The organism is Acinetobacter sp. 1130196, assembly GCF_000588095.1.
Classification (GTDB): domain Bacteria; phylum Pseudomonadota; class Gammaproteobacteria; order Pseudomonadales; family Moraxellaceae; genus Acinetobacter; species Acinetobacter nosocomialis.
The window spans coordinates 1-53,399 of the sequence record NZ_JFWX01000027.1 but is presented as its reverse complement, the minus strand read 5'-3'; the positions used below and the strand labels follow the sequence as shown (position 1 = coordinate 53,399).

General features: G+C 39.7%; 53 protein-coding genes. 18 read left to right on the top strand and 35 right to left on the bottom strand.

Features of this window, described 5'->3' with window-relative positions; all coding sequences use genetic code 11:
• Positions 1-316, top strand: a 316-nt coding sequence (locus J671_RS25255) for an IS30 family transposase (protein WP_032021853.1), incomplete at its 5' end; no start/stop codon positions are given.
• Between the two features lie 122 nt (positions 317-438).
• Here the strand turns inward: J671_RS25255 and J671_RS17590 are convergent.
• Entirely contained in the window at positions 439-1,410 is a 972-nt protein-coding gene (locus tag J671_RS17590; RefSeq protein ID WP_031982969.1) for an NAD(P)H-dependent flavin oxidoreductase, read from the bottom strand.
• 284 nt (positions 1,411-1,694) lie between these two features.
• Here J671_RS17590 and J671_RS17585 point away from each other — a divergent pair, with 284 nt between their 5' ends.
• Entirely contained in the window at positions 1,695-2,504 is an 810-nt protein-coding gene (locus J671_RS17585; RefSeq protein ID WP_004887722.1) for an enoyl-CoA hydratase, read from the top strand.
• A 65-nt stretch (positions 2,505-2,569) separates the two neighbouring features.
• On the opposite strand, the gene J671_RS17580 is transcribed toward J671_RS17585, so the two are convergent.
• Both J671_RS17580 and J671_RS17575 read right to left on the bottom strand, forming a co-directional pair.
• On the bottom strand, positions 2,570-3,415 hold the full coding sequence (locus J671_RS17580; RefSeq protein ID WP_000996083.1) for an IclR family transcriptional regulator: 846 nt from the start codon (positions 3,413-3,415) through the stop codon (positions 2,570-2,572).
• A gap of 186 nt (positions 3,416-3,601) precedes the next feature.
• Entirely contained in the window at positions 3,602-4,819 is a 1,218-nt protein-coding gene (locus J671_RS17575) for a CaiB/BaiF CoA transferase family protein (protein ID WP_004887724.1), read from the bottom strand.
• Positions 4,820-5,150: 331 nt separating this feature from the next.
• Between J671_RS17575 and J671_RS17570 the strand changes: the two genes are divergently transcribed.
• The gene (locus tag J671_RS17570; RefSeq protein ID WP_004887725.1) at positions 5,151-6,302 is read left to right on the top strand and encodes an acyl-CoA dehydrogenase family protein; all 1,152 of its coding nucleotides are present in this window, start codon (positions 5,151-5,153) and stop codon (positions 6,300-6,302) included.
• 61 nt (positions 6,303-6,363) lie between these two features.
• Positions 6,364-7,614, top strand: coding sequence for an MFS transporter (locus J671_RS17565; protein ID WP_006581456.1), 1,251 nt, complete (start codon positions 6,364-6,366; stop codon positions 7,612-7,614).
• A 222-nt stretch (positions 7,615-7,836) separates the two neighbouring features.
• On the opposite strand, the gene phnX is transcribed toward J671_RS17565, so the two are convergent.
• From phnX to pobA, 8 genes are all read right to left on the bottom strand, one after another.
• Positions 7,837-8,652 (bottom strand): phosphonoacetaldehyde hydrolase, encoded by an 816-nt coding sequence (phnX, locus tag J671_RS17560; RefSeq protein ID WP_004887729.1) that lies wholly within the window; start codon positions 8,650-8,652, stop codon positions 7,837-7,839.
• Between the two features lie 34 nt (positions 8,653-8,686).
• The gene (phnW, locus tag J671_RS17555; protein ID WP_004887731.1) at positions 8,687-9,874 is read right to left on the bottom strand and encodes a 2-aminoethylphosphonate--pyruvate transaminase; all 1,188 of its coding nucleotides are present in this window, start codon (positions 9,872-9,874) and stop codon (positions 8,687-8,689) included.
• A 26-nt stretch (positions 9,875-9,900) separates the two neighbouring features.
• Positions 9,901-11,055 carry a TIGR03364 family FAD-dependent oxidoreductase gene (locus tag J671_RS17550; RefSeq protein WP_004887733.1) on the bottom strand — a complete coding sequence of 385 codons (1,155 nt, stop codon included), beginning with the start codon at positions 11,053-11,055 and terminating at the stop codon, positions 9,901-9,903.
• Positions 11,056-11,156: 101 nt separating this feature from the next.
• Entirely contained in the window at positions 11,157-12,866 is a 1,710-nt protein-coding gene (locus J671_RS17545; protein WP_004887735.1) for a putative 2-aminoethylphosphonate ABC transporter permease subunit, read from the bottom strand.
• A complete protein-coding gene (locus J671_RS17540) occupies positions 12,860-14,062 on the bottom strand; it encodes an ABC transporter ATP-binding protein (RefSeq protein WP_004887738.1) in 1,203 nt (400 codons plus the stop codon). The genes J671_RS17545 and J671_RS17540 overlap by 7 nt, the downstream gene beginning before the upstream one ends.
• 22 nt (positions 14,063-14,084) lie before the next feature.
• On the bottom strand, positions 14,085-15,122 hold the full coding sequence (locus tag J671_RS17535; protein ID WP_004887740.1) for a putative 2-aminoethylphosphonate ABC transporter substrate-binding protein: 1,038 nt from the start codon (positions 15,120-15,122) through the stop codon (positions 14,085-14,087).
• 91 nt (positions 15,123-15,213) lie between these two features.
• Positions 15,214-15,936, bottom strand: coding sequence for a UTRA domain-containing protein (locus tag J671_RS17530; RefSeq protein WP_006581454.1), 723 nt, complete (start codon positions 15,934-15,936; stop codon positions 15,214-15,216).
• 175 nt (positions 15,937-16,111) lie between these two features.
• Complete coding sequence (gene pobA, locus J671_RS17525) at positions 16,112-17,326, bottom strand: 4-hydroxybenzoate 3-monooxygenase (RefSeq protein WP_004887745.1); 1,215 nt, start codon at positions 17,324-17,326, stop codon at positions 16,112-16,114.
• A 141-nt stretch (positions 17,327-17,467) separates the two neighbouring features.
• Between pobA and pobR the strand changes: the two genes are divergently transcribed.
• Entirely contained in the window at positions 17,468-18,283 is an 816-nt protein-coding gene (pobR, locus tag J671_RS17520; protein WP_004887747.1) for an IclR family transcriptional regulator PobR, read from the top strand.
• A gap of 56 nt (positions 18,284-18,339) precedes the next feature.
• Here pobR and J671_RS17515 read toward each other — a convergent pair whose 3' ends face one another.
• A complete protein-coding gene (locus tag J671_RS17515; RefSeq protein ID WP_004887748.1) occupies positions 18,340-18,936 on the bottom strand; it encodes an NAD(P)H-dependent oxidoreductase in 597 nt (198 codons plus the stop codon).
• 98 nt (positions 18,937-19,034) lie between these two features.
• Between J671_RS17515 and J671_RS17510 the strand changes: the two genes are divergently transcribed.
• The 3 genes from J671_RS17510 to J671_RS17500 all read left to right on the top strand — a co-directional run bounded on the left by J671_RS17510 (position 19,035) and on the right by J671_RS17500 (position 20,863).
• Positions 19,035-19,946 (top strand): LysR substrate-binding domain-containing protein, encoded by a 912-nt coding sequence (locus J671_RS17510; RefSeq protein WP_031982967.1) that lies wholly within the window; start codon positions 19,035-19,037, stop codon positions 19,944-19,946.
• A gap of 216 nt (positions 19,947-20,162) precedes the next feature.
• Positions 20,163-20,513 (top strand): hypothetical protein, encoded by a 351-nt coding sequence (locus tag J671_RS17505; RefSeq protein ID WP_004887750.1) that lies wholly within the window; start codon positions 20,163-20,165, stop codon positions 20,511-20,513.
• The gene (locus tag J671_RS17500) at positions 20,510-20,863 is read left to right on the top strand and encodes a hypothetical protein (RefSeq protein ID WP_004887751.1); all 354 of its coding nucleotides are present in this window, start codon (positions 20,510-20,512) and stop codon (positions 20,861-20,863) included. Before J671_RS17505 ends, J671_RS17500 begins: the two co-directional genes overlap by 4 nt.
• A 268-nt stretch (positions 20,864-21,131) precedes the next feature.
• On the opposite strand, the gene J671_RS17495 is transcribed toward J671_RS17500, so the two are convergent.
• Together J671_RS17495 and J671_RS17490 are read right to left on the bottom strand one after the other, a co-directional pair.
• Complete coding sequence (locus J671_RS17495; RefSeq protein WP_004887752.1) at positions 21,132-22,046, bottom strand: alpha/beta hydrolase; 915 nt, start codon at positions 22,044-22,046, stop codon at positions 21,132-21,134.
• Positions 22,047-22,070: 24 nt separating this feature from the next.
• Positions 22,071-22,991 (bottom strand): alpha/beta hydrolase, encoded by a 921-nt coding sequence (locus J671_RS17490; RefSeq protein WP_004887753.1) that lies wholly within the window; start codon positions 22,989-22,991, stop codon positions 22,071-22,073.
• A gap of 106 nt (positions 22,992-23,097) precedes the next feature.
• Here J671_RS17490 and J671_RS17485 point away from each other — a divergent pair, with 106 nt between their 5' ends.
• Entirely contained in the window at positions 23,098-23,985 is an 888-nt protein-coding gene (locus J671_RS17485) for a LysR family transcriptional regulator (protein WP_004887754.1), read from the top strand.
• Between the two features lie 53 nt (positions 23,986-24,038).
• Here the strand turns inward: J671_RS17485 and eat are convergent, their stop codons facing one another.
• Positions 24,039-25,454 carry an ethanolamine permease gene (eat, locus tag J671_RS17480; RefSeq protein ID WP_031959454.1) on the bottom strand — a complete coding sequence of 472 codons (1,416 nt, stop codon included), beginning with the start codon at positions 25,452-25,454 and terminating at the stop codon, positions 24,039-24,041.
• A gap of 180 nt (positions 25,455-25,634) precedes the next feature.
• On the opposite strand from eat, the gene J671_RS17475 reads away from it, so the two are divergent.
• From J671_RS17475 to J671_RS17465, 3 genes are all read left to right on the top strand, one after another.
• Positions 25,635-26,636: a phosphotransferase enzyme family protein gene (locus tag J671_RS17475; RefSeq protein ID WP_004887756.1), complete on the top strand. Its 1,002-nt coding sequence runs from the start codon at positions 25,635-25,637 to the stop codon at positions 26,634-26,636.
• Positions 26,637-26,710: 74 nt separating this feature from the next.
• Positions 26,711-28,036 (top strand): hypothetical protein, encoded by a 1,326-nt coding sequence (locus tag J671_RS17470; protein ID WP_004887757.1) that lies wholly within the window; start codon positions 26,711-26,713, stop codon positions 28,034-28,036.
• 308 nt (positions 28,037-28,344) lie between these two features.
• On the top strand, positions 28,345-29,379 hold the full coding sequence (locus J671_RS17465; RefSeq protein WP_009501085.1) for an AraC family transcriptional regulator: 1,035 nt from the start codon (positions 28,345-28,347) through the stop codon (positions 29,377-29,379).
• 153 nt (positions 29,380-29,532) lie between these two features.
• Here J671_RS17465 and J671_RS17460 read toward each other — a convergent pair whose 3' ends face one another.
• Positions 29,533-30,873 (bottom strand): aspartate aminotransferase family protein, encoded by a 1,341-nt coding sequence (locus J671_RS17460; RefSeq protein WP_004887762.1) that lies wholly within the window; start codon positions 30,871-30,873, stop codon positions 29,533-29,535.
• A gap of 235 nt (positions 30,874-31,108) precedes the next feature.
• The gene (locus tag J671_RS17455; RefSeq protein WP_031982964.1) at positions 31,109-31,693 is read right to left on the bottom strand and encodes a TetR/AcrR family transcriptional regulator; all 585 of its coding nucleotides are present in this window, start codon (positions 31,691-31,693) and stop codon (positions 31,109-31,111) included.
• 688 nt (positions 31,694-32,381) lie between these two features.
• Between J671_RS17455 and J671_RS25960 the strand changes: the two genes are divergently transcribed.
• Positions 32,382-32,888 carry a hypothetical protein gene (locus tag J671_RS25960; protein ID WP_004887766.1) on the top strand — a complete coding sequence of 169 codons (507 nt, stop codon included), beginning with the start codon at positions 32,382-32,384 and terminating at the stop codon, positions 32,886-32,888.
• 144 nt (positions 32,889-33,032) lie between these two features.
• A complete protein-coding gene (locus J671_RS17445) occupies positions 33,033-33,479 on the top strand; it encodes a hypothetical protein (protein WP_004887767.1) in 447 nt (148 codons plus the stop codon).
• Between the two features lie 139 nt (positions 33,480-33,618).
• Here J671_RS17445 and J671_RS17440 read toward each other — a convergent pair whose 3' ends face one another.
• Entirely contained in the window at positions 33,619-34,248 is a 630-nt protein-coding gene (locus J671_RS17440) for a hypothetical protein (RefSeq protein ID WP_004887769.1), read from the bottom strand.
• A 253-nt stretch (positions 34,249-34,501) separates the two neighbouring features.
• Here J671_RS17440 and J671_RS17435 point away from each other — a divergent pair, with 253 nt between their 5' ends.
• Together J671_RS17435 and J671_RS17430 are read left to right on the top strand one after the other, a co-directional pair.
• The gene (locus J671_RS17435) at positions 34,502-35,083 is read left to right on the top strand and encodes a histidine phosphatase family protein (RefSeq protein ID WP_004887771.1); all 582 of its coding nucleotides are present in this window, start codon (positions 34,502-34,504) and stop codon (positions 35,081-35,083) included.
• Positions 35,084-35,146: 63 nt separating this feature from the next.
• Positions 35,147-35,569, top strand: a complete 423-nt coding sequence (locus J671_RS17430) for a hypothetical protein (protein ID WP_004887773.1) — start codon at positions 35,147-35,149, stop codon at positions 35,567-35,569.
• 27 nt (positions 35,570-35,596) lie between these two features.
• Here the strand turns inward: J671_RS17430 and J671_RS17425 are convergent, their stop codons facing one another.
• The 13 genes from J671_RS17425 to paaA form a co-directional block, all read right to left on the bottom strand.
• On the bottom strand, positions 35,597-35,980 hold the full coding sequence (locus J671_RS17425; RefSeq protein ID WP_004887775.1) for a PaaI family thioesterase: 384 nt from the start codon (positions 35,978-35,980) through the stop codon (positions 35,597-35,599).
• A gap of 77 nt (positions 35,981-36,057) precedes the next feature.
• Complete coding sequence (locus J671_RS17420; protein WP_004887777.1) at positions 36,058-36,663, bottom strand: DapH/DapD/GlmU-related protein; 606 nt, start codon at positions 36,661-36,663, stop codon at positions 36,058-36,060.
• Positions 36,650-37,615: a PaaX family transcriptional regulator C-terminal domain-containing protein gene (locus J671_RS17415; RefSeq protein WP_081404925.1), complete on the bottom strand. Its 966-nt coding sequence runs from the start codon at positions 37,613-37,615 to the stop codon at positions 36,650-36,652. The genes J671_RS17420 and J671_RS17415 overlap by 14 nt, the downstream gene beginning before the upstream one ends.
• Before the next feature lie 53 nt (positions 37,616-37,668).
• Complete coding sequence (gene paaK / locus J671_RS17410; RefSeq protein WP_000377865.1) at positions 37,669-38,958, bottom strand: phenylacetate--CoA ligase PaaK; 1,290 nt, start codon at positions 38,956-38,958, stop codon at positions 37,669-37,671.
• 40 nt (positions 38,959-38,998) lie between these two features.
• Positions 38,999-40,207 carry a 3-oxoadipyl-CoA thiolase gene (gene pcaF, locus J671_RS17405; RefSeq protein ID WP_004887781.1) on the bottom strand — a complete coding sequence of 403 codons (1,209 nt, stop codon included), beginning with the start codon at positions 40,205-40,207 and terminating at the stop codon, positions 38,999-39,001.
• Between the two features lie 12 nt (positions 40,208-40,219).
• The gene (locus J671_RS17400; RefSeq protein ID WP_004887782.1) at positions 40,220-41,758 is read right to left on the bottom strand and encodes a 3-hydroxyacyl-CoA dehydrogenase; all 1,539 of its coding nucleotides are present in this window, start codon (positions 41,756-41,758) and stop codon (positions 40,220-40,222) included.
• Positions 41,759-41,760: 2 nt separating this feature from the next.
• On the bottom strand, positions 41,761-42,552 hold the full coding sequence (gene paaG, locus J671_RS17395) for a 2-(1,2-epoxy-1,2-dihydrophenyl)acetyl-CoA isomerase PaaG (RefSeq protein WP_004887785.1): 792 nt from the start codon (positions 42,550-42,552) through the stop codon (positions 41,761-41,763).
• Complete coding sequence (locus J671_RS17390; RefSeq protein ID WP_004887787.1) at positions 42,552-43,325, bottom strand: enoyl-CoA hydratase-related protein; 774 nt, start codon at positions 43,323-43,325, stop codon at positions 42,552-42,554. Before J671_RS17390 ends, paaG begins: the two co-directional genes overlap by 1 nt.
• An 8-nt stretch (positions 43,326-43,333) precedes the next feature.
• Positions 43,334-44,395 carry a 1,2-phenylacetyl-CoA epoxidase subunit PaaE gene (gene paaE / locus J671_RS17385; protein ID WP_004887788.1) on the bottom strand — a complete coding sequence of 354 codons (1,062 nt, stop codon included), beginning with the start codon at positions 44,393-44,395 and terminating at the stop codon, positions 43,334-43,336.
• Between the two features lie 23 nt (positions 44,396-44,418).
• The gene (gene paaD, locus J671_RS17380; RefSeq protein ID WP_001177938.1) at positions 44,419-44,919 is read right to left on the bottom strand and encodes a 1,2-phenylacetyl-CoA epoxidase subunit PaaD; all 501 of its coding nucleotides are present in this window, start codon (positions 44,917-44,919) and stop codon (positions 44,419-44,421) included.
• A 16-nt stretch (positions 44,920-44,935) separates the two neighbouring features.
• On the bottom strand, positions 44,936-45,691 hold the full coding sequence (gene paaC, locus J671_RS17375; RefSeq protein WP_004709493.1) for a 1,2-phenylacetyl-CoA epoxidase subunit PaaC: 756 nt from the start codon (positions 45,689-45,691) through the stop codon (positions 44,936-44,938).
• Between the two features lie 12 nt (positions 45,692-45,703).
• On the bottom strand, positions 45,704-45,994 hold the full coding sequence (gene paaB / locus J671_RS17370; RefSeq protein ID WP_000389648.1) for a 1,2-phenylacetyl-CoA epoxidase subunit PaaB: 291 nt from the start codon (positions 45,992-45,994) through the stop codon (positions 45,704-45,706).
• 32 nt (positions 45,995-46,026) lie between these two features.
• Positions 46,027-46,965 carry a 1,2-phenylacetyl-CoA epoxidase subunit PaaA gene (paaA, locus tag J671_RS17365; RefSeq protein WP_004887791.1) on the bottom strand — a complete coding sequence of 313 codons (939 nt, stop codon included), beginning with the start codon at positions 46,963-46,965 and terminating at the stop codon, positions 46,027-46,029.
• A 265-nt stretch (positions 46,966-47,230) separates the two neighbouring features.
• Here paaA and paaZ point away from each other — a divergent pair, with 265 nt between their 5' ends.
• Complete coding sequence (gene paaZ, locus J671_RS17360; RefSeq protein WP_004887793.1) at positions 47,231-49,333, top strand: phenylacetic acid degradation bifunctional protein PaaZ; 2,103 nt, start codon at positions 47,231-47,233, stop codon at positions 49,331-49,333.
• Positions 49,334-49,376: 43 nt separating this feature from the next.
• Here paaZ and J671_RS17355 read toward each other — a convergent pair whose 3' ends face one another.
• The 4 genes from J671_RS17355 to J671_RS0104760 all read right to left on the bottom strand — a co-directional run bounded on the left by J671_RS17355 (position 49,377) and on the right by J671_RS0104760 (position 52,864).
• Complete coding sequence (locus J671_RS17355; RefSeq protein ID WP_004887795.1) at positions 49,377-50,759, bottom strand: L-serine ammonia-lyase; 1,383 nt, start codon at positions 50,757-50,759, stop codon at positions 49,377-49,379.
• A gap of 559 nt (positions 50,760-51,318) precedes the next feature.
• A complete protein-coding gene (locus J671_RS17350) occupies positions 51,319-51,753 on the bottom strand; it encodes an I78 family peptidase inhibitor (RefSeq protein WP_004887796.1) in 435 nt (144 codons plus the stop codon).
• Between the two features lie 160 nt (positions 51,754-51,913).
• Positions 51,914-52,366 (bottom strand): redox-sensitive transcriptional activator SoxR, encoded by a 453-nt coding sequence (soxR, locus tag J671_RS17345; protein ID WP_002048264.1) that lies wholly within the window; start codon positions 52,364-52,366, stop codon positions 51,914-51,916.
• 210 nt (positions 52,367-52,576) lie between these two features.
• Positions 52,577-52,864, bottom strand: a complete 288-nt coding sequence (locus J671_RS0104760) for a hypothetical protein (RefSeq protein ID WP_004887800.1) — start codon at positions 52,862-52,864, stop codon at positions 52,577-52,579.
• Positions 52,865-53,059: 195 nt separating this feature from the next.
• On the opposite strand from J671_RS0104760, the gene J671_RS17340 reads away from it, so the two are divergent.
• Positions 53,060-53,399 (top strand): helix-turn-helix domain-containing protein (locus J671_RS17340; protein ID WP_240489321.1); only part of this gene is annotated, 340 nt, incomplete at its 3' end.

Sequence of the window (53,399 nt, the reverse complement as noted above, 5' to 3'; positions counted from 1 at the left end):
AACGTTGACCTATGACCGTGGACGCGAGATGTCAGAACATAAAATACTCGAAGAAGATTTAGGCATAGATGTATATTTCTGTGACCCACATTCACCTTGGCAAAAAGGCACATGCGAAAATATGAATGGTTTAATTAGGCAATATTTACCTAAAGGGATTGATTTAAATCAGGCAGATCAGCATTATTTAAATCAAGTTGCCATGTCACTGAATACTCGTCCTAGAAAGGCGTTAGATTGGCTTACACCATTAGAGAAATTTGCTCAGCTTGTTGATTATCATATGGCTTTTGAAACTGTCGCACCTCATGTTTGAATTCGCCGGGTGTTCTATATAATGATCTAAATTTAATCTATTATTAAATTTAGATCACTATATTACTTACTACAAAGAAATCTTGCTCTATTATTAAGATTAATATAGATAATAATTTTACTTTATAACAAGCTTAATAAACGTCCGCGAATAATATCTTCTGCCTCTTTGACAATTCGGCTAACCAGTTCATCGCATGTCGGAATATCATGAATCAAGCTTGCCACTAAACCGCATGACCATGCACCTGCATTAACATCTCCATCAATCATAACTTTTGGATAGACTCCCGCAACTTCTTCAATAATATCTTCAAATTTAATGCTATCGCCGAGCGCTTTTTCTTTTGCCACGATTTTTTCTACGGCCGCATTATTCATGACACGTTCAGTATTTCGCAAAGCACGCATAATTAAACGCGTATCTCGTTCGGTTGCATTCAGAATCGCCTGTTTCACATTTGCATGTACGGGAGCTTCCTGAGTCGCAATAAAGCGCGTTCCCATATTAATTCCATCGGCTCCCATCGCTAAAGCAGCCGCGAGTGAGCGTCCATCTGCCATACCACCTGAGGAAACAAATGGGATGTCTAACGCATCGGCAGCTAAGGGCAATAAAATCATATTGGGCACGTCATCCTCACCAGGATGCCCACCACACTCGAAACCATCTACAGAAACTGCATCACATCCAATTTGCTGCGCTTTTAAGCTATGTCGAACCGAAGTACATTTGTGAATTACTTTAATACCAGCAGCTTTTAAATACGGCATGACCTGTTCAGGATTACGCCCTGCTGTTTCTACAATCTTGACTCCACCTTTAATGATTACTTCTACAAAACCCGGATAATCAGGAGTATTTACGGTAGGCAAAAAGGTTAAATTTACTCCAAAAGGCTTGTCGGTCATTTCTCGGCAACGTGCAATTTCTTTTGCCAGATTTTCAGGCGTACGCTGAGTCAGACCAGTGATAATACCTAACCCACCCGCGTTCGAAACTGCAGCCGCAAGCTCTGCAAAACCAACATAATGCATACCACCTTGAATAATTGGATGCTCGATTTCAAATAGTTCTGTAATTTTGGTCTTCATATTCTTTCCACTCACCATTCTATAACTAGCTTCTCATTTCCTTAGTAGAGCTAGATGCTTATTTACGCATAAATCCTGTCATCATTTAAAGTGACTTAAGATAAAAATTTCACAATACAAAATTTTATACCACAATATAAAACAAAATAATTGATAACGGAATTATTTTTCGATAGCATCATTTTAATAAGTTTAAGTTTTAGACAGCAAGTTATCTGAAAAGTATGAGCTTTCACCAACTGAAAGAATATATTTTTCAAATAGTTAATTTAAAGGAATAAATGATGCAACAGGACAATGTAACTCAAAGCGAGCTTAAAACAGGTACAATTCAGGAGCATTTTGATAAAAATATACTAACGCTCACCATGAGTAACCCCACTAAAAAGAATGCAATTAATTATGAAATGTATACGGCTTTAAGTCAGGCATTAGATAAGGCTGCAACCAATCAAGATGTCCATGTGGTCATACTTACTGGTGAAGGTTCGGCATTTACGAGTGGTAATGACGTTAATGCTTTTGAAAAACGCGATACCACCAGTTCAGAACCACCCGCTTCCATTGTTTTTTTAAAAAGCTTAGCAACGTTTCCAAAACCGATTATTGCTAAAGTAAATGGTATGGCAATTGGCATTGGCAGCACTATGCTTCTACATTGCGACCTTGTGTATGCAAGCCAAAACTCTATTTTTCAGTTTCCCTTTGTGAATTTGGGACTTGTACCTGAAGCAGGTTCAAGTTACATCTTGCCAAGATTATTGGGTTTTGCTCGTGCTTCGGAACTTATTTTACTAGGTGAAAAATTTTCGGCAGATCAAGCAAAAATTTATGGTTTGGTTAATGAGATATTTGAAGTAACTGAGCTGGATCAAGTGGTTGAAGACGTAGCCATTAAACTCGCTCACAAACCAAGCCAAGCCTTACAGCTCAGTAAAAAGTTACTAAGAGATATGCCAATCGATGATCTACTCAATCGTATTGATCATGAGTCGACTATTTTCTCGCGTTGTTTACAGGGTTCCGAATTTAAAGAAGCATTAAATGCTTTCAAAGAAAAAAGAAAACCGAACTTCCATAAGCAAACGGCCTAAAATTCGCACACTAAAAAGCCAGCCTTGAAAAACAAAGCTGGCTTTTATAAATGAATCAAATACGTTTAGCTAATCTCGGTACGAATATTATTCACCATGTGTAAAAGACGCGGTGCAATATCTTCTTCGAGTTTTTCACGGTTCATAATAAAGCTTGGACCACCACAGTTAAATACCAGCAAACCATGTTGTTCATGAATGAGTGGAACCGCAACCGAGTTAACGTCTTTATGCCATTCGCCAATTGAAAAACAGTATCCAAAATCTTGGTAGTCTTTAAAGGCTTTGTCTAGATCACGGTTAATTTTGATCCAGTCTTCTTTGTGCTTGTTACGAATGGCATTAAGCAAGAACTCTCTTTCATCTTCTGGCATGGCAGCTAAACATGCACGCCCCATTGAACTTAAGTGAATCGGTAAATAGGTTCCGACTTGACGGCGCATGGTCATATTGCCTTTACCTTGAACGACATCAAGATAAATCATATTCAGTCGATCGCGTGTTGCCATTGCTACAGCAGCACCAGCATAGTCTGCCAAATTTTTCATATATGGATGAGCAATAGAGCGAATCGATACGTTAGAGAGCATGGAATAACCAAAAGCAAGAACACCAACTGAAAGCTGGAATTTGCTTGAGTTTGGCACTTGTTTGATATAACCCAAACGCGACAAGGTATGTGTCAGGCGAGTAATGGTCGGTTTTGGCAAACCAGTCATCTGAGCAAGCTCTTGGTTGCCCAAATGCTGATGCTTAGGCGTAAAACAACGTAATAGTTCTAAACCACGTGCTAATGCAGTAATAAATTGGCGATCATTTTCATCCTGCATGTCTTCAATCGGATGTAATAATTCATGCCTTAAAGGCGCGAGTAGTTTTTCTGTCTGTTCTGCATCAACTGCATCGTTCATTGTCATACCAATCCATATTTTGTTTCGCACTGCGAAAATTATAATCTATTTTTTCTATAAATAGCAAAAGAGCAAACGTCCAAGTCTGCATTTATAAAATAACTTCATTTAACTCATTAAAGCGAAAGATTAAATATTTTATTTTCTGATTTTAAATATCATTTTAACCTTTCGCTTTTAAGTTACTTATCCAATTACGCCCTTTTCTTTAAGCTCTGCTAACTTTTCTGTAGATACTACTCGCCCTAAAATCGCCTGCGTATGTTCACCCAACAGTGGAGGTGCTGTTTTGTATTCAACAGGAGTTCTAGAAAGTTTGATTGGTGAGCCAATTATCTTCAATTTTTTACGTTGAGGATGGTTCATCTCGACTAACATTTCTCGGGCTATCACTTGTGGTTCTTGGAAAGCTTGTTCCAAGTTATTAATGACACCGACCGGAACTTTAGCCGCATAGATTGCGTCTACCCATTCATCTGCTGTTTTTGTTAAAAAGTGAGTTTGTAAAATTCCGATAATTTCATTGCGATGCTTGATTCGGTCTGCATTTCGGGCAAAACGCGCATCATTTGGTAAATCGGGTAAACCAATACTTCGACAGAGTTGAATAAACTGAGTGTCATTTCCACATGCAATAATGAAGTCACGGTCAGAGGCTTTGAATACTTGATAAGGCACAATATTAGCGTGTGCATTGCCATAACGTTTAGGGATATTACCCGATGAAAGATAGTTCATTCCCTGATTTGCCATTGTGGCAATTTGAACATCAAGCAAAGCCATATCAATGTATTGGCCCAAACCTGTCACATGGCGGTTGAGTAAAGCAGCCTGTATGGCAATCGTAGAATAAAGTCCTGTGGCTAAGTCAGAAAATGCAACGCCTACTTTTTGTGGTCCTCCGCCCGGCAAATCATCACGCTCACCAGTGACCGACATGAGTCCGCCCATACCCTGAATAATAAAGTCATAACCGGGTTCTTCTGCTCTGGGACCAGTTTGACCAAAACCTGTAATTGAGCAATACACCAGTTTAGGGTTAATTGCAGATAAAGACTCGTAGTCCAAACCGTACTTTTTCAAAGAACCCGCTTTGTAGTTTTCAATCACGACATCGGTGTCTTGAATAAGTGCTTTAATCAATTCTTGGCCTTCAGGATTGGCAATGTCGATGGCAACCGATAATTTATTGCGGTTAGTTGACTGATAATAAGCGGCTTCTTGAGTGTCTTGACCTGAGTCATCTTTCATCCAAGGTGGTCCCCAAGAACGAGTATCGTCACCAACTTTCGGCCGTTCAATCTTGATTACTTCTGCGCCTAAATCGGCAAGAATCTGTCCACACCAAGGCCCAGCCAATACCCGACTTAAGTCAAGCACCCGAATTCCATTTAAAGCACCCATCTTCATCCCACTATAATTTGTGATTCATTTCCTATAGGAAAACTTATCCATTTAAAATTTCGCATAGCGATATATATTTTTAATATACACGGCTCTTTTTAAAAATCAAACTTTAATTTTCCACTAAAAATGATGATTTTTTATAAGAAAATATAGCTTAAATAAATCAATAAATTAGCCAAAGATAAAACAATAACAAAGTATCGCATTGCGAAATTAATTTTCAAAATATATTGTTTTGCGCTCATCCTTTGATTACTATCACTTCAAATATTGGTGATTTTACGAACATCACATTGATGTTTTTTGCATAGAGTAAAAGGACGAGACTATGATTCGAGATCAGGAAACCTTAAATCAACTTGTTGATATGATTCGACAATTTGTTGAAGGTGTCTTAATTTCTCATGAGAATGAAGTCGCTGAAACGGATGAAATTCCTCAAGAGATTGTTGAGCAAATGAAAGCTCTCGGCTTATTTGGTTTAACCATTCCTGAAGAATACGAAGGTCTTGGCCTAACGATGGAAGAAGAGGTCTATGTCGCTTTTGAATTAGGTCGTACCTCTCCTGCTTTTCGCTCTCTTATTGGGACCAATAATGGCATTGGCTCAAGTGGTTTGATTATTGATGGGACCGAAGCACAAAAATCATTTTTCTTACCGCGTCTAGCTCGTGGTGAAGTGATCAGTTCTTTTTGCTTAACCGAACCTGACGCAGGTTCTGATGCGGCATCTTTAAAAACCACCGCAGTAAAAGATGGTGAGTTTTATATTTTAAATGGTACCAAACGCTTTATTACCAATGCGCCACATGCTGGCGTATTTACAGTCATGGCACGTACAAACTCTGATATTAAAGGCGCTGGTGGCATTTCTGCTTTTATTGTGGATAGCCAAACTCCGGGCATTTCTCTTGGCAAACGCGATAAAAAGATGGGACAAAAAGGCGCCCATACCTGTGACGTTATTTTTGAAAATTGTCGTATTCCTGCCTCAGCACTCATTGGTGGTGTTGAAGGTGTTGGTTTTAAAACGGCCATGAAAGTACTCGATAAAGGCCGTTTGCATATTGCTGCCTTGAGTGTCGGTGCAGCAACTCGAATGCTAGACGACTCTTTAAATTACGCCATCGAACGCAAGCAATTTGGACAACCAATTGCCGAGTTCCAACTCATTCAAGCCATGCTTGCCGATTCAAAAGCTGAAATTTATGCAGCTAAATGTATGGTCTTAGACGCTGCCCGCCTACGCGATGCGGGACAAAACGTTAGCACGGAAGCTTCTTGCGCAAAAATGTTTGCAACCGAAATGTGTGGCCGCGTTGCTGATCGCTGCGTACAAATTCATGGTGGTGCGGGTTACATCAGTGAATATGCCATTGAACGTTTTTATCGAGATGTTCGTCTGTTCCGTCTCTATGAAGGGACCACTCAAATTCAACAAGTGATTATTGCCCGAAATATGATTCGCGCTGCGTCTTAATCAAATTTAAAGCACTTCAAAACGACTTGAAGTGCTTTTTATCAAATGTAGGTAATGGATTATGGCTACAAATTACAAAGAAGGTCTTTCTCGTATACAGCCTCATACGTGGAAAATAGCATTTATTTTTGCATTTCTGGCACTGTTGGTAGATGGTGCAGATTTGATGCTGCTGTCTTATAGCTTAAATAGTATTAAGGCAGATTTTGGATTAAGTTCAGTACAAGCAGGTATGCTTGGCAGTTTTACATTAGCAGGTATGGCTGTTGGTGGCATTTTTGGGGGATGGGCATGCGATAAATTTGGTCGCGTGCGCATTGTGGTTATTTCTATTTTAATTTTCTCACTTCTTACCTGTGGCTTAGGTTTTACCCACAGCTTTCTTCAGTTTGGTATTTTAAGATTTTTTGCATCTCTTGGCTTGGGTTCACTTTATATCGCCTGTAATACTCTCATGGCCGAGTATGTCCCAACACGTTTCCGCACAACAGTACTTGGCACTTTACAAGCTGGCTGGACCGTTGGCTATATTGTTGCGACCTTACTTGCAGGCTGGATTATTCCTGATCATGGCTGGCGCATGCTGTTTTATGTTGCGATTATTCCCGTCATTATTGCTGTTCTCATGCATGTGCTTGTACCTGAACCAGAAGCATGGCAAAAGTCTCGACTACAACAACCAGTTGTGGCTCAAAACGCCTCGAAAACTTCGGCATTTAAGCTTATTTTCCAAGATAAACGAAACCGCAATATGTTTATCTTATGGGCGTTAACGGCAGGGTTTTTACAGTTTGGCTATTATGGCGTAAATAACTGGATGCCGTCATACCTTGAAAGTGAACTCGGTATGAAATTTAAGGAAATGACCGCCTATATGGTAGGTACATATACCGCCATGATTTTAGGTAAAGTTCTTGCGGGTATGATGGCCGATAAATTAGGGCGTCGTTTTACTTATGCCTTTGGTGCAATCGGCACTGCTATTTTCCTACCTCTGATTGTTTTTTATAACTCGCCAAGCAACATTTTATATTTACTGGTGACCTTTGGTTTTCTATACGGCATCCCTTATGGCGTAAATGCAACCTATATGACCGAAAGTTTTGCGACTGCCATTCGCGGTACAGCCATTGGCGGTGCTTATAACGTCGGACGTTTAGGCGCTGCATTAGCCCCTGCAACGATTGGTTTCTTGGCATCCGGCGGGTCTATTGGTTTAGGTTTTGTCGTGATGGGTGCTGCCTACCTAATTTGTGGTGTGATACCAGCCTTATTCATTAAAGAAAAAATATACGACCCACAAAAGTCGTAAAGAGATCCATCAAAAAATCCTATAGGTCCTGTACCTATAGGATTGATGGTACTAACTATCTAAACATATGTTTTAGATGGTTAGCAGGAAATAAGGAATTGACGTTTCAAAGTTACTCCTTATTTCCACGTATGTAGAGTTTATTACTCTTCATTTTAATTTTTTAGGTAAGCTTAGCTCCCAAGGGAGCTAAGCTTAAAAATATATAGACCTAAACTCTGTTTAAGGTCGTTCACCCTGCCCCAAACGGCGTTCAATATCATCGAGTACATTTGGTAAGTCGGCGACACTATCAATCACATAGTGAGCGCCCGATGCATTCATTTTTTGGTATGCCTTATCTTTTAGTACAATCTGTTCATCAGCCGATAACGCGCTCCACTCTTCATAGCTTAAACCGACTTCATTGCCACTAATCGCAAGTCCTACTGTCCAACATCCGGCATTTAAACCTTCATCAATGCCCACCACGGTATCATCTACTTTTACAACAGTTTTGATGTCGGATACGTCGAGTTGAATTAAGTTCTTCCATAGCATTTCAGGATATGGACGGCCAAATTTTACGTCACTTGCCGTAACGATACAGTCCGGTCGATAGCCCTGATCGGCAGCATCTTTAACCAAACGACCAATCATCATAGATGCATAGCCCGTGTTACTGCCAATTTTTGCACCACGCTTTTTAATATTTTCAAACGTTTCCAATGCCCCCGGAATTAAAGCAGAACATTTCGGAATAGAATTTAATTGATATGGAATAAAGTCTTTATATAAACGGTCAATATCTGCTTCAGTTGCAGGCTTCCCATATACTTCCTGCCATGCCGCTGCTACACGCGGCATTTTTAAAACTGCTGCAATATGATCACGTTTTTCTAAACCCATTGGTGCACGAGCTTCTTCAACCGTAATTTCAACTTTATTGTCTTTAAATAAAGCCATAAAAGCTAAAATTGGTGCGCGTGAGCCAAAATCTACAGTTGTACCAGCCCAGTCAAAAACAACAGCCTGAATTTGTGTATTGTTGGTCGTCATGGTGTAATTCCTTTAATGCAAATGATTTAAACAATTATGCTGTTACAGCTTGATTGAGGAGGTTTTTGCAATAACTCGCAATTGCAGCAAGAAGTCCTTCAATGTCATGAATATAAACTTCGCCAATATTGCCAATACGGAAGCAGTTGAGGTCGGTGACTTTACCCGGATAAATCACATAACCTGATTTTTTCAAAGCTTCATAAAATGACTGGAAGCTAAATGTCTCGGCTGTTGGGTAAAGAAAAGTAGTAATAATGGGTGATTGTGGGCACTCTTTACCGAGCACCAATTCAAAGCCCAGTTGTTGCATACCTTTAGATAAGGTTTGCTGGTTTTGTAAATAACGTTGATAACGTGCAGCGACTCCACCTTCGGCTTCAAGCTCAAGTAATGCTTGATAAAATGCACGTACTACATGGGTTGGCGAGGTAAAACGCCATTTACCGTTATGCTGCTCCATCGTGTTCCACTGGTCATACAAGTCGAGACTAACCGAACGTGCCAAACCTTTACATGCCTCTAGGCAATCACGTTTTGCCAAAATAAAACCAAAGCCCGGAACACCTTGAATGCATTTATTTGCACTTGAAATCAGGAAATCAATTTCAAGCTCGGCAATATCCATAGGCACACCACCGAATGAACTCATGGCATCCACAATCCAGATTTTTCCTGCTGCTTTCACCAAACGGCCAATGTCTTGAATCGGATTTAAAATTCCTGTGGTGGTTTCACAGTGTACACACGCAACATGGCTAATGGTTTTATCGTGTAAAACGCGCTCAATTTCTTGTAAATCTGGTGTTTGAGTTTCTAAATAGTTCAGCTCTACAACTTCAATATTTAAGCAACGCGCCATTTGCACCATACGTGCACCATATGCACCGTTATTAATGATCAAGATTTTGCCATCACGCGAAATAGCTGAACCAAGCACAGACTCAACCGCAAAACTTCCACTGCCTTGCATTAACACAGCCGTATATTTTTCAGGTTGGCTGGTTGCCAAGTTGACTAGACGAGAGCGGATATCTTGTACCAGCGAGTTGTATTCTTGGTCCCAAGTACACCAGTCTTTTTGCATGGCACGGCGTACTGTTGCCGATGTTGATAATGGCCCTGGAGTGAGAAGCAAATACTTGTTCTCTAAATCCATATCGAGTTGGGGTTGCATGTTCATAATGTTACTCATTTCTTTTGCGTTCATTTCAATATACATTAATCTGGTTTAAACCAGATGACAAACTAATAAATATTTTGTTCTAATATTTCTTTCATAAACCCAGCCCCTGTGGTCATGCCTTTGCCGGCAATCCCACTCACCAGAAAGATATTTTTTTCAGCTTCAGTAACACAGGCCAACTCATGTTCATGAGTCAGGTAATAACCATTCCAGCGTTTTTGAATTGGAGGTAAAGTCAGCCCTAATTTTTCGTGACAGTAAGCTTGGATAAACTCATTAATCTCTTCACGCTGCTCAAACTGGGGCGCTTCATTAATCGGATGGTATTCGTGACTATCGCCCACGATCAGTTCACCAAATTCGTTTTGTTTAATCAGAATATGGATACCAAATTCTTTAATGAATCCCTGCTGTGACGCTTTAACCAACTCAGAATGACTTGGGCAAATTTCAAAAGCCGGATAACGTGAGATAGATAAGCCTGAATAAAGAGAAGCATTTAATTTTTGTTGAAATGGTTGCGTCAGCGCCATTTGTAAACCACAACGTTTCAGGTTCAAGCTTTGTAAGAGATCTGGATATAAAACATCGATGATTTCACCGTGACAGATCAAAACTTTATTTGCTCGATAAGTCTCACCACTTGCCAAACGAACCTGACAACTTTCCTGCTGATATTGAGTTTGAACAACACAGGCATTGGTATAAATCTCTACACCTTTTCTTTCGGCATATGCCAACAGTCGCTGCCCAATCACATGTGGTTCGACCGAATAATCTTCCCCAAAAACCAAACCGCCTTGAAAATGCTGCGAAGGATTTAAATAAGAAAATTGGGTGACCAGTTCATCATGGTTTAGCAAATGAACTGGAATTTGATAATGATTTGCACGCTCGACAAACTCATTTAAAACTCGCCATTCAAGTGACGTATTGGCGAGATAGACACCTTGTCTTTGCTCAAATGAAATATCGGTTTCAGCCTGAATGCGTTGATAAAAACAACGCGTTTCAAGAGCGTACTTTCGCCACTGTTGCTCTGGATGGGTTAATGTCGAAGTTCCGACCATGCCGAAATTACGACGAGTTGCACCCACAGGTTTGGCATTTTTCTCGAACATACAAACTTTTAAGCCTTGTTCTTGCGCTTGTATGGCAGCGGACAAACCTAAAATACCGGCTCCGACAACAATTAAATCAAACTGTGCGTGATTCATAAGACTTCCAATTTGCGAAATTTAGGATGAATAAACCCTTGCCTTGTTGAACAAAGCATTCAATTTCAGTCAGTTAAATAAAAATTGTGTTTAGCTAAAACTTAGTGAGTGCTTTCACGCCATTGCTGACTTCTTGCCATAATTTTTCTGGTAAATAACCAGTGAATGAGTTTTACAACACATGAGGTGGTTAAAATCAAAATGCTCATAGCAACAGCAGCAACGGTATCTCCTGCATCATCCATATTTAAAACAGCTACCGCAGCTAAACTGGTGTCTGGTGAATAAAGGAAAATCGCAGCTGACACAGTGGTCATGGCATTCACAAAAATATAGACCGATACATCGCATAGCGCTGGAAAACACATAGGCAAATACACTTTCCAAAAGGTTTTCCACTTCGATGTACCTAAAGTTTCTGCTGCTTGGTCGAGCTGTAGCGGAATTTGTTTAATGGCATTGGTTAAAGTGAGGTGTGGCACAGTGTAATAATGCACGATGGTTGAAATCACCAAAATGGTCATGGTTCCATACAGCACATTTAACGGATTACTCTGCTGGTTAAAAAACAAAATATAAGCAATACCTAGAACCAGCCCCGGCACAGCAAGTGGTAATAAAACCAAAGCTTGCACATAGTTTTTAATGAATTGATGTGCCTTAAAACGTTCGGTTAATAGTGCCACCATAAAAATCAGTGCTGTTCCAAAAACCGTACTAAAGAGTGCCATGCGAATCGAGTTAAAGTACGCTGCCCAACCGCCACCATCGACATATTCAAAACTGTAATGCGCTAAGGTCAAAGACAAATCATAAGGCCAAGACTGAATGAATGAAGCCAGCACTGCCGTAAAGATAATCAGTAAAATCGCCCCTGAAACCAACCCACAAAATAGGCTCAGAACAACTTCAAGTTTTTTATTCGATGCTGAAACATAAGGTTTAGCCTGAAAGGCTTGAAACCGTGCATGACGTTTGCTTTGAATACGATCGAAAATAAAGACGAACACTGCTGGTAGCAATAACAGGATGGAAATTACCGCACCCATACTCACGTTTTGCTGACCAATAATCTGTTTATAGACATCAAGCGCCATCATGTTAAATGAACCGCCAATGACTTTCGGAATTCCAAAATCGGTTAATACATAAATAAAAGCCACCAAACTTGCGCTAATAAGGCCATAGCGAATTGCAGGTAGTGTGACATGGTAATGCGTCTTCCAGATATTTTTACCCAGTGACAAAGATGCCTCAATTAAACGCTGATCGACACTGCGAAAAGACACCATCATCAACATTAAAATTGCCGGAAATAGCCAAAAGCAGTAACTGATTAAAATGCCGATTGGACCATAAATTTGTATATCGCCCAGCAAAGGTTTAAACACACCTTGCTTACCAAACAAATAAACCAATGCCAAAGAAGGCAAAAGTGACGGTGCTAAAATCGGTAAGAAAGCAACCAATTTAAAGAAGCCTTTGCCTTTTATATTCACATTGGTGAGTGCAAAAGCATAAATACTGGCAAGAAATACTGTAATGACAGTGGCAGCACAAGCAACCCACACCGAGTTAAATACAGAGCTGAGTAAAGCTGGGCTTGCAAAATAATTATAGAAGTTTTCAAGACCAACAAAATTTTGATTTTCATCAAAAAATGCAGTTTCAAACAGCATCATTAAAGGAGCAATAATCACTAAAGTCAAAGCAATTGCAACGCTTGCTAAAGCAATATTTGATCTTAATGAATATTCAGTTTTTCGACGCGGCTGTGTTTTTAAAACCGCTGAAGCAGCTTCATTTAACATAGTGCGTACCCTTGTTCGTCAAAGACATGAATGAGCTGATTAGGCACTTTTATAAACATGAGTTCTTGCAAAGATTTGAACTTGGTATTTTCAATTTCAATTTGCAAAAGGTGTTTTGCTTGCTCAATTCCATCAATATGAATAGTGCAAAACAAACGACGTTTCGCACCTAAAAATTCAGTGCTTAATACTTTAACCGGCAAATACAACGACTCTTTATCACTACCAAAATCATCAACCAACTCGACAGCTTCGGGTCTAAAACCAATGTTGTAGCTTTGCCCTGCTTTAAGTTTTTGCTGTTCCAAATTCAGAGGAATAAAACCCAAAACCTCGAGCTGATTAACGACCGAACAAGTGGCTGCCAAAAAGTTCATGGTGCCAATAAACTTTGCAACGAATTGGGTTTGTGGCTTGTAATAAATATTGTGCGGCGTATCAATTTGCTCAATGACGCCATGATTCATGACTACAACACGGTCAGAAATGCTTAAAGCTTCTTCTTGGTCGTGTGTGACCATAATGGTTGGCAAATTAAGCTGTGATTGAATCGAACGAATCTTCTGTCTTAGGTTTAGACGTACCTGAGCATCAAGTGCAGACAATGGTTCATCTAGCAGTAAAATATCAGGCTTCGGTGCAATTGCCCGAGCAAGCGCAACACGTTGCTGCTGCCCGCCCGACAATTGATTTGGGTATTTTTTTGCAATATCTGGTAATTCAATCAGCTCTAATAACTGCTGAACTCGTTGACTACGCTGTGCTTTATCCCACTTCTTTTTGTCTAAGCCGAAAGCAATATTTTCTTCAACGTTTAAGTTTGGAAATAATGCATAGTTCTGAAACACAATACCGCAGTGACGCTTTTCAGCACTGAGCAACGTAATGTCTACGCCCTTTTTTATGACTTTTCCATAATCAGGTTTTTCTAGACCCGCAATTATCCGTAATAATGTAGTTTTACCGCACCCTGAAGGCCCCAAAAAGCTCACGAACTCGCCAGCTTTCAGGTCTAAATTAATATGCGTTAAGGCCTGAAAGTGTTGGAACTTTTTTTGGATATCCACCACTTCTAAAACCGACGGGCCGTGTTCAGGATATTTATAGGTCGTTAATGACGACAGTAAATGCCCTGCTAACTCGCCTTTTGGGTTTTGACCTAGCAGCGATGATTGCAATGACGAAGGAATTTGCATAATGAGGCCCTTATCTAAAAGATCACTTTTCAAAGCGCTTTGACCATTCAGCCAAAATACGTTCACGCTGCTCGGCCGCCCAATAAAAATCATTTTTTACGAGCATTTGAGGAAGATTTTTTGGGAAACTCATGGTCGTATTTTCAATGCCTTTATAAGCCACCATTGAAAAGTTATGTGCATAAGCTTCATTTGCCGCTTTGCTTACCGACCAATTTATAAATTTTTGTGCGCTACTTAATTTTTTGGTCCCTTTCACAATTGCTGAAGCTTCCATTTCCCAGCCTAAACCTTCAGTTGGATAAACCACTTCTAAAGGTGCACCTTCTGCTTTTAACTTAAATGCCGGATAACCAAAAGAAACACCAATTGGAATTTCACCTTGTGCTGCCATCTTGCAAGGTTTTGAACCCGAGTGAGGATATTGTGAAATGTTTTTATCTAAAGCCTGCATATAGTCCCATGCCTGCTTTTCGCCCCAAATCTGCATCCAAGCCGTGACATCTAAATAGCCTGTACCACTTGAGGCTGGGTTTGGCATCACAATTAAGTTTTTATAAATTGGGTTGGTTAAATCTTTCCAAGTTTTTGGAATTGGTAGCTTACGCTTTTCTAATTCGACTTTATTGACACAAATTGCAGATTCCCATGCATCCATACCCGTCCAAGTCGGTACAGGTTTTTGGCTTACAAATTCCGGTTTTAAATTTTGGATGCCTTCTGGTTTAAAAGGCTCAAGCATGTCCTTTTTTTCCATGACCAGCAAACTGGTTAAAGCCACACCAAAAACCACATCCGCTTGTGGGTTTTTCTGCTCTGCCAAAAGTTTAGCCGTGATTACACCTGTTGAATCACGTACCCATTTTACTTTGAGTTCAGGATAGGCTTTATGTAATTCCTCTTGGTATTGCTTAAGCTGGTCGGCTTCCACTGCCGTATAGACTGTAATTTCTTCTGATTGTTTTGATGTTGCTGATGAACATCCCATTTGAATAGCGACCACTACACCTAAAACTGATGCAGTGCCGAGTTTAATTGTCTGTTGAACGTACTGTTTCATCTGCAAACCATCGAATGCAATTATTTGATGATCGTATTTCAACAGGTTTATATGACAGTTTAATTAATCTGGTTTAAACCAGATTGTATTTTTACGCTCGCGCTTCGAAATGTAAATCTAAAACATCATGTAGCCAATATTCTTGGTCAACATCGGTAATCACGCCTTCTTCATTTCTGTTGCTACGGCAAATATATAAACCCAGTGCCCCAACATTCACATGCAGTGCTTTAGCCTGTTGTTCAGATAAAGCAGTTGGATACAGGTTAATGTCAGCTCTGGTGATATGGCAGTTATATTGATTTGCCATCAGTAACGTAATGGATTGCTTGAGATCATGATTTAAAAACTCGGGGAAAAGTTCGGCATTTACACGTAAATGTTCAACTAAAACAGGGCGACCATTAATACAACGACGTCGCCAAACTGAATAAATCGGATGCCCTTTTTCAACTTTTAAATGCTTGGCATCCCAAGAAGTAGCCTGAGTCAGTTCACTCGAAATTACTTCTGTAGAAGGTTCATAGCCTTGTTCAATCACAAACTGATTAAAGTTTTTTGTCGATTGCGGATGATAAATAATACGAGGAGAACGAACATACCAACCACGGCGATCTAATCGATAAATCAAACCATCGGTTTCCAAAGCCAGTAAAGCTTCACGTGCAGCCACACGAGTGGTTTGAAACTGTTCAGAAAGCACTCTTTCTGATGGGAGTTTTGCGTGGGCTTCTAATACGCCAGATTCAATATCATGGGCAATTGCATCGCGAATAGGAATATATTTAGGTATGCGTGCTTGGTCCTGTTCCATACAAACTTAGAATTTATAAATAAAGAAATTAATAGCAATATACTGAAAAAATGTGACAAAAGCTTTTATTAATGCTGATATTTTAAGCAAAACAATCTCTTAAGCTATTACGTCCTACTTAAATTTTTATATAAAAAAAGAGCATTTTCATGCCCTTTTTATTTTTACTTAGCCTTTAGCTTGCGTGCTTAAAACGATCTATTTGCTTAATTTCATAAGGCAACCCAACATAGTTTTCAGCCAATGTGGTTTTACCCGCAATCGAACCAAGTACATAGCTCAACTCGGCTTGTTTAATCTTGTGGTCAAACTCACTTTCAGTTTCAAAACGATGCAATAAATGAGTCATCCACCAAGAAAAACGCTCTGCTTTCCATACGCGTTGTAGGCATTTTTCTGAGTATTCATTTATCCCTTGTTCGGAACCTTCGGCATAATATTCAATGAGTGCGCTTGATAAATAAGCAATATCAGATGCAGCGAGATTTAAGCCTTTTGCTCCAGTCGGTGGAACAATATGAGCGGTATCTCCTGCTAAAAATAGTTTTCCGAAACGCATTGGCTCGGTCACAAAGCTACGTAACGGCGCAATACTTTTTTCAATAGAAGGTCCTGTGACTAACTTTTCACGGCTTTCAGGGTCTAGGCGGTTTTTTAACTCATCCCAAAATTTTTCATCCGACCAGTCTTCGACGTGATCTGTTAAAGGGACTTGTAAATAATAACGGCTACGCGTTTCTGAACGCATACTACATAAAGCAAATCCACGTTCAGACTGTACGTAAATGAGTTCATCGGCTACAGGCGGGACATCGGCCAACACCCCTAACCAACCAAACGGATAAACTTTTTCAAAGGTCTTAATTTTGTCTTCTGGCACGCTGGCACGGCAGACACCGTGGTAACCATCACACCCTGCTATAAAGTCACACTGAATTTGAAAAGCTTTACCTTGATACTCAAACTCAACTTTTGGTTCAGTGTAGAAATCTTTTACCTGTACATTTTGAGCTTCATAAAATGAAGTGAGCTGTGCTGCTTCACGCGCAGTCATTAAATCTTTGGTGACTTCGGTCTGGCCATATACAGTTACTTGTTTACCACCTGTAAGTGCTGCCAAATCAACCCGATGCTTTTCACCATTGGTTAAGATTTCAATACCCGAATGCGGTAATCCTTTATCTTTTAAGTTTTGGTCAACGCCTGCTTGTTTGAGTAAGTCGACCGAAACTTGCTCTAAAATTCCTGCACGAATCCGTGAAGCCACATATTCAGCACTACGTTGCTCAACAATAATATGATCGATGCCAGCTTTATATAGGAGTTGCCCAAGCAATAACCCTGCTGGGCCAGAACCAATAATTGCAACCTGTGTCTTTAAAATATCCATAACTTCATCCTTGTTTCATCCTGACTTTTAAATTACTGGCTTTAAGTTTTGTTCACTATGTATCCAAGACGAAAATAACCGTTTATCATTTAGTTTGTCCGAATATCGGACAGAAACAATCAAAATAACAGGAATGAAAGGATGCCTTCTCTCGATGCTTTTCTAGAGCACCCGAACTCGCATGAGAAAATACGTCAAGATGACTACATTGCAGGGTTAGCAAAAGGTTTGGCTTTACTGGAAGCTTTTGGAACAGATCGGCAACGGCTTAATGTCACTCAAGTAGCCGAGCGAACCGGTATTAGCCGTACAGCGGCAAGGCGTTACCTAAAAACTTTAAAATACTTAGGCTATTTAGAAACCGATGAACATTACTTTTGGCTTACTCATCGCGTGCTGCGCTTTTCGAGTTCTTATCTAAGCTCTGCCCACTTGCCTAAAGTTGCTCAATCATTTTTAAATCTTTTGTGTGCACAGACATCTCTTACTTTTTCAATTGTGGTGTTAGACGATAACGAAGTGGTGCCGATTGCCCGTAGTTATTTACCACAGCAAGATAATTTACGTGTCAGCCCTTATGGTATGCATTTAGGAAACCGACTCCCTGCCCATGCCACTTCTACGGGTAAAGTATTGCTGGCAGCACTACCCGAAGAAGCTCAACATACGTGGGTAAAAACTTACGGTTTAAAGCGCTTAACACCATTTACCATAGTAGATGAATCAAAGTTTTTTGAAGTGCTTAAGGGTATTTCATTATCGGATTATTGTCTTTCCAAAGAAGAACATGAGCTTGGCGTAATTGCGATTGCAGTGCCCGTATTTAACGCCCAAGGTCAAGCCATAGCAGCGCTTAACTGCATGTCTCAAACTAACCGTGTACAAGAAGATTATTTGGTTCAGCAAATTTTGCCATTGCTGCGCAACACGGCAAATGAACTGAGAAATGTGATTTAAATAGACTTAGAAACTCTTGTTATCAATTAGAGGTACAAGAGTTTCAACCCATAATTTTAAATAGTGAATTCTTTAACTTGCTGGCTTGCCAGATCTAATGCATTGCTGCGATAAGCTTGCATGTCTAAGCCTTCTGCATAAATAAATTCAACATCATGAATGCCCATTAACCCTAACACTGCCTTGAGATAAGGCGTGACTGCCTCAGTTTCTTGGCCAACATGAATGCCGCCCCGACTGCTTACCACCACCGCTTTTACCCCTTCAACCAAACCTTGCGGGTAAGTTTCGGTGTAGCGGAATGTTTGTCTTGCTCGTGCCACTAAATCAAACCAGTTTTTGAGTTGAGTAGGCACATTTAAGTTGTACATTGGTGCGCCTATCACCAATAAATCAGCACTTTTTAACTCAGCAATTAATTCATCAGATAAAGCAACGATTTGCTGAATGTCTTGATTGTTATTTTCCGCACCACGCAGCGCCTGAAAAATTTCCAGATCTAATACAGGCAGGTTCATTTCAGCTAAATTGCGTATGGTGATGTCATCTTGCAAACCTTGATCTTTACGGTGTTCAAGCATTACATCAATTAAGCGATTGGTTTGTGAACCCTCACCCATAATGCTGGATTTTAATACCAATATTTTAGCCATGACTGTCTCCATATTTTTGATGAAGCCATAGTAACCCCACAATAAATTCAACAGTGGTGATATTATTTCTTGTCATTGGTTCCTTTTAGGCAACAATCATGCAACATGAACTAAGTGCAATATCTATATTTGTGACTGTGGTTGAAGCTGGAAGTTTTGTAAAGGCTGCCGAGCAATTACATTTAACTCGCTCAGCCATAAGTAAAAATATTGCTCGGCTTGAAGAACAGCTTGGTGTAGTTCTATTTAAAAGAACAACACGTTCACTCAGCATGACTGACGAAGGTGCTTTGTTTTATGAACATAGCCGCCGAGCGTTAAGTGAAATACAAAATGCAGCGGCTTTATTAGACCAAGGGAAAATTAATGCAACTGGTCGATTAAGAATGTCTGTGCCTGTACTTTTTGGGCAACTCTTTGCTGCCCCGCTCATTGTTAAATTTGCTCAGCAACATGCGGACTTACAGTTAGAAATTTCATTTAATGATCGAACTGTAGACTTGGTCGAAGAAGGTTTTGATTTGTGTATAAGAATCGGGGCACTGCCTGATACCACTCAGCTCGTTGCCAAACCGATTGGTCAGCATCGAATGCTACTTTGCGCCTCACCTGACTATTTAAATAAAGCAGGTTCCCTAGAACATATTGAAGACTTAGACATCCACACCACAATTGCCGATCCGCATTTTGGTCAAATAAAAAAGTGGCAACTTCAAAAGGAAAATAGCGAGCCTTTATTTATTAAGCCCAAAGCAAAACTTTTTTTAAATGACTTACAAGCCATTAAAAATGCAGCGCTTGCTGGAGGAGGTATCGCTTGGCTACCCGATTGGCTCATTCAAAATGAATTACAGGACGGTACGCTCGTACAAGTATTAGAAACCATGTCGAGCATTGCTTTTCCGATTCATTTGGTGTGGCCTACGCTACCCTTTATGCCACTCAAAACCCGTCTTGCAATTGATTATTTAGCGCAGCATTTACCGTCTGAACTGAACAAACAAGCTTAAAATAAAAGAGGCCTTAACATAAGGAATTAAGCTTTAATAAGCCTCGTCTTCTCAATCAAATTTTCAACCGTACCTCTTCACTATGCAGCGCACTTAAGATAACTGTTAAGTTATTCTTTTATTAGAAGAAAAATAATAAAGCAACGGTCAACTTTCTTGACACTAAAAAACGTTTATGTGAGTATTCGCTCGACTCACTTTACAAGAATTACTTATATGAAATATAACGTTATCGCATTGCTTACAGGTTTGTTATTGGTCTCTGCTGCTCACGCCGAGGAAGCCCCTATGGATGCAACTCACTTGGGCTTGAGAGCTTTTGTATACAATGCATTTACAGGTATAAAAAAAGCAGCGGATATGCCTCAATTTCCTAAAGGACATCCGTTGACGAAAGCTGAACTTTATAATGGTGTGGCGGCTGGTGTTCGAGTTCGTGGTAAAAACTGCAATAGTGTGGTTGACGCTCGTGCACTAGATGCCAATGGTTCAAAAATATCGGTGAAGTGTGCTGGCGGGGAAAGCTATCAAGTATTGCCTCTAACAGGTGAGGTTAAAGGTAAATGAAATCACGCATTTGCCTATTTGGGTTTGTTTCAGCAATGCTGATGAGCAATGTTAATGCGCAGACCCAACAAGAATTGTCTCAAGCCTTACTTGGTCAATTACTCGGTTTTACGCAAAATGTTTATTTTAATGCCAATCAAATAGCTGAAATGCCAAAGATGCCAACCGAGCGTGCTGCAACTCAGACCGAAATATTAGAGGCTGTGGCTAGTGCGCTGAGACTGCAACAACATCCATGTAGTTCGGTTTTAAATGCTGACTATGTTGATGAGAGTGGTAATCTGATATCAATTAATTGTGTGGATGGCAATTATGTCGTGGATGCACGACGTGGCAAGATCAATCCTTAATTCCCTTAAGCCGCCCCGTTAACGCCTACACCTTCTTACTCTCTGTAGCAGTGGTAAAAATGAACCCATGTGGCGGCTCTGTAATTAATTAGCACTTGGCTGCAACCATAGATGCCTATCGCTTTACCCCAAAGTTGCCATATACGCATTAACTTGTCGCAATGGCTACTTACGCAAACCAAAACTTTTAGAAAACGCTCCAACAACTTTTCCTGTTTAAATAATAAAAGCCCATTAACGGGCTTCTATTAAATAAATAATGTTAATTTTATAATTTCATTTTAAAGAAATCAGCAAGTACGTTCGAAGCTTCATTTACATATTTAGGAATGTCATATAACTCCATGTGGTTTGAACCTTCAATAATATGTAAAGTTTTATCCTGACTTGCAGCACGCTGAATTAGGTCTTCACTCATCCATTTACTACATGCAACACTTCCAGCAATTGCAATTAATGGTTGAGTTAAGAAAGCTTCAGCTTTGTTATAAGCATCGTAAGTAATAATTTGAGTTAAGCTACGGGCTGTTGCAACCCCTGGTGAGTTAGGGTGCTCAGCTCTTGGCGTATGGTAATATTCCCACGCCTGACGAAGCTCTTCATTCGGTGCATCTTCTTCTTTTAAAGGTGCAAGCGGAATGGTTGCAACATTTCCACTATTTGCATCTGCTGTACGCGCATCTGAACCCGCTTGGATATATGGAATAGCATCTGCATCTTTAACTGTGTTTTCCCAACCATTTCTGAACATTGAACCAATATTCACTGCACTTACCGTACCTACTGCTTTAATACGGCGGTCATTGATTGCTGCATTTGCGGCATATCCACCGCCCGCACAAATACCCATTGCCCCAATACGGTTTTGATCGACATAACTTAAGGTGGTTAAGTAATCAATCACGGCACTAATGTCTTCTGTACGAATGTAAGGATTTTCTAACTGGCGAGGTAAACCTGTACTTTCGCCCTGAAAACTTGCATCAAATGCAATTGCAATAAAACCTTGTTCAGCGAGCTTGGACGCATACAAACCTGCGGTCTGCTCTTTTACGCCTCCACCCGGATGAGCAACAACAATTGCTACGTACTTTTGTGTTTCATCAAAGTTTGATGGATAGTGAATATTTGCTGCAATAGTAATATCTTGACCATTTGAATTTTGAAATTTAACTGTATTCATGGCTAGCTCCTTTATAGGCTTAACTTAGATATTTTTTTGAAAAAATGGGATGAGTTTTGCTAATGCTTGTGCCACGGGTTCAGGCTTGTCATATAAATCGTAGTGAGACCAACCTTCTACAATCACAAGCTCTTTATTTTGTGAACGTGCTCGACCATAGATTTCCAAACTGTCTCGATATGAACCAAAACCACCGACCTTATCACCTGTAATCAGCAATAAAGGCTGTGTAAGTAATACTTCAGCTAAGTGAAATGCATCCCAACCAATTGCCACAGCCGAATGTGAAAATAATGTTTTAGCAACACCATTTGGTTGATAGCCACGATCGGTTTTGTAATAGTCTGTTGCTTCTAGTACATCAATATCTGTTATTCCAGCCGATTTGGCTTCTTCAACAGAACTTGGCAGCAAATCATCGATTCTTCTTGTTTCTCCGCGAGCTTCGGCAGTACGTTGTTTTGCAATAAGCTCTAGTTTCTCTAAAGGATTCCAGTTGCTAAAGCCTTCTCTCGACAAGCGACCAAAATTTATAGCGTCTACTGTAGCAACCGCCTTAATCCGTTTTTCGGTCATTGCAACATTGAGTGCGTAACCACCGCCCCCGCAAATTCCTAATACGCCAATTCGGTTTTCATCGACATAGTTCAGCGTCATCAAATAATCCGTCACTAAACGGAAGTCTTCTACACGAAGTACCGGATTTTCTATTGAACGTGGTTCACCGCCACTTTCACCCTGAAAACTTGCATCAAATGCAATCACAATAAAGCCAGCTTTTGCTAATGCTGCACCATATACATTTCCAGAGGTTTGTTCTTTACAGCTTCCGATTGGGTGTCCACTAATAATTGCTGGGTATTGAATACTTTCATCAAAATTTTCTGGGAAATAGAGATTTGCTGCGATTTCCCAATAAGGTGCTTTAATTTTTACGTTTTTCATTGTTGACTCACCTGTGTTGAACTTCATGAAAAACATAGTAACAAGCAAATATTATTCTGATTAAATGCTATAATCTGATCGTAACTATTAGTAGAACTTATGAATCATGAAAATTAATCTGAATGATTTAAAAACATTTTCTGAAGTAGTAAAAACTAAAAATTTTACGAAAGCTGCGGCATATATGGGCGTGACCCAATCGGCTGTAAGCCAGAGTATTAATAATCTTGAAGCACAATTAGGGATAAAGCTATTAAACCGTTCTACCCGTAGTCTCACCCTTACAGAAGCAGGTTCGCGCCTTATAGAGCTCGTCGGTCAAAACATTGAAAATATTGACTTAGGCATAGAACAAATTAGCTCGATGAAAGACCTGCCAAGTGGTCATGTGCGTATTTCTGCCGATGCATTTACCATTAAGTATTATTTATGGCCAAAGCTTAAAAAGCTTGTAAAACAATATCCCGATATATCTTTGGAACTGACTTCAGAAAACAGACGAATTGATATTGCAAAAGAAGGATATGATGCTGGAGTACGTGTTGGAAACTTGGTAGAAAAAGATTTAATTGCGGTTCCGATTAGTAAAGAAATTCCCTTCCGATTGGTCGCTTCACCTGAATATTTAGAAAAGTACGGAACACCACAATCTGTAGACGATCTAAAAAAGCACAAAGGTATTTATATCCGTCTTTTAACTGATAACTCTTTAATGGCATGGGAGTTTAAAGATAAAAATAAAAGTGTATTTTTTAGAGGCCCCGTTCAACTGGTCATGACCAGTTTAGATGAAATGCTTGATGCTGTACTTGATGGTTGCGCAGTAGCTTATTTGCCCTACTTTCTAGTGAAACCAGCTTTAGAAGAAAAAAAATTAGTAAGTTTATTAGACCAACACGCTGTTACCTTGCCACCTTTTTATTTGTTTTATACGAGCCGTCGCTTAATGTCCCCTGCCTTTAAAATTGTTAAAGATACGTTGAGTGAGATATAACTTATAAAAGCTAAAAAGAGGCCGAAGCCTCTTTATTTTTAATGCACTCAAACTCAGTCATCAATCATGGCGAACTCTTGTTCAGGCGTACCTTTCACTAAATGGTGACGGCTATATAACAAGTAATAAAGTATAAATCCGACATAAATCAGCGCGGCCAATAACCAAACTTTTGGATTCACCATTACCCCTGCCACTACAGCAACAGCAGCAAGAATCAAGGCGATACAAGACGTCCATATTCCTCCAGGCGTTTTATAAGGGCGTGGTAATTCAGGGCGAGACAAACGTAATTTGATATGTGAGAGCATCATCAACACATAAGAAATGGTTGCGCCGAATACTGCCATTAAAATGAGCAGGTCACCCTCACCTGTTAAAGAGAGTAAAAAGCCAATAATGCCCGGAATAATAATGGCCCAATATGGCGCTTTATTTTCATTGGTAAGCGATAAGTTTTTTGGTAAATATCCCGCACGTGACAATGCAAAGATCTGACGTGAATATGCATAAATAATTGAGAAGAAACTTGCGACAAGTCCAGCAAGACCTACAAAGTTAACAAAGCTTGCCAACCATGTGTGCTGACCATACACCGCAATGAGCGCATCAACTAAAGGTGCTCCCGAATTTTTTAATGCATTTGAACCCGCTGCGCCTGCTCCTAAAAATAATATTAGAAGTGCAAACGATGCCAATATCAGCATTGAACCAATCAAGCCTCGTGGCAATGAACGTACTGGATCTTTTGCTTCTTCGGCTGCCAGTGGCACTCCTTCAACTGCAAGAAAAAACCAGATTGCATAAGGTACTGCGGCCCATATTCCCATATAGCCAAACGGTAAAAAGCGACTCGCACCTGCATGAGAACTGACTGGAATATCAAACAAACGAGCACTGTCAAAATGTGGAAGCATCGCAACAATGAATACAACCAGTGCAATAGAAGCAACGGCGGTAATTCCAAACATGATTTTCAGCGCTTCACCTGCACCTTTCAGATGAATACCCATAAAAACTAAATAGCAAATTAAATAAACAGCCCAGCCGCCAACTCCAAAGAGTGATTGGCAATATGACCCAATAAATACGGCAATGGCAGCAGGTGCAATTGCATATTCAATTAAAATCGCAGTTCCTGTGAGGTAGCCTCCAAAAGGACCAAATGCAACGCGGGCAAAACTATAGCCACCACCAGCAGTGGGCAACATTGTTGACATCTCAGACATCACAAAGCTCATGCAAAGATACATAAACGCGACGATGACTGTTGCAATAAAGAGTCCCCCCCAGCCGCCTTGTGCCAGTCCAAAATTCCAACCTGCAAAGTCACCCGAAATGACGTAAGAAACACCCAACCCCACTAAAAGTAACCAACCTACTGCCCCCTTTTTTAACTGACGTTTTGCAAAATACTCTGCGTCCTGTTGTAAAGCACCAACATCTACGCTTAATTCTGACTCTTTCATTGTCGTATGCCTTATCGACTAAATTTACACCACCAATAGTTGCGCAAAAGATATTCATAAAACTTGACAGCAAAACATCTCCCCGACCACTTGAAGTCAAGTTGATTCATTTTTTCTTTTATAAGATCGACGGCATCTCAACACGAAACGTGTTTAAAAATTAAATTGAGGAGATGGGTTATGTCTGTAGAACAAAATGAATTTTTAAGCCAAGTTCAATTACAAATACTGGCAGAACAAGCAATTAAGCAATATCCATCAGACTATCAAGGACAGGTCAAACTACTGTGTCAGTCTGAAAATGCAACCTATCAAGTTTCGACTGGATCTGCCCGATATGCACTTCGAATTCACCGTCCGAACTATCACAGCAAACTCGATATACAAAGTGAGCTTGAATGGTTAGATGCTTTAAATGCGAGTGGAATCCAAGTTCCTGTTGCGATTGCAGATCAATCGGGTGAGCGCGTCATCACTTTAAAGCTATCGAATGATATTTATCGTTATGCGGTACTTTTCAACTGGGTTGAGGGCGATATGCCGACTGTTGAAGTTGACCCCACTGCATTTGAGCAATTAGGACAAATTACCGCAAAGTTGCACGTACATAGTAAGACATGGCAAGCGCCTGAAAACTTTCAACGTATTGTGTGGAATCATGAAACCATGGTCGGTGCAGATGGACACTGGGGAAATTGGAAAAATGCCCCTCATTTAAGACCACAAGATCACGGCGTGATTGAAGAAGCCATTACACAGATTTCGAAAGATTTAAATTTCTTTGGCAAAACCCAAGAACGCTATGGCCTGATTCATGCCGATTTGCGTTTAACCAATCTATTACTACAACAAGAACGTATCGGCGTGATCGATTTTGATGACTGCGGAATGAGCTGGTTTATGCATGACCTTGCTGCTGCGATTAGCTTCAATGAACACTATGCAAATGCACCTCATTGGGTTGATTACTGGTTAAAAGGCTACGAGCGCGTAGGTCATATTCAGTCTGAAGAATATGAAATGATCCCGACTTTTATTATGCAACGCCGCATTCAAATGATGGCTTGGAATGGTTCTCACGCACAAACAGAAATGGCTCAAAGTCTTGGAGACCAATGGTCCAATGAAACTGTGCGTCTCTGCAAAAAATATCTAAACGGACAAATGCCTGTCGGACTTTGAAAAGTGATTTAGATCGCTTTTCTTCATTTTCAATTTTTAGTTTTTAAATTTTATAGAATTTAAAGGAAGGGTTTATGCAAGCTACCCATCAACTGAGCAAAGTTGCCAAAGCACTATTACTCACCAGTAGTCTGGCAAGCATGATTGCTCTAAGCGCATGTAACTACAACCCTCTACAAAGCACATCTCCCGCAGTCACTATTCCCCAAAAGGAATATATTCAAAAAGGTCAATGGGACGCTTTTAACTTTGACCAACTTAATCAATTAATTGCTAGCTATGGAAAAGATAGCCCGAACTATAACCCTGAAAAACGCCCGTATATTGTCACTGACTTTGACAATACCTCGGTATTTTTAGACATCGAAGAAGCAACTTTAATTTATCAGCTTGAACACTTAGCGTTTAATGTCACGCCAGAACAGCTTAATCAGATTATTCGTAAAGGAATTAGCTCGCAAAACTTTGAAGCGGCCTACAATAACCAGCAAGGCCAAGCCGTCAATATTGATAAAATTGCCCCAGATATTATTGCGAGCTACACATGGCTTTATCACCACTATAGCGGTCTCAAAGGTAAGCAAAGTCTGGATCAAATTAAACAAGATCCGCATTATCTCGATTTCATTACTAAAATGAGATATCTATATGCGGCAATTGGAGACACCTTTGATCATGAAGTTGCATATCCATGGGTCACTTATTTATTTACTGGGCTTACCGAACAAGAAGTCCGTAATTTGGTAAAAGCAACGGTGGCTTGGCAAATGCAGCAACCGATTGGACCTGTGGCATGGGCTTCTCCCGTAGCACTTTCGGGCCAAGCAGGCGTTGTGAAAACCACTTGGGAAAATGGTTTAAGGCCATACCGTGAAATGCAAAATCTATTTAAGGCCTTTCAGGACAATGGCATTGATGTCTATGTATGCTCGGCATCTTTTATTGATGTGATTAAGGAAATTATTTCTAATCCAGAGATCGGCTATAACATTAATGAAAAAAATGCCTATGCCATGGAGTTGGAACGAGATGCACAAAACCGAATTTTACCCGAGTTTCGTCATGGCTATGCGCAAACTCAAGGTAAAGGCAAAACTGCAACCATCCAGCGTTTTTTAGTCTCTAAATATGGTTACGGGCCAATTTTTATCGCGGGTGACAGTGAAGGCGATCAAAATATGATGCAAGATTTTGCGGCGACTCAGAAGGTACTAATTATTAATCGATTGCGCAGTCCAAGTTCTGATATCGGCAAGTTTTCTCAGCAAGCTGTGCAGAGCTACGGTCAAGCCAATACTAAGTTCTTACTACAGGGCCGCGATGCCAACACAGGTCAATTTAGACCCTCAATGGCTAGTTTAAGTTATGGTGCGCAAACGGCGAAAACTACAAAAAATTAGTATTTCACTTATTTTCTCATGCCTACAATACATGTTGTATGCATGAGAAGCCGCTTAATTTCTTGTTTTAGTTCTGCCCTGTTTGCCTATCTCTAATGCATTTTCTGCCTTCTTTTAGTTCGCTACCCAACCTAAAATACAACTCTTGATCTCTTCTTAAAGAATCAAGCCTGAAACTTAAAACAGCAACACATAAGTCATTATTTTATAAAAACTTTTAACAACACAAAATCATGGACGTAAGCAAAAACTGGTATGGCTTTTGCTTAATATAAGAATAGTTAGGAATAAATATCATGAGACTTGACATGTTACATCTCAACCCAGCTCATCTTGTCGACTCAAATATGTGTAATCAAGGTGTATTGTCTGCAGCTGCCTCTGGATTAAGCGAGTTTATTTGTCAAAAAGGTGCCGATGTTGATCGCGTTTTAGGTATTAGTGGTATTAATCCTGAACTTTTAATCAGCCCAACTCTAAGCTTACAACTACCCAATTATTGCAAGGTGCTAGAACAAGCAGCGCTGGTTTCTGGTTGTGATAATTTTGGCCTGCATTATGGTCAACAGTTTCAACCGAAATCATTAGGGCTCATTGGGTACATTGGTCTTTGTTCAAACACATTAGAGTCTGCACTCATGAACATGACCAATAATTTTTATTTGCATCAGAAAGATACCCTTAATCGAATGGTCGATTTGGGAGATAGCTGGCGCATAGATTATCAGGTTCAACACGGCGCAATTTTAACTCGCCGCCAAGATGCAGAACTGACCATGGGCATGTTTATGAATGTGATTCGTGAAGTGATGGGTCCTCATTATTCACCTCGCGCGATTCACTTTGAGCATACTCGACCTGAATTCTGGCAAGAACATAGTAAATTATTTAACGCGCCTGTTTATTTTGATCAGCCTTTTAACTCCATCATCATTTCAAAAAAAGACGTCCAGCATACTATGCCGGGGCGTGATTCTATTTTATTAACAGTAATTTTAGATACGCTGTTGTTACTCAATCGCTCTTCTCAAAGTCAAAGTCTTGCAGATCAGGTTCGTTCTCACATCCAACTTGAACTGAGTGAAGGTGAACCAAACCTTGAAAAAATCGCTCATGATATTGGTTTAACGAGTTGCACCCTTACCCGCCGTTTAAAAAATGAAGGACTCACCTTTACCCATTTAGTCGATCAGGTCCGTTGTGAATTGGCTGAACATTATATTAAACAGAAAAATATTCCAATTTCAGAAATGGCATTCCTGCTAGGTTACTCAGAAGTAAGTGCTTTATCTCGTGCATTTAAGCGCTGGTTTGGTGTTACACCACGTCAATTAAGACACTAAAACCTTGCAAATACAGGCCTTGAATAAAGGCCTTTTTATTATTTACGCAATTCGAGATAACTTCTAAAGACGAATAAAATAATTGAACAACAAAATACCCCTCAAATTAGATTTAACATCCAACTTGAAGGGTATGTTTTATATTTAAGCGACTTACTTTAATTTTGTTAAGGCTTGATCCAAAGCACCGACTAACCAATCGATATCTTTTATTTGGAAAGCCAAAGGTGGGCGCAGTTTTAATACGTTGCCATAAGGACCTGCAACTGAGGTTAAAACTCGATGAGTATTTCTGAGTTCCTCAATAAGATTCAAAGCCAATGCTTTATTCGGCTCTTTTGTGGCTCTATCTTTAACCAGTTCAAATCCTATAAATAGACCAGCGCCACGGACATCACCGACCATCTCATGTTTATCCATAAGTTTAGTGAGTTCTTTTAGAAGTAGCCCCCCCACATATTTGCTATGGGTTTGTAATTCTTCTTCCTGAATGACTTTAAGTACCGCCTGTGCCGCTGCCATAGAAACAGGATTACCACCAAAGGTATTAAAATATGGAATTTTATCGCTAAAAGCAGCAAGAACTTCACTCTTGGCTAAAAGCCCTGACACTGGAACTCCGTTACCCATTGGTTTACCTGTGGTAATGATATCAGGCACAACATTGTGTCGACCAAAGCCCCAGAACGAATCGCCAGTGCGTGCGAAACCCGGTTGTACTTCGTCAGCAATAAAGATACCGCCATTGGCATGCACAACATCAACCGCTTTTTGTAAGAACCCAACAGGATTAGGCATCACACCGTCAGAAGAGAATATTGAGTCCGCTAAAAAACCTGCAAACTTGATCCCTTTTGCGTTCATATCGTCAATTTGTTGCTGGATCTGCTGTGCAAACCATGTGCCTAAATCATCAGTTTGAATTCGATAATAATCAGGTGCCGGAACTAGACGAGTTGTAGCATCTAAAGGTTGCTCAGTTCCAAGCGCTGGAGAGCATCCTGAGGTTAAGCTACTGGTTCCATGATACGACTCTTGAGACACAATGATTCCTGTACCGCCGCTATATTCACGTGCAATACGAATCGCTAAATCATTCGCCTCCGAACCAGTACACATATACATGGCACGGTCAATTTCATCGGGAGTGGTCTGTAAAAGTTCTTCGGTATAATCCAAAATATTTTCATGTAAATAGCGAGTATGGGTATTGAGCATTTTCATTTGCTCATTTACCGCTTCAATCACGGCAGGATGACAATGACCAATACTGGCAACGTTGTTGTAAACATCCAGATATTGATGACCTGCTGCATCCCATAAATATTGCCCCTGTCCTTTCACCAGATGCACGGGATTACGATAAAACAAGCGATAGGATTCACCTAAAATTTTATTTCTTTTATCGGTCAGTTTGCGGGTAGCATGGTCCAGATCAGCAGCATGTTCTGGACGAAAGCTATTGGTATCCATAATGGTTGAACGCGTACCCATGAATGACTCCTCTATTTATATTCAGCATACTTTTGCACGAGACGATGACTCACTTAGGCAACTCATATGCTGATTCGAAATATTTCAGTATTTGATTGAAGTTACGCAAACCATATTGCTTAAGTATCTTTAAAAAAACTTGACCTCAGACCACTTAAGCCACGTTTTGAAGTCAACTTATTGGTCTGATATTGCAATGCTCAAAGCTCATCTAATCGCTATTTATCATTAGGGCTTATGCTTCCCGTAATCGTGGGCTAAAATTTCTAGCAAAAGAATTTAGAAAACAATCCAACACCACATCTCGTTCATCCAAACTGTTCGAGCCTAAAACTTGTAGCAATAAACCGTCTATCAGGTTTACCACCATGTTGGCATCGAATTGTGGCTCCCGGGTTTTTCCCCTCAAAAAAAAGGCAAAAAATTTATGGGGCAGCCCCCTTCGGTACTCAACCGCCATACGGTAAGCCTGCGGGTGAAGTAGTTTTATTTCAAAAATAGCTTTTAGTAAAAGGTTATAGAGGCTGTTTAAATTAGTATGTAATACAATAATTTCTTTGAGTTTATCTTTTGACGCGTAATAACGGCTTGAGTAAATAATAGCGAGCACTTTCTCTCTGAGCAGGCTTTTTTGAAAGGCGATGCACATTTCAACTAAGCGTTCTTTTGAGCCAAAATATTTATAAAACGTAGATTTGGTGATTTGGGATTGTTTAGCAATCAGGTCTACACCTACGGTGTGAAAGCCGCGAGTGGTAAAGAGTTGGATTGCAGTTTGAATAACCTGTAATTTTTTGGAAGAGATTTCTAAATTTCGCATAATTTTTCCGTTATAAATTCTTGTTGTTTCTAAAAGAGAAAAAAGCCTGTGCCACTTTTGGGAGAAAAAAGGCACAGCAAAGCCGTAAGACGGTGCTTGGCACATCTCAAGTTTGTTGTTGCTAAGTTTTAAGTAAAAATGACTTTAAGCCTGAAAACCCTAAAGGCAATCAAGCTGCTTTAATTTTTAAGCTGTGTCGTTATAGCTTTTGGCATTGATAGCCAAGAAATAATGGATGTGCAAAGCCAACTCCTTTTTTATTGGGAGTTCTGCCAAAACATTAAAATTAGGGTGGCAGAACGAGAAAGGGTTCGCGGACTGGGAAAGATAACCAGCACACCCGAAGGTGTCCCTCTCCCGTCCTACCGCTACGGGAGGAGACGAGGAGTTTACACATAAGAGTATCCCTCAGACGGTATAACTCTGATGTGATCTTTCACCACGGTCCGCGACGACCGTCTGGCAATGTGGCCAGCAGGCAAAGAATAGTGCCCAACCCTTTTACAGTCAAGCACACAAAATGCCATTTGTTTTAAATTAAATCATTAGAAAAGTAAGGCTAAATAATTAGTGGGTTATTGTTAAGTGGGGAAATAAAAACAGCCTTAAGATGGAATGTTTTATTTGAGCTAGAAAGATTACGTATAAGGTATATTATGTTGATTTTAAATAATCTAAATTATTCAGTATGAAAAAATTAGACTTCCAAATAAGTAAGATAACAGAAGTAAAAGATCCTATTTACTATGGAGATGATTTTTTACATTTGTATATTCATACTGAACAAGCAAGCTATATTCAATTTTTTTGCTTGGATTTGTTTTACTATGAAGACAATTTTAATGAGTTACTTGCATGTATTCTGAATAAAGAGACAAGAGCAGACTATTCATTTAGAGAATGGATTGTTAATACAGAGTTTAAAGAAATATCCATCGAAGAATTAGTAATACAAGCTAATGGTCTAATAAATCAATTAGATATGATTTTAAAAGAATCTCCAGCGAGCTTAAGTGCCAAACTCTTGAAAGAATACTTATGTACTTTAAATTTTGAAAATACTACAAATAGTTATGAAATCTTAGGTTGTTCTAAAATTGTCCCTAATAGTCCTGATGAAGGCGGCCCAAATTATCAATTTTTTTGGGAAAATAAGGGAAAATTTTACTTTTTACACATTCATTTAGAATCATAAATTCTTCTATTTAACACAATCGACGTTATCTGAAGTATAAAAAATTCTATCTGAGAAAAACTTTTCAATATAAATGTACTCAGATGTTTTATACTAGGTTTAATATACTAACTTTATTCAAGCCAATAGATCATATCTAAAACTATGGAAAGAAATGAATACCAAGAAGAAAAACACACAAAGTTCATTTATTCGAGTAAAAGACGTATTCAACGAAGGGTTCTACAATTAGAGAAACTTACAGCCGAGGCCATTCATAACTATATTCACCTCAACTACAAAGATGAATGGTTTGAAAGTAACTTTTCAATTTTAAGTTGTTGGAAATTCTCTAAAAAAGACTTTGATAATGCCGACAAATTTTGGTGTGATGCCATTTATTTTGAAGACTTTCATATAGAAAATGAACGAGTATTTACTTTTAATGGACACGCATGGATTGGCTTGGCAAGTAATGTCGACTCTGAATGGAAAGTTCCAGTCTCAGGCAAATTTTTTATCAGTTCAAATGGGAAAACTTTAAAAAGCTATACCTTAACTTTTTACAATGAAAGTCAGGAATTAGTTTTAGCAAAAAATAGCAAATGCTAAAAACATAAAAATAAGATCTCCCCTTTTGCAGTCAAGAATGAGTGCATTATTTTTAAGTGAGGGTTTAAAAGGGGAAATAAAAAACAACTACGGGAGGCTATTTTTTAGACTAGGAATCATTTGTTAATTTGATATAAACCTAATTTATCTTTTTATTTAATTTCTGAGTTATTTGCATTAATTTATTATTAACTTCTTTAATATCATCACGAATAGCTCGATTTAAAAAACTATCAATATTATGAAAACTTCTTTTTTCATTTTCTATATTCGTAAACATTTTATTCAAACATTGATTTAATACTTTATAAATCTCATTTAATTCACTTTTATACAAACAATTAGATTGTCTTAACCTTTCATCTAGCTCTTGATTTATTTGAAATAATCCCAATTCAAAAAAAGTGTTTTTTAAAAATTTCCTCTGTTCTTCTAAAGAAGCTAATTGATTTATTTCATTTTGTTTCTCTTGAATTAATAATATGAGATCGAATTCGCATAAATCCTGAAATTTTATAAGCTGATTACATATATTTCTTGCATTTAAAAATTTATCTTGTTCTTTCCAAGCATCTAGTGATTGTACGACAAACACTAGGCCAATTACTGCGATCAAAATTGATAAATAATCACCTAATGATAAAAACTCCAAGCAATATTTTCTTTGGCAGAAATTATTCATCCAACCTTTTAATACTCCTACCATAGCAACATAGTAGCCCAAAAGCAGTACTATCACTAAGAAAGTAGTTATAAAAATTTTCTTCATTTTTAAGTACTAAATATTCTAATAGCTGTGCTAGATTTTATAGAAATGTTTACAGTTTATCCAACCCAGTAATGACTGATCCGTGTTGTAAGTTCAATGAAATTAATAGAAAAATGCAAATATAATTAAAAAATGTTTTTCAGTTTTTTACTTTCTAACAAAGTTCACATTAAAAAAATTTCCTTATCTCAATTTTTAAGAATAGTAATCTTTAGATTAAACCCAGCAATCTATAGAGTTCAACGGAATTAACATGAGTATTTTTCTAATCCGACATGCTGAAAGTGAAGCCAATATTAATGGTAAGACCCTTTCACATGCTTCAATTGCTTTAAGTGAACATGGGCATAAACAAGCTCAAGTACTGTGTTCAAAACTACCCGTGATTGATCATGTGATTGTGTCTCAATATTTGCGTACACATCAAACCGCCCTTCCACTCTTAGAAAAATATAATCTCAATTTTGAAGTAGATGAGCATTTGCATGAGTTTAGCTATTTGTCAGAGCGTAAATGTGCCAATACCAATATGGATGATCGTAAAGCTTGGGTAAATGCTTACTGGGAGAAAATGGATTATCAGCATAAAGATGCCGATGATGCAGAATCTTTTGAAGATCTATATATACGAGTTCAAGCTTTCCATGAGAAGTTAAAGGCATTGACTGAAAATTATGTCCAAAAGAATTTGGCTGTTTTTAGCCACGGACAGTTTTTACAGCTTTTGATGATGCAGATACAACAACCTCAACCACTTTCAAAAGATTTAATGCAGCAGTTTAGATACAACTTGGTTAATCAACCAATTAGAAATACTCAGGTTTTTACTTATTGAACTGATAAATTTCGTATAAGCTACCTTTAGTTTTTTTAGGAAAAACGTTAAAGAAAAAAATCTATGTGTGAATGTCAAAATGTCGGTGATTTTTTTGTATGCCCTGACAGCTTTTCAAATATTTTCAGCCATAATTATGAAATGAAACATAGGTTTCCTCACTACATCATTCAAGAGGCTCCATGCGAAGAAACTCATCCAAAATTTGATTATAGTGAGTTTTATTATGTCTGCTCTGAGTGCGAGCAAGCATGGTATTTCGAGTGTTATCCAGATACACCAACAGCACCTATTTTTGGAATTAAACTTTCAAATGTGAACCAAACCTTAAGCCAAAATCGAATAAACAGTATTAAGCAATTCTTAGTTGTTTTAGCTCATGAAGGCTTTTCAGAAAACAAGTGCATTCATAAAGGCTGTACGGACTATTCACTTAACGGAATTAACGTATGTCTTAATCACTTTGGTTACAAGTTGAGTACCTGATAAGTTTTGTTCTAGATCTAAGGCATATCACGGCGCAAGCCTGTAACACGTAGATGTAAATAAAGCGACTCTATTATTTAAACCGTCTGTGATTACCACTTCATAATGCGCAAATTTTTTACTACTACCGACCTTGGTTGCCGTTGCAAATAACACCCTATCTTTCGCACCGCTCATATAGCGAATATCAGCCTGTAGGCCAGTATATGGCGCATCCCCTGCATTACAAGCCATCGCAAAAGCAATATCAGCTAATGAAAATATGATCCCACCATGTACGCCGCCCAATGCATTCATGTGCTCGTCTTTCACATTAAGCTTGCAACGCGCTTCATCAAAACTGCGATGCAGCACTTGTACACCCAATAGTTCTGCGAATTGATCAACCGCAGTAGTTTCCATATTTTGCACAAACGTCTCCCTACTCGTGCGAGTATTCCTTAAGTGTTATGAATCTATCTATATTGAAATCGACTTGTTAAGAGCCGTTAAACGCTATCTTGTTTAATCTGATAGTTTGAAGAACTAAAGTCCTTATAGGTTAGGCGGTCATCCAACTCTGAAGTTAGAGGCTGAACTTCTTGCATTGAATTTAGGCATCGCTGTGCAAGCTCAATGTATTCTTGCGTACCGCGGGTTTTCCACTTTTTTTCTTGTTCTGATAAATCACGTGCAACCTTGGCAGGACTACCCATTGCCAAAACATTTGCCGGAATTATATCTTTGGTTTTGACCAGACTATTTGCACCAATAATGGTGTTTTCACCAATTTCGGCATAGTCCAAAATTACGCTGTTCATGCCGACCAAAACATTTTTACCAATGCGGCAGCCATGTAAAGTTGTGCCATGCCCAATGTGCCCCATTTCCTCAACTAAAGTCACGCTTTGTGGAAAGCCATGTACGGTGCAGCTATCTTGTATATTGGCATTTTGCTTAATATGAATACGGCCAAAATCGGCACGCAATGAGGCAAATGGCCCTACATATACGCCCGCTTCAATAATCACATCACCAATTAAAACAGCAGTTGGGTGTACAAAAGCCTCTGGGCTGACCACGGGAATAACACCGTCAATACTATAACAAGGCATGATTTAACCTCTCATTTGTTGCCACCAAACCTCCGAAACGGCGCCAATAATGTGCTGTGGCATTTGGCATTGGTCCTTCTGCTGTTGCGGCAACAGACAAGAAGTATTCATCGGCAGGTTCAAATACTTTTTTATAAATATTCATTGATAAAGTTCGTGCACCAATCGCGGGCCAGTCAGTTGGCAACAACTCAAGCGGTAGTGCTGGGTCTTTCAATAAAATCCGTCGATAGTAATGAATCAGCAAAGTTCGAATTTGAAAGGCCTGAACCGGTTCGAGTTGTTCGTTTTCCTGCATCAGCAACACGCCAATTTCTCTAAAAATATCGAGAAACTGTAAATATCTTTGGCGTAATTCATCGATGGGCCAGTTGGTTCTGAGCATACGACCAATGGTATCGACCGAATTATTAAAAAGCTGCAAGGTTTCGGCTTTAAACACCACCACTTGCTCACTCATATTTAAGTCAACCAACAAGCGTTGCAATTCAATACGGTTACAACCCGGATAAGCCATTAGGTTTGTAGAAATATTGGCAAATCCTAACCATTCGAGTTCTTTCTTTAACAACGCTTTATTTTCAGTGTCGAGGCTAGACATCAGAATAAGGTCCCAATAATGATCCCACTCTTTCATCTGGTCGTTATAAATACGTTGTTCGGCTTGCAAATAAGTCGAACGGCTCGAATCGGGAATGCGATAAAAACTGGTTCTACCGATTTTGTCCGAACATAACCAATCATTTTTAACTAAACGAAAAACAGAGGTTCTTACAGCGCGGTCATTAAAACCAAATAGCTCTAATAACTGAATCAGGCTTGCAAGACTAATGTTTCCACCTCTATGAAGTACTGAATCTCCAAAAATTGTCGAAATAAGCGAAGTTCCACTTAAGGTTTCATTCTTTACAACAGAATCAATTATTTGCTGTATTTTTGCACTCATACTCATGTCTTGGCGTTTAGTTTCAGGGTATAGATTCTATACCCTGAATGATCTTGATGTTAAGCAATCTGACGCATATCGATTACCCGCTTTGCCTTACCTTCCGAACGAGGTAAGGTCGCTTCTGTCACAACTTCTACAGTAACGCTAATCCCAATCATGGTTTTAATGCGTTTCATCAACTCCTGAGCAAGTTGATTGGCCTGTATAGTACAGTTATGACACATCTCTGTACGAATATGCAAAGTATCCATATGGCCTTTTTTAGTCACCAAAATTTCATAATTTGGAACTAAATGTGGAACTTGCAAAATTTGCTCTTCAATCTGAGTCGGGAAAACGTTCACGCCGCGAATAATCAGCATGTCGTCACTACGACCCACAATTTTATCCATTTTGCGCATCGCTAGATTTTCACCCGGTAGCAAGCGGGTCAAATCACGGGTACGGTAACGAATAATCGGTAAGCCTTCTTTGGTAATGGTGGTAAAGACTAGCTCGCCAAGTTCGCCATCTTTACAGACTTCACCCGTTTCAGGGTTAATAATTTCTGGGTAGAAATGATCTTCCCAAATGGTTAGTCCCTCGCCCTCACCTAAACACTGCATTGCAACGCCCGGACCCATCACCTCAGACAAACCATAAATATCGAGTGCTTTAATATTTAAGCGTTCTTCAATTTCACGGCGCAGTTCGTTGGTCCACGGCTCGGCACCAAAAATACCCACTTTTAAAGACGTATTACGTGCAGTTCCAAATTGCTGTTCAAGCTTTTCAATAATACTCACGCAATACGATGGCGTAACCATAATTGCAGTCGGTTTAAAGTCTTGAATAAGCTGAACTTGCTTTTCAGTTTGCCCGCCAGACATTGGAATAACTGTTGCACCTAAACGCTCGGCACCATAATGTGCACCTAAACCACCTGTAAATAGTCCATAGCCATAAGCCACCTGAACCATATCTTTCGCGGTTAAACCTGCCATGCGTAAGCAACGCGCAACAATGTCCGACCACGTATTAATATCTTTTTGGGTATAACCCACCACGGTCGGTTTACCCGTTGTACCCGATGATGCATGTAAACGTACAATTTGCTCTTGTGGTACGGCAAACATCCCAAACGGATAGTTGTCTCTTAAATCCTGTTTGGTGGTAAATGGAAACTTCGCCAGATCGTCTAAAGTGACGAAGTCATCAGGATGTACACCTGCTTCATCGAACTTTTTCTTATAGACCGGACTATTTTCATATACAAAAGTCAGGGTTTGTTTTAACCGTTTAGTTTGCAGTTCTCTAAGCTCTGCAAGTGTTAATTGTTCAACATTATCCGTTGTAAGGCTGTCCATCGCCTATCTCCTCATTATGTAATTTTTAAAACCGTCTAAATTAATTTAAATTTTCCAAAATCAGTGCAACGCCTTGTCCCACACCCACACACATCGTGCAAAGTGCATAGCGTCCACCTCGTTTTTTTAGCTCACGTGTTGCCGTAATCACTAAGCGTGTACCGCTCATACCTAGCGGATGCCCTAATGCAATCGCACCACCATTTGGGTTAACGCGTTCATCATCATCTTTTAGACCGAGTTCACGCATACAAGCCAAAGATTGGGCTGCGAATGCTTCATTCAGTTCAATCACATCCATCTGATCTAGCGTTAAACCTGTTTGCTTTAAAATTTTCTGCACAGCCGGAACAGGACCTATACCCATATATTTGGGTTCAACCCCCGAACTTGCAATGCCAATCACGCGCGCTAAAGGTTTTAAACCATGTGCATTTGCAAATTCACGGTTGGCAATTAACACACAGGCTGCTCCGTCATTTACACCAGAGGCATTTCCGGCAGTCACCGAGCCACCTTCTTTTTTAAACGGCGCTTTTAGTTTTGCGAGTGCTTCAAGTGTCGTTTCACGCGGATGTTCATCGCGATTAACAACGTTCACGTTTTTCTTACGGTCTACAATCTCGACAGGCAAAATCTCGTCGTTAAAGAAACCGTTTTGTTGGGCAGCAGCCGTTTTTTGTTGGCTACGCAATGCAAACGCATCTTGGTCTTCACGACTAATTTGATATTTTTCAGCTACATTTTCGGCAGTTTCAGGCATGCTGTCTGTGCCGTATTGCGCTTTGAGTTGCTTATTTACAAAGCGCCAGCCAATGGTGGTGTCATAAATTTCAGGTGTACGGCTAAACGCTTCTGTTGGTTTAGCTTGTACAAATGGCGCACGACTCATTGACTCAACGCCCCCCGCCAACACAAACTGTGCTTCACCTGCCTTAATTGAGCGTGCTGCAAGGCCTACTGCATCTAAGCCAGAGGCGCACAGGCGATTGACTGTCATCGCTGGCACTGTATCAGGTAAGCCTGCTAACAGTGTTGCCATACGTGCAACGTTACGGTTGTCTTCACCTGCTTGGTTAGCACATCCTAAAAATACTTCGTCTACCGTATTCCACGGTAGGTTCGGGTGTTTATCTTTTAAATATTTGATGGGCAATGCAGCTAAATCATCTGCACGTACTGCACTTAGGGCACCTGCATATCGTCCAATTGGGGTACGAATAAAATCACAAATTAAAACGTCTTCCATGTTGACTCCTGATTATGCAAATTCGGTCATATCACGTGAATATTGAGTAGCAATGTTTTGAGTTTTTGCTACATATTGCTTGAGGTAGATACTCGCGCGATATTTTTCCTCTCCATACAGTGCATATAAGTTATTTAAGGTTTGGAGCACATAAGCACCGCCCATTTGTGTCAACCACTGGTAAGGACCCTTAGGATAATTCACTCCATATTTCATGGCATTATCAATATCTTCCAGACTCGCAACACCATGTAAACTTGCTTCGCAGGCTTCATTAATGAGTAAAGCGATGGTGCGTAAAGTTAACAGTGCCGGATGGTCTTTAATCCACATCACACTCATACCAAACTGTGCAAAGTAAGCCTCAACTTTAGCCAGATCACTTGCTTCACAAAGCTCGTTATGACTGAGTACTAAAGCCTCTGCGTGCTCAAAATCATGATGCCAGTCCATTAAAACCACTTTACGGCTTAGGTAATGAATATTGGCTGACTCACCTTGGCTTAAACGCAAGTCGATATCATCAATTTGAAGGATATTGTCGTCACTCGCAGATCCGCTTTTTAAACCTAAACGCGTTAAAAAAGCAGGTAGCTGAGACCAAGTCCCTTTTAGCTCTACATGGGCATCAATTGGTTTGGCAACCACAGCTTGAGGCTGAAATGTCTCGTACTGATTTTTTTCGTTATAGGTATAAAAGCCCTGTTTTGATTTACGGCCCCAAGCACCTGCATCGACTAATTCTTTTTGAATGAGGCTTGGACGGTAGCGTGGCTCGTAAAAAAACTCTTGGTAAACGCTTTGCGTCACCGAAAAGTTAACATCTTGCCCAATGAGGTCGGTAAGTTCACACGGCCCCATCGCAAAACCGCCGCATTGCTTCAAAGCATAATCTAGCTGGTCGTAGCTAGTGACTTGTTCTTGCAGTGCTCTAAAGCCTTCTGCATAAAACGGACGTGCAATTCGGTTAACAATAAACCCAGGGGTCGACTTGGTGAGTACCGGAATTTTTTTCCAATTCAACATCAAGTTTTTTAAAGCCAAACATAAGCTGTTTGGGGTTTTTAAGCCTTGTACAATTTCAACCAGTTTCATAACTGGTGCAGGGTTAAAAAAGTGTAAACCCACTATGCGCTCAGGGTGAGCAATGCCCGCCGAAATTGCAGTCACCGAAATTGAAGATGTATTGCTTGCAAAAATGGTTTGCGCACTACAAATCTCAGCGAGTTGCTTAAATAAAGACTGTTTAACTTCTTTTTTCTCAACCACTGCTTCAATGACTAAGTCAGCCTCACTTAAAGCTTCAATTTGATTGACCACCGTTAAACGCGCTAAAGCTTCATCCGCTTGCTGTTGTGTGAGCTTGCTCTTTTCAACCAGCTTTTTAAATGTCTGCCCTAAGCCGTGAACGGCTTGTTGCGCTTTTTGAGCGTCCAGATCATATAAAACGGTCGAGTGCCCATTAACGATGGCTAACTGGGCAATGCCGATGCCCATGGTGCCAGAACCAATGACGGCAATTCGGGCACGAGATAAGTCTAAATCTGTCATGCTTAGCGCCCTTTAAAATTTGGTTCACGTTTATTCATAAAGGCTTGTACCCCTTCACGATAATCTTCGGAACGACCCGCAATACGTTGTAAATCTCGCTCTAACAGCATTTGCTCATCAAAGGTGTTATTGCTTGATTGATGAATCGCTTTTTTAATGAGAGATAGACCAAAAGTAGGCTGTTTCGCTAAACGCTCCGCCAGTTCAGTCACTTTTGCTTTAAGCTCAGCGTCTTCAACCACATCCCAAATCATGCCCCATTCTTTTGCAGTTTCTGCTGGGAGCTTGTCACCTAACAAAGCCAATCCCATCGCACGTGCATGGCCTACAGCACGTGGTAAAAACCATGTACCCGCAGAGTCTGGAACCAAACCTAAGCGACAAAATGCTTGTACGAAGTTTGCCGATTTAGCTGCAATCACCAAGTCACACGCCAGTGCAATATTTGCCCCTGCACCTGCTGCCACGCCATTTACGGCGCAAATCACAGGCTTTGGCATATTTACAATCATTTTAATGAGCGGGTTATAGTAAGTTTCAATGGAATATCCTAAATCTGGAGCTTCAGCGTTTGGGTCAACTACGCGATCACCTAAATCTTGCCCTGCACAAAAGCCGCGACCTTCGCCACTAATCACCACACAGCGAACATCCGGATTTTTGGTCCATTGGTTTAAAACCTCAGCCACTTCACGGTGCATATCAACATTAAAGCTATTCAGTGCTTTTGGGCGGTTAAATGTTAGGTAGCCAACACCATTTTTTTCTTCAGCAATAATATTTTGATAGTCCATCACTCACCTCTAAACACTGGCTTTCTTTTCTCAAAGAAAGCATTAATCCCTTCGTTTCGATCTTTTGTAGCCGCCAGCCAGACAAAGTTTTGACGTTCAAACTTGAGTCCCTGACTTAACGTTGTTTCATGAATACTTTTAATTGATTGTTTAATCACACGAATCGCTAAAGGCGCTTGTTTGGCAATTTTGGCTGCCAGTTGAACCGCATATTCAACGGTTAATTCAGTCGGCACCACTTGACTGCAAATGCCATGTTGCTCTGCCTGTTTTGCCGAAATCATTTCCCCTGTCATAGCCCAGCGCATGGTGAGTTGTTGTCCAACCAAGCGAGCTAAACGCTGTGTTCCGCCGGCACCCGGCAACATCCCTAAGGTAATTTCAGGTAAAGCAAAACGAGCATTTTCACCGCAAACGACCATATCTGAATGCAAAACCAACTCGAACCCAGCGCCTAAGGCATAGCCATTGACTGCACTAATCAGTGGCTTACTAAACGCATCAATTTTCTGCCAAAGCTTCGGGCGAATATCGAGTTGCAAAGACACCGCGTCCATTGCAGCTAGCTCACTAAGATCTGCTCCAGCCGCAAAACACTGAGCCTTACCCGTTAAAACCACTGCTTTGACTTGAGCATTATGTTCAGCTTCTTCAAGCAACTCGCACAAACACTGCAATGTTGCATTGTTTAAAGCATTTCTTTTTTCCGGACGGTTTAAGGTTAATAACAAAACACCGTCAGCAGCTGTACTGGCTTTGATCAACTCTTGCATGACAGCCTCTATTCATCAAAACTCAAGCGAACATTTGAGCCTTTTGGTAAGGTCTGGCAGCTCAGCACATAGCCCTTTTCAACTTCATCTTCTTCAAGACTATAGTTAAGGAACATGTCGACTTCGCCTGAAAGTACCTTACAGCGACAGGTCGCGCACACCCCCCCTTTACATGCATACGGTAAGTCGGCACCTGCACGTAAAGCCGCATCAAGAATACTTTCATCATCTTGAGCCACAGAAACAATCAGTTCACGGCCATCTAAAATGATGTTTACTTTTTCTTCTTTACGGTTTGCATCCGCTTCAACACTACGTTTACGCGCTTGTCCTGTATGGAAACGTTCGGTGTGAATGCGCTCTTTGGCAATACCAAATTTTGGTAAAGTATTTTCTACGGCATTCATCATTTCGTCTGGGCCGCAGGCAAACACATGGTCAAAGTTTGTTTCAAGCACTTCAAAATCAAAAAGCTGTTTAAGCTTTTCTGCATCAATACGACCGTTCATTAGCTCACTATCGTTGAACTCACGAGAAAAAATATTGATGAGTTGAAAGCGTTCTTTAAACTGATCCTTCAAATCCATAATTTGCTCGGCAAACATGGTTTGTTTCCATGAACGATTGCCATAGAGCAAGGTAAAATTAGCTTCAGGTTGTTCAAATAAAACTTGTTTAATAATTGATAAAATTGGCGTGATACCACTACCCGCAGCAACGCCTAAATAGTTTTGTCCGCCCATCTTGGCTGCTTTTTGAAAAAACACGCCTTGTGGTGGCATCACTTCAAGCACATCGCCCACTTTTAAATGGTCATTTGCCCAGTTTGAAAATTGACCCTGATCAATCTTTTTAACCGCAATACTGATGTCTTCTTTGCCCGCATAGCTACAAATTGAATAACAACGGCGGATTTCACCCGCTTCGGTTAAATGGCGAATGGTTAGATGTTGCCCCGGTTGAAAATGAAATTGTTCTTGTTGTTCAGGTACAACGTCAAATGCAATACAAATTGCCTGATCGGTTTGCGGCGTAATACTTTTTACTTTTAATGGTACAAATTGGCTCATGGCTGATTTCCTTATCTAAAGACTTAAATACATTTGAAGTAATCAAAAGGCTCAAGACAGTCCTGACATTTATAAAGTGCTTTACAGGCGGTGGAACTAAACTCTGTTAACAGTCGGGTATGTCGGCTTTTACAACGTGGGCACTCAACACCATCATTTAAATGAACGTGAGTTCCACACTGATGCGCCAACCCTTCAGGTGGTGCAATGCCATAAACTTGCAGTTTCTTTTTCCCTGCTTCAGACATCCAGTCCGTGGTCCATGCTTCTGATAAATCGACCATGACTTTGACCGGTGTCAAAGCTTCTGCGGTAAATGCCTCAACAATTTGTGCTTTAAGCATATCTGTTGCTGGGCATCCGCTATATGTCGGAGTTAGACGAACAATAATTTCTTGTTGATCGTTAATCTCTACACCGCGGATCATGCCTAAATCGACAACCGATAAAACCGGAATTTCAGGGTCACTTACCGTTTGTAGAACATCCCAACATTGGTCGATGCAATGACGAATCATTTGCATGGCTCACCTCCTTGTCTTACCAGGTCATGCCCGGATAAGTTCTTTGAATACATTGCATTTCAGCCAACAAATAACCTAAATGCTCGGTATGCAATCCTTGTTTCGCACCACGGCGATAAGCACCGTTTACAGCAACATTTAATTCAAAGCGCTTAAGCTCATCTGCAATGGTTTGGTTCCATTGTTCTTTTTCATTTGAAAAATCTGGAATCACGCCTTCTGCAACCAATGCTTGTTCGTCTGCACTCAGTTCAAATAATTCAGCGGTAAAACGCCATAAATTATTTAATCCGTCTTGCACACGTTGATGTGCTTCATCTGTGCTTAAACTTAAACGTTCCATCCAGCTTGTCGAAAAACGGATGTGATACTTCACTTCTTTTAAAGATTTCACAGCAAGCGCACTTAATTCAGGAAGTGAGCTTTGCGCTAAAGCCGTAAATAAATGAAAATGGTAATGGTCCATCAACCACTGGCGCACAATCGTTTGAGCAAAATCGCCATTCGGTTGTTCACACAACAATAGGTTTAAAAACTCACGTTCAGTACGGAAATACGCAAGTTGGTCTTCATCACGTTTAGCTTCATCGTATTGACCAGCCAAAGTCAGAAAGTTTCTTGCCTGACCCAATAAGTCCAAGCCGATATTTGCTAAGGCAATATCAATTTCTAGCTCAGGTGCATGCCCGCACCATTCAGCCAAACGCTGAGATAAAACCAGTTGACTATCACCAATATGTAATAAGAATTTAGATAAAACTGAATGATTCATTTGCCATTCCCCTTACATGTGCTCAATGCCGTCTGGGATATGGTAAAAAGTCGGATGACGATAAACCTTGTCTAAAGAAGGATCGAAAAATTCAGCTTTTTCATCTGGCTGTGATGACTTAATCAGTTCTGAACGAACCACCCAAATGCTAATTCCTTCATTACGGCGCGTGTAAACATCACGGGCATGCTGTAGTGCGATTTCATCATCAGGTGCTCTTAAGCTGCCTACATGACGGTGGCTTAAGCCTTGTTTACTACGTACAAATACTTCGTAGAGCGACCAGTTGTTTTTATCTTCCATTTTTATTTCCTCAAATTTTTCCATAAATCTTGTTAAGCCACTTTGTTCGCTTCAAGCTGCTGTTTTTTCGCATAGACCACTGCTGCATCACGAACCCATTTGCCGTTTTCCCATGCTTTACGGCGTGCTTCGATACGCTCGTGATTACATGGTCCACGTCCGGCAATCACTTCATTAAATTCATGCCAGTCAATCTCGCCAAACTCGTAGTGACCAGTTTCTTCATTGAACTTTAAATCTGGGTCTGGTACTTCCAAGCCAAGTTGCAACACTTGTGGTACGGTGTTATCGACAAACTTTTGACGTAACTCATCGTTACTAAAACGTTTGATTTTCCACGCCATGCTTTGTGCGCTGTTTGGAGAGTGTTCATCACTTGGACCAAACATCATGAGTGCTGGCCACCAATAACGATTTACCGCATCTTGTGCCATCTGTTTTTGTTCCGGTGTACCGTTTGCCAAAGCCATCATGGCTTCAAAACCTTGGCGTTGGTGGAAACTTTCTTCTTTACAAATACGTACCATCGCACGTGCATATGGCCCATACGAAGTACGGCAAAGCGCAACCTGGTTCACAATGGCTGCCCCATCGACAAGCCAACCAATTGCAGCGACATCTGCCCAAGTCAAAGTTGGATAGTTAAAGATTGATGAGTATTTCATTTTCCCATTAATCAACTTTTCCATCATGTCATCACGGTCAGCACCTAAGGTTTCTGCCGCGCTATACAGATATAAACCATGACCCGCTTCATCTTGTACTTTCGCGAGCAAAACCGCTTTACGTTTTAAAGTCGGCGCACGCGTAATCCAGTTTCCTTCAGGCAACATACCTACAATTTCAGAATGGCCATGTTGCCCGATTTGACGAATCAATGTTTTGCGGTAGGCATCAGGCATTTGATCCTTAGCCTCGATCGTAATTTCATTGGCAATATTTTGTTCAAATTTCTGGTAATTGTTTTCCATTCTTTCATTCCCTGTAGGTATCACCCTTAAATCTATTTTTCGATACACAAAAAACAAAGTCAACTAATTTTTTAGTATCAAATTAAATTCACAACAATAAAACAATTCAAACTATTGAAATTAATAAAATTAAGTTAAATGTAAAAAACTTTTTTACTTTTAAAAATCAAAATAAAGTTGACTTTTATACAAATTAATCTGAAATTATGAATCATATTTTTGCAATTTTTATAATTGATGTATCAAATAAAAAAGGAGTTTGGTCATGCTTGAACAAGCACACCTAGAAGGAACCTCAACTGACACAGATTTTCAGCAGTCTGAGCATCAACTGCCTCATCTTGCTTCTTATGTCTATGGAACATGGCATTCGTCTGACGAAGAATTACGTACCGTTTATCATGCCATTACAGGTGAATCGATTTATGCCGTAAGTAGTCATGGCATAGATATGAAACGTGTTGTTCAGTATGCCAAACAGAATGGTTCAGAACTGGCTAACTGGACGTTTCATCAACGCGCTAATGCTTTAAAACAAATTGCCCAATATTTACTTGAACGTAAGGAAGAGTTTTACAAACTTGCGTATGCAACAGGCGCAACTCGTAAAGATGCGTGGATTGATATTGAAGGCGGTATCCAGACATTATTTGCTTATTCAAGTCTGGTTCGTCGTGAACTCAATGACGAAAAAATTATTACCGAAGACAGCTGGATTCAATTATCTAAAAATGGAACTTTCGGTGCTAAGCACATTTTAAGTCCTAAAGCAGGTGTTGCCGTTCACATCAACGCATTTAACTTTCCAATTTGGGGAATGCTTGAAAAGATTGCACCGACGTTACTTGCTGGTGTTCCATGTATTGTTAAGCCTGCAACCGACGGTGCCCAATTAACTCAAGCAGTTGTAAAAGCGATTGAAGAAGCACATGTATTACCAAAAGGTTCGCTACAACTCATTTGCGGTCAGACTTATGACCTGTTAGAACAGTTAGGCCCACAAGACTGCGTTACGTTTACAGGTTCGGCTTACACAGGCCAAAAATTACGTAATCACCCTCACCTCAATAAATATTCAATTCCATTTAGCATGGAAGCCGACTCGGTAAACAGTGCAATTTTAAGCCCTGAGGCAAATGAAGAAACTATCGATTTATTTGTGCGTGAAGTCTTTCGTGAAATGACCACCAAAGCAGGTCAAAAATGTACTGCGATTCGTCGTGCATTTGTTCCTGAAAATTTGTTAGCGACTGTACAAGAGAAGCTGACTGCCAAACTTGCTAAAGTTGTGGTGGGCGACCCTCAAAAAGAAGAAACCACCATGGGTGCTTTAGCGAGCATTAAACAAAAACATGACGTTGCAGAAAAAGTTGCCGAACTCAGCAAAGACGCAAAAATTGTTTTTGGTGGCAACGATAGCTTTACATTTAATGCAGATCATCCTGAAAAAGGTGCTTTTTTCGCTCCAACTTTATTGCTTTGCGAACAGCCTTTACAAGCGACGAATGTTCATACCACGGAAGCGTTCGGTCCGGTATGTACACTCATGCCATATCAAAACATTGAAGAACTAGCTGATCTTGTTTCACGTGGTGAAGGTAGCCTAGTGGCTTCTGTCGTTAAAAATAATGATGAGAATATTGAGCAGATTATTCAAAAAATCGCGCCTTGGCATGGCCGTGTGCATGTACTCGATTCAGAGTCTGCAAAAGAAAGTACAGGACATGGTTCACCACTTCCACATTTAGTACACGGTGGCCCTGGCCGTGCAGGTGGCGGTGAAGAATTAGGTGGTATTCGTGCAGTTAAACACTATATGCAGCGCACTGCAATTCAGGGTTCTCCAAACAGTTTGACGCAAATTACTCACTCATGGACTGCTGGCTCGAAAGTTAACGAAGACCGCGTACATCCATTTAAAAAGTCTTTTGATGAATTAGTGATTGGTGAACGTTTATTAACAGCGCGCCGTACAGTCACCGAAGCAGATATTGTCAATTTCGCGTGTTTAAGCGGTGACTACTTCTATGCACATACTGATAAAATCGCAGCGGCGGAGTCTTTCTTTGGTGAACGCGTTGCACATGGTTACTTCATTGTGTCTGCTGCAGCAGGTCTATTTGTAGATGCAGCACAAGGTCCTGTGATTGCCAATTATGGTATGGACAACTTACGTTTTGTTGAACCGGTTAAAATTGGTGACTCGATTCAGGTTGAACTCACCTGTAAACAAAAAACACCTAAACCACAAAAAGACCCTTCTCAGCCTGCGCATGGTGTTGTGGTATGGGATATTAAAGTCAAAAACCAACGCGGTGAACTTGTCGCAACTTACGACATTTTAACTTTAGTTGCTCGCGAGGCTTAATGTTTAAAATGAGATGGGGTCACCTCGTCCCCATCTCATTTTTTTAGCACTCAATGGCGTTAACAGCGAGGCCACCTTTTGAAGTCTCTTTATATTTCTCAGACATATCTTTGCCTGTTTCTTTCATGGTCTGAATCACTTTATCTAGGGTGACAAAGTGTTCATCATCATCATCATGAAGTGCCATTTGGGCTGCATTAATGGCTTTTACAGCTGCAATTGCATTTCGTTCAATGCAAGGCACCTGAACCAAACCACCAATCGGGTCACACGTTAAACCCAAGTTATGTTCAAGCCCAATTTCAGCCGCATGTTCCACTTGCTCAGGTGATGCACCTAAAATCTCGGCTAACCCTGCCGAAGCCATCGCACACGCCGAGCCGACTTCGCCCTGACACCCTACTTCTGCACCAGAAATAGAAGCATTGAGTTTACATAAAATGCCAACGGCTGCCGCACTTAAAAAGAAACGAACCACTTTATCTTCGGAAAAGTCTTTAGAGAAAGTCACGTAGTAATATAAAACTGCCGGAATAATTCCTGCGGCCCCATTTGTAGGTGCCGTCACTACTCGACCGCCAGCAGCATTTTCTTCATTTACCGCTAAGGCAAATAAATTGACCCATTCCATCGCATGAAAAGTCGTCACAATCAGGTTTGAGTTTTTCTTATTTAATAACTTATCGTGAATTTTCTTGGCCCGACGTTTTACGTTTAATCCGCCCGGTAATATTCCTTCATTAATTAATCCGTTGTGAATGCACTGCTGCATCACTTTCCAGATTTCCATAATCTTGCTGCGAATCTCAGTTTCACTACGCCAGCTTTTTTCATTTTCAAGCATTAACTCGCTCACTGATAAATGATGAGTCTTACATAAGTTTAAAAGTTCAGCCGCACTGTGAAATGGATATGGAACCTTAACATCGTTAGTTTCAGTTTGGGTATGTGTTAATTGTCTTTGGCTAACAATAAAGCCACCACCTACTGAATAGTAAGTTTCTGCATATAAAATTTCTTGAGCCTCGTTATACGCAATCAATTCCATTGCATTGGGGTGATAAGGCAAAGATTCATCTAAAAAAAGCACATCATGCTTATAGTCAAAAGAAATACTCTTTTGCCGATTAAGCTGGATTGTTTTATTTTCAAGAACATCTTCAATCAAGCTTGTACTTACTTGGGTATCGATATGTTCAGGGTCAAAACCCATTAAACCTAACAGAACAGCCTTATCTGTCGCATGACCGACACCGGTTGCCGACAGCGAACCGTATAACTTCACCTGAACTCTAGCTGTTGCTTGTAAATCGTTTTGCTTCAATAAATCATCCACAAAACTGTATGCCGCACGCATTGGTCCAACTGTATGGGAGCTAGATGGGCCGATGCCAATTTTAAAAAGATCAAATACACTAATAAACACGTAGTCCTACCTTCGATTCATTATTATTCGTATGTTCGTCATTATTGTGTCCTTTCGGATAGCTCTAAAATTATCATTAAGCCAAGTACAAATCACGAATAACTATTGGGTAGTCGCATAAAAAGACAACGGTTGAATCTTCTCTCTAAACTAATTGCTACACAATCACAGATTTTGAAGCTTTTAATTTTGTCGTAGACGTTTTGAAAAATTCTTAAATTAATTTAGTACATCAATTTGTATAAATAACAAACAGCACATATTAGCCATTAGTCGCACTTCCATATTTTTACTCATTTTTACTGGTAAAGTGCTTTACATGGTTTGATACAACCTACTTAACTCAGATGCATAATTCACCTGTTACCTGCATCTGAAGTTTTTCTGCCTCTAGTCCGCTAGGGGCTTTTTTTCGTAATAGATAAAAACTGCTATATCAGGTTCATAAGCATAGCGAAAAACAATATCCTCTCTTCCATTCTTCTTAAACTAAAAAAATAAAAGCCCATCTTTTGACAGGCTTTCTTATTCAGTCTTCTATCAATTTTTAGTTAAAAAATTAACCGCAGTTCGCGTTGGTAATTTTTTGAGTTGCTGGATCAATAGTAACAGTTACTCGGTTTGAACGGTAATCCATCGTCATTGGCTGACCAGGAGCTACTTTACGTACAATTTCTGACTTCGTTTTTTGCTTAATTTGGTCATCAGTTAAGCCAGATTGCCCTACTAATTTTTGAGCTTCTTCTGCTACGCAGTTAGCTTGGTTATCACGGAATAACTTCCACTCTTCGACCACTTGACCATTTGGCAGATGACAATATCCAACCTGACCATTTGTTTCATTTCTAATTTCTAATTTTCCGCCTTGTTCAACACAATATTGACTTGCCGGATTTGGTGAACCAATTTTTGGTGGAGTTAATTCTTTATGCTGTACTGCTGAACAAGCCGTTAACGAAACAAGCGCTAATCCAAGAAAGATAGTTTTTTTCATAAATTTTACTTCTTACTAAAAAAAATAAAGATATCAAAAAAATTCATGTTTTATATAAACTGTTTACAATAAAAAACCTTCATAGAGAGTAACTTACAAAATAATTAATTATTCCAAGCGGTACATTATTAGCAATAGAATCAATCAACAAATTTATGCGCTATGATCTTTCTAAAATACGTGCCCCAACACCTTCTTGTCCCAATACATCATTTGGATTTCTTAGTGGACATTGCTCTAATGACAAGCACCCACAACCTATACACCAATCCATTTCATCTCTAAGTCGCGTAAGTTTTTGAATACGATCATCCAAACTTTTCCGCCAATCAAGAGATAACTCTTTCCATTGCTGTGCAGTTAATTTAGATCCCATCGGATACTTACTTAAAGCTTGTTTAATTTCATCTAAGGGAATCCCAACTTTTTGGGCAATTTTAATGATCGCAATGTAACGCAACACCACTAAAGTAAAACGACGTTGATTACCATTGGTTCTTATACTTTTAATTAAACCTTTAGACTCGTAAAAATGAAGCGTTGAAACTGCAACACCACTGCGTTTTGCAACTTCACCTACAGTCAACAAACGGCTTTGATTCGTTTCAGTCATTTCTATTAATCACAACTTTAGTTGAGGTTTTATAAAAGGATGCTTAAATTTTGTCAAATAAGAAATTTAATTTTAACAGTTCAAGCATTTAGAATATTTATCTAAATTTTAAACTACTAGAATGAATTAAGAATATATATCCAAAAATGAACAAAAAACAATCAACTTGTTTAAATTAATACTTCAGGTCAGGCCATATAAAACAAAATACTATGGTCTATTTTCACAGCCACAAACCCAAAACATATTGTAAACAAATGGCATAGGTGCGCCGAGTGGATAGACTTTAGCTTCTTCTATTTTATATGTCTTTTTTCTCGATTCAATATGTAAAATATTATCACAGCGTGCAATCACTGTTTCTTTTTTATATAGCTTTTTTCTTTCATTTTTTGCATCAAATTTATATACCAAAAAGTAAACTTTTTCCCCTACCTCTATATTTGAATGATTAACCATAATGTAACCATTACAATACTTACATTGCCAATCGTCCATATCTTAAAATATCACATACTCAAATTAAAAAATAGAATAACTGTTTTAGTATAAATAGACCTCTTGCGAAAGTCGTTATTGCAAGGCAGAGTAAAACTTGAAGTGCGACATAAACCACCTAATTAATTTAAAGGGTTTATGGAGTATATAAAATTGTCATACCATCATCTTAACTTTGAAGATCGTACTGCATTAATGCTTGAGTCAAGAAAAGAAGGCTTTTCAGCCAGAAAATTTGCTGAACTCATTAAAAGACATCCTAGTACGATCTATCGTGAGCTTAAAAGAAATAGCATCAATGACGTTTATCAAGCTCGATATGCTTCTGATAACACCTTCGCTAGACGTAGACGTGGTCACAGAAAACTCAAAATCGATTCAATCCTCTGGAAATTTATTGTTGAAGCGATCCGTTGTTTATGGTCTCCTCAGCAAATAGCAAAGCGTTTAAAGACATTTCCTGATTTGGATCAAACAATGAATGTAAGCCATACAACGATTTATTCAACGATACGAGCATTACCCAAGGGTGAGT

Excerpts from the sequence above, each read along its gene's own strand:
- J671_RS17590 (WP_031982969.1), bottom strand. The coding sequence starts at position 1,410 with ATGAAGACCAAAATTACAGAACTATTTGAAATCGAGCATCCAATTATT.
- J671_RS17585 (WP_004887722.1), top strand. The coding sequence starts at position 1,695 with ATGCAACAGGACAATGTAACTCAAAGCGAGCTTAAAACAGGTACAATT.
- J671_RS17580 (WP_000996083.1), bottom strand. The coding sequence starts at position 3,415 with ATGAACGATGCAGTTGATGCAGAACAGACAGAAAAACTACTCGCGCCT.
- J671_RS17575 (WP_004887724.1), bottom strand. The coding sequence starts at position 4,819 with ATGGGTGCTTTAAATGGAATTCGGGTGCTTGACTTAAGTCGGGTATTG.
- J671_RS17570 (WP_004887725.1), top strand. The coding sequence starts at position 5,151 with ATGATTCGAGATCAGGAAACCTTAAATCAACTTGTTGATATGATTCGA.
- J671_RS17565 (WP_006581456.1), top strand. The coding sequence starts at position 6,364 with ATGGCTACAAATTACAAAGAAGGTCTTTCTCGTATACAGCCTCATACG.
- phnX (WP_004887729.1), bottom strand. The coding sequence starts at position 8,652 with ATGACGACCAACAATACACAAATTCAGGCTGTTGTTTTTGACTGGGCT.
- phnW (WP_004887731.1), bottom strand. The coding sequence starts at position 9,874 with ATGTATATTGAAATGAACGCAAAAGAAATGAGTAACATTATGAACATG.
- J671_RS17550 (WP_004887733.1), bottom strand. The coding sequence starts at position 11,055 with ATGAATCACGCACAGTTTGATTTAATTGTTGTCGGAGCCGGTATTTTA.
- J671_RS17545 (WP_004887735.1), bottom strand. The coding sequence starts at position 12,866 with ATGTTAAATGAAGCTGCTTCAGCGGTTTTAAAAACACAGCCGCGTCGA.
- J671_RS17540 (WP_004887738.1), bottom strand. The coding sequence starts at position 14,062 with ATGCAAATTCCTTCGTCATTGCAATCATCGCTGCTAGGTCAAAACCCA.
- J671_RS17535 (WP_004887740.1), bottom strand. The coding sequence starts at position 15,122 with ATGAAACAGTACGTTCAACAGACAATTAAACTCGGCACTGCATCAGTT.
- J671_RS17530 (WP_006581454.1), bottom strand. The coding sequence starts at position 15,936 with ATGGAACAGGACCAAGCACGCATACCTAAATATATTCCTATTCGCGAT.
- pobA (WP_004887745.1), bottom strand. The coding sequence starts at position 17,326 with ATGGATATTTTAAAGACACAGGTTGCAATTATTGGTTCTGGCCCAGCA.
- pobR (WP_004887747.1), top strand. The coding sequence starts at position 17,468 with ATGCCTTCTCTCGATGCTTTTCTAGAGCACCCGAACTCGCATGAGAAA.
- J671_RS17515 (WP_004887748.1), bottom strand. The coding sequence starts at position 18,936 with ATGGCTAAAATATTGGTATTAAAATCCAGCATTATGGGTGAGGGTTCA.
- J671_RS17510 (WP_031982967.1), top strand. The coding sequence starts at position 19,035 with ATGCAACATGAACTAAGTGCAATATCTATATTTGTGACTGTGGTTGAA.
- J671_RS17505 (WP_004887750.1), top strand. The coding sequence starts at position 20,163 with ATGAAATATAACGTTATCGCATTGCTTACAGGTTTGTTATTGGTCTCT.
- J671_RS17500 (WP_004887751.1), top strand. The coding sequence starts at position 20,510 with ATGAAATCACGCATTTGCCTATTTGGGTTTGTTTCAGCAATGCTGATG.
- J671_RS17495 (WP_004887752.1), bottom strand. The coding sequence starts at position 22,046 with ATGAATACAGTTAAATTTCAAAATTCAAATGGTCAAGATATTACTATT.
- J671_RS17490 (WP_004887753.1), bottom strand. The coding sequence starts at position 22,991 with ATGAAAAACGTAAAAATTAAAGCACCTTATTGGGAAATCGCAGCAAAT.
- J671_RS17485 (WP_004887754.1), top strand. The coding sequence starts at position 23,098 with ATGAAAATTAATCTGAATGATTTAAAAACATTTTCTGAAGTAGTAAAA.
- eat (WP_031959454.1), bottom strand. The coding sequence starts at position 25,454 with ATGAAAGAGTCAGAATTAAGCGTAGATGTTGGTGCTTTACAACAGGAC.
- J671_RS17475 (WP_004887756.1), top strand. The coding sequence starts at position 25,635 with ATGTCTGTAGAACAAAATGAATTTTTAAGCCAAGTTCAATTACAAATA.
- J671_RS17470 (WP_004887757.1), top strand. The coding sequence starts at position 26,711 with ATGCAAGCTACCCATCAACTGAGCAAAGTTGCCAAAGCACTATTACTC.
- J671_RS17465 (WP_009501085.1), top strand. The coding sequence starts at position 28,345 with ATGTTACATCTCAACCCAGCTCATCTTGTCGACTCAAATATGTGTAAT.
- J671_RS17460 (WP_004887762.1), bottom strand. The coding sequence starts at position 30,873 with ATGGGTACGCGTTCAACCATTATGGATACCAATAGCTTTCGTCCAGAA.
- J671_RS17455 (WP_031982964.1), bottom strand. The coding sequence starts at position 31,693 with ATGCGAAATTTAGAAATCTCTTCCAAAAAATTACAGGTTATTCAAACT.
- J671_RS25960 (WP_004887766.1), top strand. The coding sequence starts at position 32,382 with ATGAAAAAATTAGACTTCCAAATAAGTAAGATAACAGAAGTAAAAGAT.
- J671_RS17445 (WP_004887767.1), top strand. The coding sequence starts at position 33,033 with ATGGAAAGAAATGAATACCAAGAAGAAAAACACACAAAGTTCATTTAT.
- J671_RS17440 (WP_004887769.1), bottom strand. The coding sequence starts at position 34,248 with ATGAAGAAAATTTTTATAACTACTTTCTTAGTGATAGTACTGCTTTTG.
- J671_RS17435 (WP_004887771.1), top strand. The coding sequence starts at position 34,502 with ATGAGTATTTTTCTAATCCGACATGCTGAAAGTGAAGCCAATATTAAT.
- J671_RS17430 (WP_004887773.1), top strand. The coding sequence starts at position 35,147 with ATGTGTGAATGTCAAAATGTCGGTGATTTTTTTGTATGCCCTGACAGC.
- J671_RS17420 (WP_004887777.1), bottom strand. The coding sequence starts at position 36,663 with ATGCCTTGTTATAGTATTGACGGTGTTATTCCCGTGGTCAGCCCAGAG.
- J671_RS17415 (WP_081404925.1), bottom strand. The coding sequence starts at position 37,615 with ATGAGTATGAGTGCAAAAATACAGCAAATAATTGATTCTGTTGTAAAG.
- paaK (WP_000377865.1), bottom strand. The coding sequence starts at position 38,958 with ATGGACAGCCTTACAACGGATAATGTTGAACAATTAACACTTGCAGAG.
- pcaF (WP_004887781.1), bottom strand. The coding sequence starts at position 40,207 with ATGGAAGACGTTTTAATTTGTGATTTTATTCGTACCCCAATTGGACGA.
- J671_RS17400 (WP_004887782.1), bottom strand. The coding sequence starts at position 41,758 with ATGACAGATTTAGACTTATCTCGTGCCCGAATTGCCGTCATTGGTTCT.
- paaG (WP_004887785.1), bottom strand. The coding sequence starts at position 42,552 with ATGGACTATCAAAATATTATTGCTGAAGAAAAAAATGGTGTTGGCTAC.
- J671_RS17390 (WP_004887787.1), bottom strand. The coding sequence starts at position 43,325 with ATGCAAGAGTTGATCAAAGCCAGTACAGCTGCTGACGGTGTTTTGTTA.
- paaE (WP_004887788.1), bottom strand. The coding sequence starts at position 44,395 with ATGAGCCAATTTGTACCATTAAAAGTAAAAAGTATTACGCCGCAAACC.
- paaD (WP_001177938.1), bottom strand. The coding sequence starts at position 44,919 with ATGCAAATGATTCGTCATTGCATCGACCAATGTTGGGATGTTCTACAA.
- paaC (WP_004709493.1), bottom strand. The coding sequence starts at position 45,691 with ATGAATCATTCAGTTTTATCTAAATTCTTATTACATATTGGTGATAGT.
- paaB (WP_000389648.1), bottom strand. The coding sequence starts at position 45,994 with ATGGAAGATAAAAACAACTGGTCGCTCTACGAAGTATTTGTACGTAGT.
- paaA (WP_004887791.1), bottom strand. The coding sequence starts at position 46,965 with ATGGAAAACAATTACCAGAAATTTGAACAAAATATTGCCAATGAAATT.
- paaZ (WP_004887793.1), top strand. The coding sequence starts at position 47,231 with ATGCTTGAACAAGCACACCTAGAAGGAACCTCAACTGACACAGATTTT.
- J671_RS17350 (WP_004887796.1), bottom strand. The coding sequence starts at position 51,753 with ATGAAAAAAACTATCTTTCTTGGATTAGCGCTTGTTTCGTTAACGGCT.
- soxR (WP_002048264.1), bottom strand. The coding sequence starts at position 52,366 with ATGACTGAAACGAATCAAAGCCGTTTGTTGACTGTAGGTGAAGTTGCA.
- J671_RS0104760 (WP_004887800.1), bottom strand. The coding sequence starts at position 52,864 with ATGGACGATTGGCAATGTAAGTATTGTAATGGTTACATTATGGTTAAT.